Genomic DNA, 56,907 nt, shown 5'->3' on the forward strand with positions numbered 1-56,907 from the left:
CTGGTGCTGTTCTCGGGCATTGCCGCGACGGCCGCCGGCAACCTCATATGGAACCGCGCCATTGCCGTGATCGGCATGGCGCGCACGGCCGTGTTTCTTTACTGGGTGCCCGTGTTCGGCGTCGGCTTTGCGGCGCTGCTGCTCGGCGAAGCGCTGACTTGGTGGCATCTGTTCGGCTTTGCCGCGGTGATGACGGGCACCTGGCTGGGCACGCGCCCCGCCGTGGTGGCCGTGCCCGTGCGGCCTTCTTGATCGACCTTGCCATGCCTTTTTTGTTCCAACCGCTGACGCTGCGTGGCCTCACGCTCGCCAACCGCATCGTCATTTCGCCGATGTGCCAGCACGCCGCCGAGCGCGGCCATGCCACGCCGTGGCACATGGTGCACCTGGGCAAGTTCGCGCTCGGCGGGGCCGGGCTCATCCTTACCGAGAGCACCGCGGTCGATCCGCGCGGGCGCATCGGCACCGCCGACCTGGGGCTGTGGAAAGACAGCCAGATCGCGCCGCTGAAGGCCGTGGTCGACTTCGTGCACGCGCAGGGCAGCGCCATTGGCGTGCAGCTGGCGCACGCGGGGCGCAAGGCCGGCAGCCAGCCGCTGTGGGAGGGCGGCGCGGCCCTGGGCGATGCGCGCATGGCCAGCGACGACGAGCCCTGGGAGCGCCTGGGCCCCAGCCCGTTGGCGGCGGGCCCGGGCTGGTCGGCCCCGCGCGCGCTCGACGCCGAGGGCATCGCCTCGGCGGTGGCGCACTTCGTCGATGCCACGGTGCGCGCCGACCAGGCGGGCTTCGACGTGGTCGAGCTGCACTTCGGCCACGGCTACCTGGTCGCGAGCTTTCTGTCGCCCAACGCCAACCACCGCGATGACGCGCTCGGCGGCAGCCGCGACAACCGCATGGCGCTGGCGCAGGAGATCGCGCGGCGCGTGCGTGCCGCATGGCCCGCGCACAAGCCGCTGTTCGCCCGGCTATCGGCGGTCGACGGCACGCTGGACGGCTGGAACCTCGACGACTCCGTGGTGCTGGCGCGCGAGCTGAAGCGCTGCGGCGTCGACGTGATCGACTGCTCCTCGGGCGGCCTCACCGAAGAAACACGCGCGCTGCCCGTGCCGCGCGGGCTGGGTTTTCAGGTGCCGTTTTCGGAGCGCATCCGGCGCGAGGCGCAGGTGCCCACACAGGCCGTGGGAATGATCGTCGACGCGCGGCAGGCCGAGGCCGTGCTGGCCGCCGGGCAGGCCGACCTCATCGCGCTGGGCCGCGAGGCCTTGTTCGACCCCTACTGGGCGCACCATGCCGCCGCCGCGCTCGGCGCCGATCCCGGCTACGCGCGCTGGCCCGAGCGCCACGGCGTGTGGCTGGCCAAGCGCGCGCCGGGCCTGGCGCGCGCGCGTGCCGAAGCCGCCGCGGCGTCTGCCGAACCCTCTCTGCCTTCCGAGCCTTCACAGGCGCCACACCCATGACCGAACCGACCACCTTGCGCATGGGCCTGATCCGCAAGAAACCCGATTGGACCGACGACGCCTTTCGCCGCCACTGGCGCGACAGCCACGGCCCGCTGGTGGCGCAGCTGCCCGCGCTGCGTGCCTACCGGCAGAACCTGGTGGTCGACCGGCTGCAGCGCGGCATCGACTTTGCGCGCGGGCCGTGGGACTTCGACGGCTTTTCGCAGCTGCGTTTCGATGCGGCCGCGCAGGCCGACGCTGCCTTCACCCACGGCGAGCTTGCGGCGGCCATTCGCGCGGATGAAGAGCACTTTCTGGGCGCGCTGCACATCGTGACGGTCGCGCAGACCGAAGTCATCGCGCTGCCGCCAAAGCCCGAGGGCCTGCTCAAGCGCATCTCGCTGCTGCGCCGCCCCGTGGCGCAGTCGGAGGAAGACTTTCGCCGTGAATGGCGCGTGCATGCCGACCATGTGCGCCGCATGCCCGGCGTGAGCGGCTACCGGCAGAACGTGGTGACCGCGCGCGAGCTGGTGAAGGGCACGCCGTGCGCCCATGCCGAACTGCCGATCGACGGCATCGTGGAGCTGTGGTTCGAGAACATCGACACGCTGAATGCCGCATTCGCTTCACCGCAGGGGCGCGTGACCATGGCGCATGCGCTCACGTTCCTGGCCGAGATCACCGCCTTCGTGGTGCAGGAACACCGCGTGATGTGAGCGCGCCCGTACCATCCCGGTCTCGAAAGAATGGAGGCGGGCATGGTGCGGATTTTCTTTGTGGGCATCGCCATGGTCAGCGTGCTGGGGTCGTTGTCGGGGTCTGGGTCGGCATCGGCCCAGACGCGCAAGCCGCTTGCGCCCGGCGTGGTGGGCGTGCTGCCGATCGACGCGGCCACCGAGTACGTGTTTCTCGATCGGCCCACCACCGTGGGCGGCGTGTGCAAGGGGTGGAAGGCGGTGTCTGTGCAGCAGCCGGGCCAGGTGAGCGGCTCGGGCATGACCGGCATGGTGTGCTGGAAGGAGTCGAACGGCCGGCTGCTGACCGCCACCGCCAGCCAGGTCACGTCGCAGCTTGCATCGATGGACCTGATTCGCTGAGGCGGATGTCGGGCCGCCCGCGCCACCCGCCCTTCAAGCGCTGACGTACTGCCCTTCAGGCGCTCACGCAATCTCCGACGGTTTCTCCCAGGCGCCGCGCGTCTTCCTGCTGCCACCCGCGCGTCCAGGCCTCGGCCTTCTGGCTCCAGGTGGCCGCGGACTCGCCCGTGGTGCTGGGCATGGCCGCGCGGTTGTAGAGCGGGTTGTCGAACAGCGAAAGGCCGTGCGCGCGGTCGTCGGCGCCCGTGGTTTCGAGTGTGTCGACGGTCATGAGGCTGGCCGCACGCCCGCGCGCTCGGAGGCCGCGATCGCCCGGGCGTTGTCGACCGTGAGCGGTTTGGCCAGCTGGTACTTGTGGCATTTCTCGCACTGGTAGTAACGAAGCCACGGCAGCAGGCGCATCCAAAGGCGCCTCTGTACACGCGCCAGGTGCGCAGGCTCGCAGGGGCAGGCGCTGGTGGCCTTCATCGGGGAACTCCAAAAGAGATTCTGCGTGCCCCGTTCCTCGCTGGATGCTTGGGTTGTCTCTGGTGGCCGCAGTCAGAATGCGCAAATTCTGGTCTGTAACGCGAAATTGTTCATCACGGGTTTCCGTAGAAATTACGTTCGTTCGTGTTTGTCGGTGCATCCATTGGGCTGGCTGGCGCGTAGAACTGTCGGAGGTGGGTTGCGTGGCGCAAATTTGGCGCACCACGGACTTGGCCCACCTGCCCCACCCACAGCTGCCTGCGGGCGCTGAACTGAAACCGACATTGCTGGAATTCGAAGTACATGAGAACCGCGATCACGTCCTCGGGACGGATTTTTTTCGTCGAGGTAGAGGGCGAACCGGCCACCGTTCGGGACTACATGGTGGCCGCGCAGGTCTACCTGTCCCTGTTGGAGGAGCAGTTCGACAACGCGCTCGACCTGATCTCGTCGTTCCGGGCCGGCCAGGCCGAGGCCGCCCAGGTGCCCGCCCTGCTGAATGACGAAGAAGCCGAATCGGCCACGCGATGGCACTACGCGCACGAGCATGCGGACCGGGTCGCCCGGCCGCTGCTGAGCAACCCCCGGGCGCAGCGTTTCGTGTTCCGGCTGGGCGCAAGGGAGTCGGTCAGCGCCGCGGAGTAAGGCTGGGGGTTCGCGTGGGGTTGGGTGGTGTGGGCCGGGCGGCATGGGGCAGGGCAGTCGGCTATTGCCTTCCATTGCCTGTTGATTTCCCCGTTGATTACCCCGTTCATGGGATTGACCCCGCCGGTGCCACGGCGACACTGGGCCCCACAAAAAAACCAATCCCGACTCCTCGGACACGGCCTCGCACGAGACAGCGGGCGGTTACCGAGCCCGCGCCACCCTTGAATTCACCCCCCATTTCCGTCGATCTGCAAGGCGGCTGGTCTTGCTCGTTTCATTTCAAGCAAGGCGCCAGCGGCGGCTATGCGGGCGTGGCCGAGATCGCACGGCACGGCCTTCGGCATGGCGAGCTGGTGATCATGGCGCAGCCTTCGCTGGACGCCGCCGTGGCGCGCGTGAAGCTGCGGGCCAGCCAGTTCGTCAGCGTGCGGTCTGGCGGCGCTGCCGACAAGGCTTGGCGGCAGCGGCCCTGAGCAGCAGGCGCTGAGCGCTCAGCGCCCCGTCACGAACAGGCCGATGGCCACGGCCCATGACAGGGCGAGCGCCAGCAGCAGCCACACCGATGCCTGCAGCAGCCACGCCTTCCACGGCGGTGTCTCGCGCGGGGCGGGGTCGAGCAGCGCCAGCAGGGCCTGCCCGCCGCCCATCGAAGCCAGCGGCAACAGGTTGAGCGCGGCGCACTTCGCGGCCAGCATGCCGAGCAGCGGCAGGAAGCCCAGCGACGCGACGCGCGTGGCACCGTTTATCAATTGCTGAGCGATGGACAACGGCGCCAGCCCGCCCGACACGATCTGCACGAAGCCGTTCGCCAGGCTGGCACCGGCCGAGCCGGGGTGCAGCGCGAAGGCCACCGCGGCCAGCGCGGCAATGCCGCAGAGCGGCAGCAGCACCCGCACGGCGCGCGGCTGGTGGTCGAAGGCGTCGGCGGCGCCGGTATCGGCGGCATCACCTGACGGGGTTTGCGCCAGCGTGTCCTTGAACACGACCGACCCGCCGAGCGGCAACGCGCGCAGCCGAAACGCGCCGACGGCCAGCAGCGTCGGGCCCATGCCGAAAGACACCTCGCGAATGGCGATGCCCAGCGCACGGCCGAGCAGGGCCATGACGGAGACGTGGAGGGCGGCCAGCAGCGCGATGGCGGCGACGAATTGCAGGGCGATGTACATGGGGGTGAGGGCAGAAAAAGCCGGTTCGGTGGCACATGGCATGCGCCATGCAGCGCCACCCAGCGTGGGACCGTTGCGGGTCAGGTCCAGCCGCCGAACACGGTCACGCGATCGCGCCCGTTTTCTTTCGACTCGTACAGCGCCCGGTCGGCATGCGCCAGCAGCACGTTGGCCGAGCCGCTGTCGCCGTTGGTGGCGCAGGCCACGCCAAAACTCGCCGTCACGCGGCGTTGCGCCCATGCTTCGGACCACAGCTCGGCGCGCACGGCTTCGGCCGTCAGGCGGGCGCGCTCTGCGTCCACGCCTGGAAGCACCAGGCAGAACTCTTCGCCCCCCAGGCGCACGGCCGTGCCCTGCGCACCCACATGCCGGCGCAAGATTCTTGCGACCTGAACCAGCACTTCGTCGCCGGCCGCATGGCCAAAGTCGTCGTTGATGCGCTTGAAATGATCCAGGTCGACCACCACCACGCTCAGTGGCTCGCCCCGCAGCACGTAGTCGTCCCACGCGGCAAGCATTTTTCTTTCGAGGCTGCGTCGATTGAACAGCTCGGTCAGCGCGTCGGTCATGCTCTGCAGTTCGAGGCCGGCCATGGCCTTGCGCATTTCAAACTGCGCCACGACCTGGCGAGCGAGCGACTTCAGCGCCCCTCGCTCGCCCTCGCTCAGCCTGCGGGGTTCACGGTCGATCACGCACACCGTGCCCAGCGGCATGCCGTCGACGCTCACCAGCGGCGCACCGGCATAAAAGCGGATGTACGGCTCCCCCGTGACAAGCGCGTTGCTTGCAAAGCGTGGGTCGAGCTTGGCGTCGGGCACTTCCAGGATGCGGTCGGGCTGAAGGATGGCGTGTCCGCAGAACGCCAGTTCGCGCGGCGTTTCCTGCGCCGACAACCCCACGCGCGCCTTGAACCACTGCCGGTCGCGGTCGACCAGCGAGATCAGCGCAATGGGCGTCCGGCAGACCGCCGAGGCCAGGGTGGTGAGGTCGTCATAGGCTTGTTCGGGCGTGGTGTCGAGCAAGCGATAGCTGTCTAGCGATGCGAGGCGACGCGCTTCGTTGAAAGGGGCGGGAGCGCCCTGGTTTAGCGGCATGCGCGGAGTATCCCCTGAAGCGGCGTGACTGAAAACAACTGTCAAATGGGAGGCACTGGATGCATTGCGCGTTGCCAACACCGGCGGGTTCGGCGTGGGGCCGACGCGGGATGACAGGGCGCTGAAAAGGGGACACCACCGATAGGCCGGCACGGGTCTTTCTCGAACTGCGTCATATCCCGGGCTTTGTCAGTGATTGATGGCTTTCTTCGGTTTCGACAAGGTTGTTGGCCGGCATGTCGCCTGACCTGGCATTCACGCGGAACCGCAGCCGGCGGAGGCGATAAATGTTTTTCTGTCGCTTCGAAACAAATTGAATCTTTATTCCCCGGAATTTCTCTGGCCTTGCAACTATTTATTCGTTCATTCATTCATCGCCATGAAAAGAGAATTGGGTGCGCCTGGGATTTGGCTTGCGAAGGCTTGCCGTGGTGTCATGAAAGCCCTGCGCAAGGCGCCCACCGACGGCGCTTTCGTCCAATGCCGAGGTGGCCCAGGAATTCGCTACGACCCATTCCTGACGATTGCCTGAACGAAATCCGGCATTGCCTTCAAATACCGTCTGACGCCGCGTAATCGAATTCGTTGCAAATGCCTGAATAAGCAGCGCTGGACTACACAAATGCGGCCGAAGCAATCCTTCGACCCACTAAAATAGCGCGCTTAACAACCGAGGATCTGAACATGGCAAGTGATGTCGACATTACCAAACTAAGTTACGCCGAACTGCAAGTTCTCATTCAACAAGCCGAAGCGGCACGTGACGCGAAGCGCGGCGAAGAACTCAAGGTGATTGTTGATCTCTGCGCGAAAAAGCTTCAAGCAGCGGGTTTTGGCATCAAGGAAGGTTTGGCCGAACTGGCGAAATACGACACGTCGACCCGCACGCGCGCACCGCGCGGCAGCGTGGTGAAGAGCGAAAAGCCCTATCAAGACGGCGTCGTTTACCGCGGCACCAACGGCGAGGAATGGACCGGCGGCACCAAAGGCCGTCAACCGTCATGGTTGCGCGAGCTGACCGACGGCCTCGAAGGCGATGCGCTGGCCAACAAATTTGCCAGCATTGCCGTGAGGTAAGGCTGTGCCCACCAGCAAAAAGGCTCCATCAGGAGCCTTTTTTTGTTTGGTGCGTCCAGAGGGAATCGAACCCCCATCTGGCCCTTAGGAGGGGCCCGTTCTATCCGTTGAACTATGGACGCTGCATATGGGGTCTGCGGTGGCAGACGTTCACAGCGGCCCGCACTTTACCAGCTTGGCCCGCCTTGCCCGCGGGCCGCTTGGCGCTCAGTCGTACTTCACCGTGTAGATCAGGTCCACCCCGCTCGTCTGCCCCGCCTGCCCCCGCAGCGTGAGCCGCGTGGTCAGGTCGTAGAAGATGAACAGCGTGCCGAAGGTGCCGCCGATGCTGCGCTCGTAGGTCAGGTAGAAGTCTTTCGACAACCGCTTGCCCAGCGTGACCGCCGATTCGCGCAGGTCGCCGCCGCTGCCCGGTCCCTTGAAGCCCAGTTCGTCCAGCCCGAAGCGGCTGGCCAGGCTGCCGCCGCTGCCACTGCCGCCGATCTTGCCGATGAGCGACAGCGCGGCCTGCTGCAGCAACGCCGACTCCCCGCCGCTGGTGGCGGAGGCGCGGCCCAGAATCACCCAGGACAGCGTTTCGGCATCGGACAGCGCGGGCTCCGAGTACAGCTTCACGCGGGGCGACTGCGCGCTGCCCGTGATCTGCACGCCCGCGCGCTGCGACAGGTTCGGGCGAATCGCCAGAATGTCCAGCGCCGGGTTGTCGAACGGGCCGTTGAAACGCGCCACGCCGGTTTCCACGTCCAGTTGCTGGCCGTAGGCGCGGTACTGGCCCTTCACCGTCTTCACCTCGCCGGTGATGCGCGGCGGGGCATTGAGCTTGGTGCTGCGAATTTCCAGGTCGCCTTCCAGGCGGGTGGTGATGCCGCGGCCCTGCACGGCAAAGTCGTCGCCCAGATCGAAATTGACGACGATGTCCGGCGGCTTGGCGGTCTGGGCCTGGGGCGCTTTGGCCGCCTGGGCCGCTTGCGCATCGACACGGGCCGACTCGCGCTGCGCCGCCTCGGCCGCCTCGCGGTCCTTGGCGGCCGAGCGCACGACCACGTCGCTGCCCAGGCTGGGCGCGGTTTCGTCGGGCAGGATGATCACGGCGCGGTCGGTCCGCAGCTTGCCGCGCACGCTGAACTGTCCGTTGTCCAGCTTGGCCTGCAGGTCGCCCGACAGCGTGACCTGCCGGTCAGTGCGCACCAGCACGCGCAGCGCGCGCAACTGGCCTTGCAGTGCCATGCGAATGCCCGAGGCGGTGCCGCTGGCGGGCCCCCAGTTCATGCTGCCGCTCGCCGACAGGGTGCCGCCGTCGCTGCGCGCCTCGCTGGCCGCGGTGCTGCGGTTGCCGCTTTGCCCGGCAATGCGCGCGGAGCTGCCGGCGCCGCCCTTGAGGGTGAATTCGGTGATCTGCACGCTGTCGCCGTTCAGCGTGGCGCGCAGGCGGCCGTCGCGCAGGTCCAGCCCTTCGACCGGGGCGCGCAGCGCGAGCTTGTCCGCGCCCAGGGTGCCGTTCCAGCGCGGCACGGCGCGGTTGCCCGACAGGGTGGCGCTGGCGTCCAGCGTGCCGGCAATGCGCCAGCCCGGCGGCGCCAGCATCGACCACACGCCCAGGTTGGGCAGCGCGGCCTGAATGGTGCCGCCCAGCGGTGCGTCGGGCGCCCACTGCCAGCCGCCGGCGCGCTGCACCACGCGGGTGTTGACGCTGGCGTCGATCTTGCCGGCGCGCTCGCTGTCCCAGGCCAGGGTGGCGCGCACGGCGTCGCCTTCGGCGTCCAGCCGCAGCTCGGCCTGGCGCAGGCCGGCCGGGGTGCTGGGGGCTTCGCCGTTGGCGGTGGCCGAGTTCATGGTGCGTTCGCTGGCGGTGCCCGTGCCGGTGCTCACGATGCGCGTCACCAGCGCGGCCTCGCCGGCCTGCACGCGAATGTCGCCGCTCTGGCGCGCGATGCGGGCCTTGGCGCGCAGCGTGTCGCCGGCGTCGATGTCCCAGTCGCCGTCGAACATCAGGTCGCCGCTGATGCCGTATTCGCCCAGCGTGGTGTTGGCGCCCAGCGCGCCGGCCCAGGCCATGGGCAGGCCCTTGAGCTCGCCCTTCGACTGCACGCGAAACACGCGGTTGGGCGCCGCGCCGCTCTGGCTGAAGCGCAGCGGCTGCCAGTCGATGCGCACGGTGCCGGGCACGGGGCCGCGCAGCGTGGCGGCGGCAGCGGAGGCTTCGACGTCCAGGCGGGGCGCGTTGCCGGTGGTGGTGCGGATGGTGGCCGTCACTTCGCGGGTCAGCTCCACCACCCATGGGTCGCCGGGGCGGGCGCTGTCCTGTGCCTGCAGCTTCAGGCTGGCCAGCGCGGCGCGCCATTGGCCGGGGCCGGCAATGCCGCCGCTGGCGCGGGTGTCGATGTTGATCTTCTGCGTGCCGGTGGCGGCTTCGCCCTTCAGCGTGAGCGTGGCCTGCGCGAGGCTGCCGGCGAGGTCGGCGCGCAGGTCGCGCAACTGGATTGCGGTGGCGGGGGCAGTGGTCGTTGCGGTTGTGGCGGTGCTGACGGGCTGCGCCGCGGGCAGCGTCAGGTCCAGGCGCGGCACGGCCAGCGCGGCCTTCAGGCTGGGCTCGGTGATGCCGCGCTGCGCGGGCGCGTTGGCGTTTTCCAGCCGGCGCTGAATGGTCTGCCAGCCGCCTTGCCAACTGGCGTCCAGCTTGGCCGAGCCCTTGGCGCTGGCGCCGGCGAACAGCTTCGACATGCCGGGCAGGCCTTGCAGCCAGCGCTGCACGGTGTCGGCGTCGTCGATGCTGGCCTTGATGTCGCCGCCGCCCGCGCTGGGCGCAATGCGGCCTTCCACCTGCGCGCTGCCGCCCGGCAGCACCAGGCTGAGCTTGCCGCTGGCGGCCTGCTCGGCCACGCGCACCTGCAGCTTGCCGTCGACGCTGGCGCGCTGGGCCTCGATGCGCAGCGTGCGCAGGTCGAGCACCTGGTCTTTCCATTGGCCCTGGGCCAGCGCGCGGTCCAGCGCAAAGCCGGGCAGGGCCTTGCTGCCCGCGCCGCCTTCGGCGCGCAATGCGGCGTCGAAGGTGATGGTGCTTTCCTTCTGCTCGGCCTTGAGCGTGCCGCTCACGGGCGCGCCAGAGAGCTCGCTGTACAGCGCGCCAGGCCGCACGCCGCGCACGGTGGCTTGCGCCTGCCACGGCGCGGGCGCGGGGCTCCATGCGCCGGCCGCGTCGATGCGCCCGCCGCCCGCGCGCACGGTGGCCTCGGGCAGGGTCCAGTTGGTGCCGTCGAAGCCGACCTTGGCCTGTACCTGTTCGAGCGGCAGTTTCTCCGTGTCCCACGGCCCGGGCACGGCGTTGCGGATGTCGGCCGAGGCCTTCCACGCGGCGGGGCCGGTGTCGGCATCGGGTTGCAGCGCCACGGTGCCGGTGAGCTGCGTTTGCGGCGCGCCGGGCCACAGGCTGGACGCATCGACGTTGCGCAGGTCGGCCTTGGCGTCGATCACCGGCTGGGGCAGCCACGGCGCAATCTGCGCCTGCAGCTTGGCTTCCATGGGGGCGTCGGCGTTTTCTTCTGCGGGCTTCAGCTCGGCGGCCACCTGCAGGCGCGCGGCGGTGCCGGCGAGCGTGCCTTTCACCGTGGCGGTGGCCAGCACGTCGATGTCGTGGTCCTCGGCCAGCGGCGCCTTCACGCGGCCGTCGAGCGCGGCGTCGATGGCCATGGGCGCGGGGCCCTGCAGCTTCACGCGGGCGCTGTAGTGGCCGTCGGCAATGTCCACGCCCTTGATGTCCAGCGCATGCTCCGCCGACTTGTTGTAGCTGTACGTGCCCGACAGGTTGAGCGCCTGCAGCACCGGCGGGCCGGCCCAGCGCACTTCGTCGATGCGAAACGGCAGCTCCACTTCCACCGGCAGCACGATCTGTTCGAGCGGCTGGGTGGGCTGCGTGCTGGGCACGCCGCGCTTTTCAATCAGCACCTGCTTGGCATGCATCTCGCCCAGCTGCACCTTGCGCTGGAACAGCGGGGCCAGGGTCCAGCCGAGGGTGGCGTCGTTCACTTCGACCGCGATGCTCTCGCTCTGGTACTTGAGCCAGCCGATGTGCCCGCCGGTGCGCAGCGACCCGGTCACGTCGCGGCTTTCCAGGGTCTGGCCGGCCGGCAGCCGCTGCGCGGCCTGCGCGAGCGCGAAGGCCAGCGACTTGTTGGAGCCCAGGTACCACCAGGCGCCGGCCGCCAGCAGCAGCACCACAAGCAGCAGGGCGGCCACGGTCCAGGCGAAGGCGCGCGCGGCGCGGCGGGCGCGCGAGCGGCGCACGGCCGGTGTGGGCACGGCCGGTGATGTCACCGTCGGCGTTGTCGCGGCGGAGGGCTCGAGCGTGGGGTCGATGTCGTTGCTCATCGGCACCCGATCAGAAGTTGAAGCCCAGGCGAAAGTGCAGGCGGAACTTCTTCGAGTCCACGCCGTAGGCCAGGTCGGCCTGCACCGGCCCCACCGGGCTGCGCCAGCGCGCACCCACGCCCACACCCACCTTGGGCTTGAGGTCGCCGGGCTTGTCGGCCACCGCGCCGGCATCGACGAACACCACGCTCTCCCAGGCGGTGAGCTTGTCCTTGTAGACGAAGGGGCGCTGCCACTCGGCGCTCATCACGCCAAGGTAGCGGCCCGCCACGATCTGGCCGTCAGGGCGCACGGTGCCGATCTGCTTGTAGCTGTAGCCGCGCACGGTGGTGTCGCCGCCGGTGAGAAACATCAGGGTGGAGGGGATCTGCGCGCTGTCCTTGGCCGACACGGCGCCGCCTTCCACGCGCAGTTGCAGGCGGCTGCGGCGCGCGCGCGTTTCCTTGTCTTCGGCCGAGCCCAGCGGCACCACGCCCAGCCAGCGTGCATAGGTGCGCGTGAAGGGCGTCTGCATGCCGGTGAGCGTGTAGCCCGCCGCCACTTCCAGCGCCAGGCCGTAGCCGCGCGAGGGCGACGCGTTGTCGTCGAAGTAGCGCCCGGTCCAGCCCCAGTTGGCGGTCACGGCGGAGGCCGAAGGCGGCGCGTCGATGCCGCGGTTCTGCGCGTAGTCGTACTGCAGAAAGTAGCTGCGGTCGATGTGGTCGCCGGACTTGTTGCGCCCGCCGCGCAGGCGCCCGCTGTCGACCACGTAGCTGCCCGACTGCTCGCTCTTGAGCTCCGCGCCGGTGAACCAGCGCCAGCCGCGATCGTCGGGAATGGCGTTGAGCTCGGTGCTCAGCGACTTGATGTCCTGGTCGAGCGACAGCCGCGACACCGCGCGCCAGCCCAGCAGCGGCACCTGGTTGTGGATGTGGTCGATCGACAGGCGCGCGCCGTTGTCGGTGGTGAAGCCCACGCCCAGCACCACCTTTTGCAGCGGCGCCTCGCGCAGCTGCGCAATGACGGGCGCGGCCAGCGGGTTGCCGCTGTCGGTGTCCAGCGTGAGGAACACGGAGTCGTAGTAGCCGCTGCTGGCCAGGCGCTGCTGGGCGTCGAGCAGCTTTTGCTGGTCGTAGTCCTGCCCGCTGGGCAGGCGCGCGATGCGGCGCGCGCCGTCGGGGTCGTAGCGCTTGATGCCGCGCAGCTCCAGCGGGCCGAACTTGTACGCCGGGCCTGATTGGTAGGTGGCGCTCAGGCGCGCCTCATGGCGGTCGGCATCGACCTCGGCGCGGCTGATCTCGATGTTGCCCGTGGGAAAGCGCTTGGCCGTGAGGCTGCGCAGCGCGGTGGTCTTGGCCGAGTCCCAGGCCTGTTGGGTGAAGGGCTGGCCGGCGCGCAGGGCCCAGTCGGTGCGGATGCTGTCGCGCTGCGCTTCCGCCTTGGCGTCGTCGGCAATGGCGCCGGCGTAGCTGATCTGCACGTTGCTTACTTTGGTGATGTCGCCTGGCGACACGCTGATGACGATCTCGCGCGGGGCCTTGGTGCTCTGGGGCGTTTCGTTGAGCTCCAGCGTCAGCGTGGGCGTGAAGTAGCCCAGGGTGCCGAGCAGTTCGCGCGCATTGGCTTCGGCGGCCACCATGAGGCGCGATATTTCGGTGGCGCCCAGGTCGTCGAGCTCGCGGTAGCGCTGAATTTCAAGGTGCAGCTTGAGGTAGTCGCGCACGTCTTCGGGGCCGCGCACGTCCACGGTGAAGGCGTCGCGCTTGTCGGCTTTTTCCTTGCCGTCGCCCTTGTCTTCTTCAGCGGCTTCGTTGCTGCTGCGCACGAGGCCCGCCACGGGCTGGCCTTCAGTGGGGTCCTTGTCTTTTTTCGGCAGCAAGCTGCAGCCTTGCAGAAGCAGGACGCCTGAAAAAACGAAAGCCGGCAACCACGCCGGCACAAAAACGGAAACCGCCCTGACCATGGGCGGATTCTGACAGCAAGCACTGCCGGTTTTTGAAGGCCCCGGCTACATCAACGGCTTCGTCCTACTTGGACAGCATGCGCATCGCTTCTTCGAGGCCGCGCAAGGTGAGGGGGTACATGCGGTTGGACATGAGCTGCTGCATCACCGCAATGCTCTGGCGGTACTGCCACACGCCCTGCGGCTCGGGGTTGATCCAGGCGAACTTGGGAAAGGTGTGCGTGAGGCGCTGGATCCACTCGGCGCCGGCCTCTTCGTTGTTGTATTCGACGCTGCCGCCAGGTTGCAATATTTCGTAAGGGCTCATCGTGGCGTCGCCCACGAAGATGAGCTTGTAGTCCTTGTTGTACTTGCGCAGGATGTCCCAGGTCGCAAACTTCTCGGAGAAGCGGCGCTTGTTGTTCTTCCACATGAAGTCGTACACGCAGTTGTGGAAGTAGAAGAACTCCAGGTGCTTGAACTCCGTCTTCACGGCGGAGAAGAGTTCTTCCACGCGCTGGATGTGCTCGTCCATGGTGCCGCCCACGTCCATCAGCAGCAGCACCTTCACGTTGTTGTGGCGCTCGGGCCGCATCTTGATGTCGAGGTAGCCGGCATTGGCCGCGGTCGAGTGGATGGTGTCGTCCAGGTCCAGCTCTTCCACGTTGCCTTCGCGCGCAAACTTGCGCAGCCGGCGCAGCGCCACCTTGATGTTGCGCGTGCCTAGCTCCTGCGTGTCGTCGTAGTCCTTGTAGGCGCGCTGGTCCCACACCTTCACCGCGCTCTTGTTCTTGCCCGCGCCGCCGATGCGAATGCCCTGCGGGTTGTAGCCACCGTTGCCAAAGGGCGATGTGCCGCCAGTGCCGATCCACTTGTTGCCGCCCTCGTGGCGTTCCTTCTGCTCTTCGAAGCGCTTCTTGAGCGTTTCCATGAGCTCGTCCCAGCCCATCTTCTCGATCTTGGCTTTTTCTTCGGCCGTGAACTCGCGCTCCAGCGTCTTCTTGAGCCAGTCGAGCGGCACTTCCTTGGTGAAGTCGGTGAGCATCTCCACGCCCTTGAAGTAGGCGGCGAAGGCGCGGTCGAACTTGTCGTAGTGCTTCTCGTCCTTCACGAGCGCGGTGCGCGAGAGGTAGTAGAAGTCGTCGATGCCGTAGGCGCCGTCGGAGTTGGGCCCCACCACGTCGGCCTTCAGGGCCTCCAGCAGCGTGAGGTATTCCTTGACCGACACGGGCAGCTTGGCCGAGCGCAGGGTGTAGAAGAAGTCGATGAGCATGGAGCCGCTCCTTGTGTGGGGTTCAGCCGCGGGGCTTGTCGAGCAGGTACAGCAATTGCGCCTTCACCTCGGGCCATTCGCCCGCGCGCAGGCTGTACATGACGGTGTCGCGGATGGTGCCGTCGCGGCGCATCGCGTGGCCGCGAATGACGCCGTCTTTTGTCGCGCCCAGCCGCTCGATGGCGCGCTGCGAGGCAAAGTTGAAGTTGTCGGTGCGCCAGCCCACGGTGTTGCAGCCGAGTGCGTCGAAAGCATGCGTGAGCATCAGCAGCTTGCAGGTGGTGTTCACATGCGTGCGTTGGCAGCGCGCGGCGTACCACGTGTAGCCAATTTCCACGCGCTTCACGCCCGCAAGAATGTCGTGGAAGCTGGTGGTGCCCAGCACGGTGCCGGTGGCCTCGTCGGTCACGGCGAAGGCGAAGCGGTCGGCGGTTGTCAGGGCGGTTTCTACGTAAGCGCGCGTGTTCTGCGGCTCGGGCACGGAGGTCACGCGCAACTGCCACAGCTCACCGTCGGCGGCCGCGGCGCGCAGGCCTTCTTCATGGGCCAGCGCCAGTGGCACCAGCGCAATGCCGCGGGCCTTCAGCGTGACAGGTTCGACGAACGCCATCTATCTTCTTCCTTCGACTCTCTAGAGTTGATGCGCGTCTTCAGTCGCGCGGGTCGCCGTACTTGCGCACGTACCACACGCGTCCGGCCTGCGCCCCGGCACCGCCGCCCAGGCCGACCAGCGCAATGCCGAAGATCTCGCGGTTGCCGTAGCCGCCGGCGCCAAAGGCGTCGAGCCCGAGCAGCAAGCCCAGGCCGCGGCCCAGCAATGCGCCCACCACGAACAGCACGGCCTGCGCAACGCCCAGCTTCATCAGCTGCCGGGTGGTGTGAGGTTGTCGGCTCATGCGCTCAGCGGTTGTTGCGTTGCATGAAGACGAGCTTCTCGAAGAGCGTCACGTCCTGTTCGTTTTTCAGCAGCGCGCCCACCAGCGGGGGCACGGCCACCTTCTCGTCCTTGCTCTGCAGCGCTTCGAGCGGAATGTCTTCGGCCACCAGCAGCTTGAGCCAGTCGAGCAGCTCGGAGGTGGAGGGCTTCTTCTTCAGACCGGGCAGGTTGCGCACGTCGTAGAAGGTCTTCATGGCGGCGGTGAGCAGCTCTTGCTTCAGGCCGGGGAAGTGCACGGCGACGATGTGCTTCATCGTCTCGGCGTCGGGGAACTTGATGTAGTGGAAGAAGCAGCGGCGCAGGAAGGCGTCTGGCAGCTCCTTCTCGTTGTTGGAGGTGATGAACACCACCGGGCGGTGCTTGGCGCGAATGAGCTCGCGCGTCTCGTAGCAATAGAACTCCATGCGGTCGATTTCGCGCAGCAGGTCGTTCGGGAATTCGATGTCGGCCTTGTCGATTTCGTCGATCAGCAACGCCACCGGCTCGTCGGCCGTGAAGGCCTGCCAGAGCACGCCCTTGATGATGTAGTTCTGGATGTCCTTGACGCGCTCGCCGCCGTCGAGGTCCTTGAGCTGCGAGTCGCGCAGGCGGCTCACGGCGTCGTATTCGTACAGGCCCTGCTGTGCCTTGGTGGTCGACTTGATGTGCCACTGCAGCAGCGGCAGGCCGAGCGACTGCGCGACTTCCTCGGCCAGCATGGTCTTGCCCGTGCCGGGCTCGCCCTTGACGAGCAGCGGGCGCTTGAGGGTGATGGCCGCGTTGACCGCAAGCATCAGGTCCTGCGTGGCAACGTAATTGTCTGAGCCCTGGAATTTCATGAGTGAGACGGAAGCTGGGGGTGGAGAAAAGAACACACTCGACGCGCGTTGCGCAGCCTAGGGTTGGCCTGCACAGGGATCCGCAAGACCCCTGCCTATAATCGAATGTTGATTCGAAAAACTGTACTCTCCACGAGATTGTGCGCGCAAAATGAACAAGTTGTTGACCACGATGTTTGCCCTTGCTGTCGCTTGCGTGACGCTCTCGGCCCAAGCCCAGCAAGTCACTGGCAAGGCCCAGGACGGGGCCAAGAAGGTTGCCATGTGCGTGGGTTGCCACGGCATCATCGGCTACCAGGCAAGCTTCCCCGAGATTCACAAGGTGCCCATGATCGCGGGGCAAAGCGCCACCTACATCACGGCCGCGCTCACTGCGTACAAGGGCGGCGACCGCAAGCATCCCACCATGCGTGCCATTGCCGACACGCTCACCGATCAAGACATTGCCGATCTCTCGGCCTACTACAGCCAGCTTGGCCTGAAGGACGGCGGCGCACCGCCCGCCACGCTGGCCAAGGCCACGCCCGCCAGCGTCGAAGGGCTCATCACGCGCAACGCCGACAACAGCTGCACCAAGTGCCACGGCGCCAACTTCAACACGCCCAACGACGGCACCGTGCCCAAGCTGGCCGGCCAACATGCCGACTACCTGTTCGTGGCGCTCAAGTCTTACCGCGTGAAGAACAACCCGCACCTGGGCCGCTCCAACGCAATCATGGGCCAGCAGGTCGAAGAGAAGAAGTTCACCGTGGCCGAACTCAAGACGCTGGCCACGTACATCAGCTCGCTGCCCGGCGAATTGAAGACGGTGCCCGAGTCGCGCATTCACCACCGTCCCGACTGAGCCTGCGTTCCACGCAAACAACGAAGCCCGCTAGCAGCGGGCTTTTTTGTGGCCCGGGTTTTCCCTGGGCCCTGAGTCTTTTGAATTGCCCGCGCTCAGACGTCGAAGAACGCCGTCTCCTGCGTGCCTTGCATATGAATGTCGAAGCGGTAGCTCACCGCGCCGCCTTGCACCACGCGCTCGGCAATCAGTGTCTGGCGGCGATCGGCCGGCACGCTTTGCAGCACGTCGTCTTTCGCGTTGGCCGCGGCCTCGTCGCTGAAGTACACGCGTGTGAACGCATGCAGCAGCAGGCCGCGCATCAGCACGATCACGTTGATGTGCGGTGCCTCGCCGGGTGCCTGCGCACCGGGCTTCACGGTGTAGAACACGAAGCGGTTGCCTTCGGTGGTGCCGGTGCCCACCCGCCCGAATGCGCGAAAGCCGATGGCGCGCGCCTCGTCGGGCGTTTGCGGGTAGCGGCCCTCGCCGTCGGGCTGGCTGATTTCGATCAGCGCGTCGTTGATCGGGTTGCCGTCGCCGTCGATCACGCGGCCTTCCAGGCGAATGCGTTCGCCGGTGGCGCCGTCCAGCGCCAGGGTGGCGTCGAAGGCCTGGTTGAAGTCGTAGCCGTACTGCGTGGCGGTGAGGCCGTACGCGAAGTAGGGGCCCACGGTTTGCGAGGGGGTCTGGCCGAAGTCGGCTTGCTGTGCGGTCATCAACATGGTGTGTGTCTCCTTGCGGCTCAGCGGTTTTCGAAGGGGGTTTCGTCCGCGCCGCGCAGCACGATGTCGAACTGGTAGCCCAGTGCGTAGCCCTCTTCGGTGATGTCCAGGCTGAAGTCGGCAATCAGCCGGTTGCGGTAGCGCTCGGGCGTGCCGCTGACCATGGGGTCGTACTGCAGCAACGGGTCGCCGGGAAAGTACATCTGCGTGACCAGACGGCTTGCAAAGCTCTGGCCGAACAGCGACATGTGAATGTGCTGCGGGCGCCAGGCGTTCGGGTGGTTGCCCCAGGGGTAGGCGCCGGGCTTGATGGTGAGGAAGCGGTAGCGGCCTTCGCTGTCGGTCAGGCAACGGCCCGCACCCAGAAAGTTGGGGTCCAGCGGCGCGTCGTGCTGGTCGACCTTGTGCACGTAGCGCCCGCTGGCGTTGGCCTGCCACAGCTCGACCAGCGTGTGGGCGACCGGGCGGCGGTGTTCGTCCAGCACCTGGCCGGTGAGGATCATGCGTTCGCCCAGCGGCTCGCCGTTCTTGCGCGCATTGCGCGTGAGGTCGTGGTCGAGCTCGCCGATGCTGTCGTGGCCGTACACCGGTTGCTGCAGCTCGCCGAGCGAGGCCTTCAGCGGAATCAGCGGCTTCTGCGGGCCGCGCTTCATGGTGGACTTGTAGCCGGGGTACAGGTAGCTGGGGTGGGCTTCCCAGTCGCGTGGGGTGAGCTGAGGGAGCTGGGTGAGGGTGGGCTGTGGCCCTGTGGTCTTGGTCAACATGAACGTTGTCTCCTGTCGTGGGACGAATCCGGGAGCCGCCACTTTAGAAGCGCGCACCGATGATGTAAATTGAAGATTGCTCCGTTCTCAATAACCAGCAGGCATTGAAAAACCCTTCCGACCTTCGCCAGGACTTTGTGCGCAACGTGCAGTTGCGGCACCTGCGCTGCTTTGTGGCCGTGGCGCAAGAGCGCCACCTGGCGCGCGCCGCCGAGCGGCTGGCGCTGAGCCAGCCGGCGGTGTCCAAGACGCTGGTGGAGCTGGAGACCATCGTCGGTACGCGGCTGGTGGAGCGCAGCAAGGCCGGGCGGCGTGGCGTGCAGGGGCTCACGGCCGCCGGCGAGCAACTGCTGGCGCATGCGCTGCGCGTGCTGGAGGCGCTGGACGCCAGCGCGCAGGCCGTGGCGCCGGCGGCAGGCGGGCGCATCGAGCGGTTGCGCATCGGCGCGCTGCCCAGCGTGGCGCCCGCGTTGCTGCCGGTGGCGCTGGCGCGGCTGCGCGAGGGCTGGCCACAGGTGCAGATCGTGGTGAAGAGCGCCGCCAATGCCGCGTTGCTCGACGAGCTGCGCGCCGGCGAGCTCGACCTGGTGGTGGGCCGCATGAGCGACCCGCGGCTCATGGGCGGGCTGAGCTTCGAGCTGCTGCATACCGAGCCGCTGGTGTTCGCGGTGCGCGCTGGTCATCCGCTGGCCGTGCCCACGGCGATGGGCTCGAACGGCACGCGGGGCGCTCGGGCTGCGCAGGGTGCATCGGTGCAGGCGGTGCTGGGCTATCCGCTTGTGGTGTACGGCGAGGGCACCATCCCGCGCCACAACACAGAGAGCTTTCTGTCCGCGCGCGGCCTGGCGCTGCCCGCCAACGCGCTGCAGACGCTTGACGTGGCGGTGGCGCGCGCGCTGGTGGCCGTGTCCGATGCGGTGTGGATCACGCCGTTGGGTGCCGCGCGCGGCGAGCTGGCCGACGGTCGCCTGCTGCGCCTGCGCATCGACACCGCCGGCACCGAGGAGTCGGTAGGCCTGCTGCAGCGCAGCGAGGCCGCGCCATCGGCCTTGCGCGTCGCCATGGCCGCGCTGTTGCGCGAGGCGGCGAAAGAGCAGGGCGCCATGCCGCCGCGGCTTTCAACAAGGACAAAGGCCCGCCCCGCTTCGTGAAACGCCGCAGCGACACCCAGTACGTGAAGCCAAAGACGAGCGTAGCCCGCGCCCCATTCGTGAAATGCCGCGGAACCGGCTCTGCCGGGCCGCAGGCGTTGCCCCCGGTAGGGGGAAGGAGCAGCGACACGAAGTGCGCGAAGCCTGGGGGCGAGCCTATTTAGTTGCGCGCCGCTGCACGCAGGCCACGTAGCCGTCGCCGTCGGGCGGGCGGCCGGCGCGCTGGCTCTCCCACATCATCTGCCCCAGGCATTCCATCGCGTCATGGTGCGCATCCAGCAGCGAGCCGCGTCGCGCGGCTAGCAGCTCCACGGCCTGGCGGATGCCGCGCGGCTGGTCGATGGAGCACTGCTCGCTGATCGACAGGTGCATCGACAAATGAAGGAACGGGTTCTCGCGCCCGTTCGCGCCGTCATAGACCCGCGCCACGGCGGCGTCGGCGTCGATCAGGTCCTCGTGGTACTCGGGGTGCGCGTCGATCCAGCCGGCGGCAATGGTCTCGAGCGGCTCCATCGGCAGGCCCTGCCGATGCTTGGCGTACACGTCACAAAAGAAGCGGCGCACATCTTCCTGGGAGGGATTGAACATAAAGAGAAAGAGAGAAGAAAAAAGGGTGTCTGCGCCCGCCGCCGGCGTGTGCCCAAAGGCCTCTGGATGTGCCGAACGTTCCGGGAACAAGGCGTTACATCGTTACGTAACGAATCGCGAAATGAGGTACTTACGACCTGTTTCCAGGCCCTGGTGCAAACCCGTGGTTTTGGAAAAATACCTATAGAAATCAAAGACTTGCAGGTCGGGTAACGGCAGCGAAAAAGTGTTCGAACAAAGCGGCACGCTAGTTGCCCCTTAGTAGGCATCTTTTCTCACAGAGGCTGCCATGACCGCTCAACAAGCATCGACCAATTCGACCGAAGGACTTGCCGCCGCTGGCGCAGCTCCTGTGGTTCTCGCTCAAGCCACCGTCACCCCGCTGGGCGCCCCCGCCATGGCGAGTTCGGCGGCCCCTGTTGCCGCTGGCCCCGCCAGCGTCGGCACATTATCGAATGCCACGCCGGGCGTTGCAGTGATGCGCGACGGTGTCAGCATTCCCGTCGATGGCAATCAGACCCTGTTGCCCGGCGACCGCGTCATCGTGCCGCAGGACGGCCATGCCAACGTGCTCTTCCCCGGCTCGGCCACCAACAAGGCCCCGCTGGCCGGTGTGTTCACCGGCGGCACCGACGCCACCATCGGCTCGACCAAGCTGCCCGGCGGCCTTGAACAAGTGAATGTGGACGTCGCCTCGGGCGACCTGCAAGTGACCCCGCCGGACAGCGACGCCGACGCCGCCGCGCTGGCCGTCACCAAGAAGCTCGCGGCCGGTAGCGGCATCGGCCTGGGTGAATTCGCACTGGGCGCCCTGGGCGCCGCCGCACTGGCCGCGCTTGCAAGCGGCGGCGGTGGCGGCAGCGACAGCGCCTTCCCGGTGCTCGTGGGCACGGGCAACCCGACCACACCCACGGTGCCGACCACGCCGACGACCCCAGGTGAGTCGGATGCGGACGCCGATTCGGATGCGGACGCGGATGCCGATGCGGATGCGGACGGAGATGCAGATGCGGATGCCGACGCCGACGCCGACGCCGACGCGGATGCCGATGCCGACGCCGACGCCGACGCCGACGCCGACGCGGATGCCGATGCAGACGCCGATGCCGATGCCGATGCCGATGCAGACGCCGATGCCGATGCCGATGCCGATGCCGATGCCGACGCAGACGCCGACGCGGATGCCGATGCCGATGCCGATGCCGATGCCGATGCCGACGCCGATGCAGATGCAGATGCAGACGCCGATGCCGATGCCGATGCCGATGCCGATGCCGATGCAGATGCAGATGCAGACGCCGATGCCGACGCCGACGCCGACGCCGATGCAGACGCAGACGCAGACGCAGACGCAGACGGCGACCACCTCCTCGATCCGGGTGACGGCCTTGTCCATCAAATCATCGACGACGTCAGCGGCGCGCTTGGCCTGGGCGATGCGCTCACACCGATCACCCACGTGGTCGACGGCCTCACCGATGTGGTCGACGACGTGCTGGCCCCGCTGCTCGGCGAGACCTTCACCGAGAACAACCCCAACCAGTTCGACCCGATCGACAACACCGTCGGCCAGATCAACCACCTGCTGGGCGGCGCCCTGAGCCCCGCGCTGGACAACCTGCTTGGCGCCGGCGCCACGGGCGCGATCCTCGGCTCGGTGCTGCACCAGGTCGACTACCTCACCGACGCGCTGGACAACGGCCTGACCAACCTGGTCGGTGAGCACGGCATCGTCAGCGGCCTGACCGACGCGCTCGGCCTGGGCGCCGTCACCGACCAGCTGGTCGGCGAGAACGGTGCCCTGGGCGGCCTGCTGAACAACGTGCTGGGCCAAGACAGCCTCGTGGCCGGCCTGCTGGCCGACGAAGGCCTGGTGGGCGGCCTGCTCGGTGCAGACGGCCTGGTCGGCGGCCTGCTGGCCGAAGACGGCGCCGTGGGCGGCTTGCTGGGCAACGTGCTCGGCGACACCGGCCTCGTGGGCGGCTTGCTGGGCGACGACGGTGCCCTGGGCGGCCTGGTGGGTGGCGCGCTGGGCGAAGAAGGCCTGCTGGGCGGCCTGCTCGGTGACGACAGTGCCCTGGGTGGCCTGCTGGGCGACGACGGCCTCGTGGGCGGCCTGCTCGGCGGCGATGGCGCGCTGGCCAATGTGCTCGGCAGCGACGGCCTGACCGGCGAACTGCTGGGCCATGGCGGCCTGGTCGACAACCTGCTCGGCCAGAACGGCGCGATCTCCGGCCTCATCACCGACAGCCCGCTGGGCGGCCTGCTCGGCGGCGACGACGGTCTGCTGGGTGGTGCACTCGGCGGCGTGCTGGCCGACGACGGCTTGGTCGGTGGCCTGCTCGGCGACGACGGCCTGCTCGGTGGCCTGTTGAGCAACGACGGCCTCCTGGGCGGCGTGCTGGGCGACAACGGCCCGGTGGGTGGCCTGCTCGGCGGCGACGGCCTGGTTGGCGGGCTGCTGGGCAACGACGGTGTGGTGGGCGGCCTGCTCGGCAACGACGGCCTGCTGGGCGGTGTGCTGGGTGATGACGGCCTGGTCGGCGGCCTCCTGGGCGACACCGGCCCTGTGGGCGGTCTGCTCGGCGACAACGGCCTGCTCGGCGGCCTGTTGGGTGGCACCGGCCCGCTGGGCAGCGTGCTTGGCGCTGACGGCCTCGGTGGCGGCTTGCTCGGGCCCGACGGCCTGGTGGGCGGCCTGCTGGGCAACGCCGGCCCGGTCGGCGGCCTGTTGGGCAACGACGGCCTGCTGGGCGGTCTGCTCGGCGGCGTGGTGGGTGGCATCGGCGGTGGCGGCACCCCGGGCACCGGCGCGGCGCTGCTCGACCCGACCGACGGCGTGGTCGGCAACCTGGTCGACGGCCTGAACGCCGGCGTGCTGGGCGGCCTTGGCCTGGGCAACGTGCTCGGCCCGGTCGTGGGTGTGGTCGACGGTGTCACCGACACGGTCGACGGCCTGCTCGGCCCGGTGCTCGGCACCAGCTTCACGGAAAACAACCCCAACGTGCTCGACCCGGTCGACGGCGTGGTGGGCCAGGTGACGGGCGCCGCGGGCGACCTGCTGAGCCCGGTGACCGACCAGCTGCTGGGCACCGGCACAACGGACGCGCTGCTGAACGGCGTTGCAACGCAGGTCGACTACCTGACCGATGGCGTGGCCAACCTGGTGGGCGGTGACGGCTTGCTGGGTGGTGTGCTTGGCGGCGACGGCGGCCTTCTGGGCGGCGTGCTTGGCGGTGACGGCGGTTTGCTCGGCGGTGTGCTGGGTGACGACGGCCTGCTGGGTGGTGTGCTCGGTGGCGACGGTGGCCTTCTGGGCGGCGTGCTTGGCGGCGACGGCGGCTTGCTCGGCGGCGTGCTGGGTGACGACGGCCTGCTGGGTGGCGTGCTCGGTGGCGACGGTGGCCTTCTGGGTGGCGTGCTTGGCGGCGACGGCGGCTTGCTCGGCGGTGTGCTGGGTGACGACGGCCTGCTGGGTGGTGTGCTCGGCGGTGACGGTGGCCTGCTGGGCGGCGTGCTCGGCGGTGACGGCGGTTTGCTCGGCGGCGTTCTCGGCGGTGACGGCGGCCTGCTCGGCGGCGTCCTCGGCGGTGACGGCGGCCTGCTCGGCGGCGTCCTCGGTGGCGACGGTGGCCTGTTGGGCGGTGTGCTCGGCAGCGACGGCCTCGTCGGTGGCTTGCTCGGCGGCGTGACCGGTGGCGACACCGGCGGCCTGCTGGGTGGCGTTCTCGGCGGCGACGGCGGCCTGCTCGGCGGCGTCCTCGGTGGCGACGGTGGTCTGTTGGGCGGTGTGCTCGGCAGCGACGGCCTCGTCGGTGGCTTGCTCGGCGGCGTGACCGGTGGCGATACCGGCGGCCTGCTGGGTGGCGTTCTCGGCGGTGACGGCGGCCTGCTCGGCGGCGTCCTCGGTGGCGACGGTGGCCTGCTGGGCGGCGTGCTCAGCGGCGTGACCGGTGGCGACGCCGGCGGTGTGCTGGACGGCGTGCTCGGCAGCGACGGCCTTGTCGGCGGCGTGCTCAGCGGCGTGACCGGTGGCGGCACCGGCGGCGTGCTGGACGGCGTGCTCGGCAGCGACGGCCTGGTCGGCGGTCTGCTCAACGGCGTGACCGGTGGCGTGACCGGTGGCGGCACGGGCGGCGCACTGAACGGCGTGCTCGGCAACGACGGCCTGGTCGGCAGCCTCCTGGGCCACGACGGCCTGGTGGGCAGCCTGCTCGGCGGCCTCACCGGCGGCGCCAGCCCGGTCGCCAACATCCTCGGACCCGTCACGGGCGGGACCGACGCCATCACGCCGGTGGTGTCCACCGCAACCAGCGCCGTGTCGGACGTGCTCTCTCCGGTGCACGACATCCTGGCCGGTTCCTCGGGCGCATCGTCGCCGGTGGCCGACGTGGTGAGCAGCGTGCAGCACGCCGCCGCGCCGCTGGTGACCGATGTGGTGACGCCCATCACCAGCCTGGTCGAGCACAGCCCGACCGGCACCGCCCTGTCTCCGGTGACCAACATCCTGCACGGCCTGCTGGGCTGATCAGGCACACCAAAGAAAAAAGAGAAGAGGGGCGAGGGCGCCGCAGCACCAGGGACAGGCCACCACCGGCCTGTCCCTCGAAAGGATTGATATGAAGAAGAATTTCCGGATACCCGCCATCGTTGCGCTCGGCGCAGCGCTTGCAGTTCTTGCAGGCTGCGCAGCCCCCAAGACCGGGCGTGACGACGTCACCTACTACTACTCGAACAAGGCCACCACCGCGGTGCCCAAGGTCGAGCCACCGCCGCCGCCGCCGCCGCAGAACGGCCCCGTCGGCGTGCCGAAGATCGTGTACTTCGACTTCGACAAATACAACATCCGCCCGCAGGACCGCCAGATCGTGGAGGCGCATGCGAGCTACCTGCGCAACCGCACGGCAAGCCGTGTGGTGATCGAAGGCAACACCGACCAGCGCGGCGGGCGCGAGTACAACCTGGCACTCGGCCAGCGCCGTGCCGAATCAGTGCAGCGCGCGCTCACGCAACTGGGCGTGCCTGCGGAGCGCATCGAGGCCATCAGCTGGGGCACCGAAAAGCCCGCGTCGCTGCAACTCACCGAGGAGGGCTATCAGCTCAATCGCCGCGCTGAATTCAGCTACCGCTGAACCGGCGCACCGCGATGACTTCGACGGCAGTTTTCGGTCCACGCCCACGTCAAAGCGAGAGCAGATGACGGGCGTGGCCGGTCTCGCGCATTCGATCGGGGCCGAATGATGTCCTTCACAGACCAGCTCCACGCCTGCCATGAACGCCTGGCGTCGGTGTGCGCGGCGCTGCCTGCGCCGTACCCGGCGTTCACGCTGTTCTTTTCACTGAGCGACGGCTCGCAACGTGCGCACGTGGTGCACACGCGCGCCGCCGACTTCGAAACCGCCTGGCGCGAAGGCGCCGAGCGCGTGGCGCGTTGGGTGCGCGAGCGCGGCATCGTCGCGCCTTGGCTGCGCATCGACTGGGTCGAGGGCGCGAGCCCGATGGAGTGGACCCAGTTCAAGACCCAGCTCACCGCGGTCAAGCGCAACTACTTCCGCCTGGGCCTGGCCTTCGACAAAGACTTTGCGCTTGCCTTCACCGAGCAGGAGCTCAACGCCAACGCCATGCTGAGCGGCGACTCGACCCTTCCGCACGCGGTGGTGAACACGCGCAACTTCGAGGTCTACGGCCAGGCACGCTTCGAACGCGCGCCGCCGCTGGACATGGCGCCCGACCAGCCGGTGTACCTGCTGGCCACCGTGGGCGTGTTCTGCCAGCCCGACGGCGTGGTGCACAAGCTGGCGGGCACGGGGCTCGACGCGGGGCGCCGGCAACTGCCCGCGCTCAACCCGCAGTCGGTGATGGACCTGGCGCGCAGCGGCTCCGCCTACCTGGCGCGCCAGGTGCAGAGCGACGGCCTGTTCGTGTACGGCTACTTTCCGTGCTTCGACCGCCGCATTCCGACCTACGACGCCATGCGCCACGCCAACGCGCTGCACGCCATGCTCGAGGCCTGGGAGCTCACGCGCGACGAAACACTTCGCGCCGCCATCGACCGCGCGCTCGACCATCTCACCGGCGCGCTCATTCGCAACTACACGCTGGTGGACGGGCGCGCCGTGGCGTTCCTGGTGGACACCGGCGGGGAGATCAAGCTCGGCGGCAACGCGGCCTGCGTGCTGGCGCTGGTGAAGTACAGCGAGCTGATGGACACGCGCCACTTTCTGCCGCTGCTGGAAAAGCTCGCGCTCGGCATCGTGTCGCTGCAAGACCCCGTCAGCGGGCGCTTCAACCATGTGCTGCATGCGAGCGACCTGGCGGTGAAGCAGGCCTTGCGCACCATCTGCTACGACGGCGAGGCGGCCTTTGCGCTCATGCGCCTGTACGGCCTCACGCGCGAGCCGCAATGGCTGGCCGTGGTCGAAAAAGCCTTCGAGCATTTCATTGCCAGCCAGCACTGGCAGGCGCACGACCACTGGCTGAGCTGCTGCGTGAACGAGCTCACGCACTGGAGCCCGCAGGAAAAGTACTTTCGATTCGGCCTGCAGAACGTGGCCGGCTACCTCGACTTTGTGCTCGACCGCAAGACCACCTTTCCGACCCTGCTCGAACTGATGCTGGCCGCGCAACAGATGCTGCAGCGGCTCGAAGGCATGCCCGCCATGCGGCACCTGCTGGACGAGCTGGACACTGAAAAGTTCTACCGCGCGCTCGACTACCGCGCGCACTATTTGCTCAACGGTTTCTTCTGGCCCGAGACGGCGATGTACTTCCGCCGGCCGTCCAGCGTGGTGGGCTCGTTCTTCATTCGGCACCACTCGTTTCGCGTGCGCATCGACGACGTGGCGCAGTACGTTTCAGGCTTTGCGGCGTACCACCGCTATCTGCTCGAACGCCGCGCCGCGCCAAGCCTGAATGCGATGACGGGCGTGGGCGCCGGCGCAGGCAACAGCGGTCACGGTGTCAGTGGCGTCAATGCGGGTGGCCGCGACGACGGCCCCGCATGGACCGCCAGCGAAATGGCCCGCGTCACCGGCGGCGAATGGGTGGTCAAGCCCGACGACGGCTGGCGTGCCACCGGCGTGGCGCAGCGCTCCTACATGCGCAAGGGCCGCGTGGTGTTCGACCACCAGACGCGCCCCTCTAAAACGCCGCTGGCGGCCGTCACGCTCAAGGGCGTGCTGCAGCCGGCCGCCGCCGTGCTGTGCACCGACCCCAAGCCGCACCTGGACAAGCGCGTGCCCGTGCTCAAGGTGGGCAACGTGCTGCAGGCCGTGCTGGAGCTGGGCGACCATGCGCGCGCCGAGTTCACCGGCCGCGTGTGCGGCGTCATCGGTGGCGGTGCGGGCAACGGCGCCGGCAGCGGCACCGTGGCCGCCATGCTGGCCAATGCGCTCACCGTGTGGGGCGAAGTGGGCGTGCCCGAAGGCAACGTCAGCATGCCCTCGGGCATTGCCTGGAACATGACCTGCATGCCGCGCCATGCGGCCTACTGGGTGATCGAGATGGGCAGCTCGCAAATGCCCGCGTCCGCCCAGCTCGTGCGGCCTTCGCTGTTGGTGGTGACGGGGCTGTCGGCCGCTTCGCAAAAACACCGCGGCCCCTCGGACGCCGCCGCGCGGCTCGACAGCCGCTTCTTCCTGGCCATGGCCCCGGGCAGCACCGTGGTGCTGAACCGCGACATGCCGGAGTTCACCACCTTTGCCGAAGTGGCGGCCGCGCAGCAACTTCAGGTGCTCACCTACGGCGAGCATCCGCAGGCCGACGTGCGCCTGCTCGCGTTCGATCACGGCGAGGTGCAGGCGCTGGTGGCGGGCGAGCCCTTTCAGCTGCGGCTCAATGCGCCGGGCCGCCACATGGGCGCGAGCGCCATTGCCGCGCTGGCGGCATTGCAGGCATGGCGCCTGCCGCTGGGCGCGGCGGTCGAGCCCTTTGCGCACTTCGAGCCGCCGGGCGGGCGCGGTGCGCTGCACACCATTCACATCGGCGGCGGCAGCTTCAAGCTGATCGACGAGACCTACGACGCCAACCCGAGCTCGATGCGCGCCGCGCTGGAGATGCTGTCGCAGGCGCCCTGCGAGCCCGCGCGCCGCGTGGCGATTCTGGGCGACATGCAAGAGCTTGGCCCCGCCGCCCAACGCCATCACCTCGACCTGGAGGCCGAGCTGCTCGCCTCGCAACCCGACCGCGTGCTGCTGTGCGGGCCGATGATGCGCGCGCTGCATGCGCGCATTCGCACCAAGGTTCGCTCGCACTGGTTCGTTGATGTGTCCGATCTGTCGACCGCGCTCGGCGGACTTTTGCAGCCAGGCGACTGGGTGCTCGCGAAGAGTTCCGCCGGTGTCGGCCTGTCCCGGCTGGCCCGGGTTTTGAAAGCATTGCCATGAGATGGAACCCGCTCCTGCAGCCGATCTTCGTGCATGAGGCCACTGTGCCCGTGCAGTCTTCACACGCCACCTCGCAACCCGTACTGCAACCCGTATTGCAACCCGTGTTGCAACCCACATTGCAACCCGCGTTGCAACCGGCACGCCGCTGGTGGCTGGGCTGGCTCCAGCTGCTGTGCGCGTGGGTGCTCTGCATGCTGTTGTGCGCCAACATCGCCTTGGTGTTTGCTGAGGGTTTGTCCCAGGGAACAAGCCATGTCAGGTCAGGGAAAGCGGTCGGTTGCGCGGCCTCGGGAAGCCCCGCGCATGCAGGACCGCAGCGAGCGGAACGGGCCGGTCCGGTGAAGAGGCAAACAGCGGCGTGCTGAGGTGCGCGCCGAGTGAATTTTTGCCTTGTAACAGTCGGGTAACAGTTGATAATGATGCAGGCGTCATTGCCCGACGGATCGGCCCCTTTCCATGATCAAGTTCCTCTTGCCCAGTCAGCTGGTCGTCGACTCGCCCCAGGAGCCCGGCGCCAGTCCATATGCAGGTGCATTGAACGCGGCGTTCAGAGACGCCTACGCGCTCGTCAAAAGCGCGGCGTGGCGTTCGTTGCCCATCAGCCTGTTCGGGCTGTTGCCTTCCATCTTCCTGCTGCAGGTGTACGACCGCGTGCTCTCGCGCAGCGGCTTCTCCACGCTGGCCGCGCTGGTCAGCGGCATCCTGTTCTTCCTGTGCATCGAGTTCTGGTTGCGCACGCGGCGCTCGCGCCTGCTGCGCAACGCCGGCGCCATCATCGACCACGGCGTGTCGGGCGCGTTGCTCAACTCGATGCTGGCGCGCCCGCTGCGCGCGCTCGAGGCGCGGCCCGCGTCTTCCTGGCAGTTGTACTTTCGTGATGTGGGCTCGGTGCGCGGCACCGTCACCGGCGGGCTTGCGCAATCGATCTTCGACCTGCCCATGGCCGTGTTCGCGCTGGTGGTGATCGGCATCGTCGCGCTGCCGGTGTTGCCGGTGGTGGTGCTGTTCCTGGCCATCATGTCGTTCCTGGCCTGGTGGTGGGCCGACGAGGTGCGCTCCGGCCGCGTGGAAGAAGTGCTGCGTGGGCGCGGGCTGGACCGCATGACGTCCGAGATCTGCCATGCGCGCGAAACGCTGAAGACGCAGTCGAACGACGGTCCCACCATCGAGATGTGGCGCCAGACTTACAACGCCTGGCTCACCGAAAGCTTCACCAAGAACGGCGAGATCGAAACCACGCGCGACGGCACCACCGTGCTGCTCACCGTGTTCTCCGTGGTGGTGGTGACGGTGGGCGCCATATCGGTCATGGAGCAGTGGATGACGGTGGGCGGCCTTGTTGCCTCCAACATGCTGGCGCTCAAGGCGCTGCAGCCGGTGGCCGGGCTGGTGTCCAACTGGCGCTCGCTGGCCACCGCGAAGGAAGCGGCCCAGCGCCTGGAAACCGTGCTGCGCGAGCCGGTGGAAAAGCCGCCCACGGGCATGACGCTGCCGCAACCACTGGGCCGCATCACCTTGAAGGACGTGAGCTTCAGCTTCACCGAAACCGCGCAGCAACCGGTGCTGGAAAACGTCGACCTCGACATCGGCCCCGGCGGGCTGCATGTGATCGTCGGGCGCAATGGCGCGGGCAAGTCCACGCTGGTGAAGCTGCTGTCGGGCCTGTACGAGCCCACGCGCGGCACCATCAGCATCGGCGAGTACGACCTGTCGCAGTTCGGCCGCGAAGAGCTGTCGCGCTGGATCAGCTATTTGTCGCAAGAGGTCTACTGGTTCGGCGGCTCGCTCATCGACGTGATGCGCCGCGGCGCGCCGGGCCAGAGCGACGAGCAGATCGTGGCGGCCTGCAGGCTGTCTGGCGCGCACGACTTCATCTCGCGCCTGCCCGACGGCTACCGCACCCGCGTGGGCGAGGGCGGCAACGGCGTGTCGGTGGGCGAGCGGCGCAAGCTGGCGCTGGCCATGAGCTTTCTGCGCAAGCCCTCGGTGCTGGTGCTCGACGAGCCCAGCAACGACCTGGACTTTCAGAGCGAGCGCAACCTGCTCGCCACGCTGCTCGCGGTGGCCAAGGTGCGCACCGTGGTGGTGGTCACGCACTCGCTGCGCATCGTCTCGGCCGCCAGCGTGGTCTACCACGTCACCGGCCAGGGAAATGTGGAGCAGGGCACGGCCGCGGAAATGGTGCCCAAGCTGTTCGGCGTGCGCAAGCCGCTGGTGGCCGTGGGCGATTCGGAAGACGGCACGGGGGCCGCGGCCTCCCGTTCGATGGCATGACGCCGCAGACCATGACGAGTGATTGGGGACCGCGATCTTGAAATCAGATTTGCCGCAGATTCTTCAGGACGAGAACGACAAGCGCGCGGCGCGTAATTCACCGCAGGGGCGACGCAAGCAGTGGCTCATCGGCGGTGCCGTGGCCGTGCTCGCAGTGGTGGGCCTGGGCTTTCCCATGGAAACCGTGGTGGTTGCGCCGGGCCGCGTCATTCCGTCGGACCGCGTCAAGTCCATCCAGCATCTGGAGGGCGGCATCGTCAGCAATGTGCTCGTGAAAGAGGGCGACAAGGTGAAGGCGGGGCAGTCGCTGGTGGAGATCGACCTGGGCGGCAGCGGCCTCAACCTGGAGGAGCTCACGGCGCGCTATTCGTCCACCCAGGCCACGCGCGTGCGCCTCATGGCCGAGAGCCGGGGCCAGCCGCTCAGCCGCAACTCGTTTGCCGCCGACATCGACAAGGACGTGTTCGAGGGCGAGAGCGGCGCCTACCAGGCGCGCGCGCTGGAGCAGCGCGGCGTGATGGCCGGCGCCGTCTCCGGCCTGGAGCAGGCGCGCAGCAAGAAGCTGGAGCAAGAGGCCAAGGTCAAGGGCCTGGGCGACCGGCTGGCGCTGATGCAGAAGGAGCTGGAAATTTCCGAGCAACTGCTCAGTGAAAAACTGGTCGGCCAGGTCGAGGTGCTGGAAAAGCGCCGCCAGGCCGAGGGCGTGCGCAGCGAGCTTGCCGTGTCGCGCCAGGGTGTCATTTCAGCCAACGCGGCCATCGCCGAGGCGCAGGCCAAGATGGCCGAGGCCGAAGGCCGCTACCGGCGCCGCGCGTCGGACGAACTGGCCACGGTGGAGCGCCAGTTCGCCAGCCTGAGCGAAGACCTGGCGCGTGCGCGCACGCAACGCTCGCGCACCGTGGTGAAGGCACCTTCGGACGGCATCGTGAAGGGCCTGCGCAACTCCAGCCCCGGCTGGGTGGTGAAGCCCGGCGAGTCCATCCTGGAAGTGGTGCCCGACGAAGACGAAATCATGGTCGAGGCGCGGCTCAACCCCAACGACCGCGGCTTCATCGAAGTGGGCCAGCAGGCCCGCGTGAAGATCACCGCCTACGACTACCTGCGCTACGGCGCCGTCGACGGCAAGGTCAAGCTGGTGGCGGCCGACGCCGACCGCGACCCGGCCGTTGCCAACGGCGCGCCTTATTACCGGCTGCTCATCAGCATGTCGCAGTCGCATGTGGGCCGCGACGAGAACCGCATCACCGCCGGCATGGAGTCTGAAGTGGACCTGCGCGTGGGCACCGACCCGTTCATCTGGTACATGCTGCGGCCCGTGCTCAAGCTGCGCCGCGAAGCCTTCCGCGAACCATGAAGTACCGCACCCCGGTTGAGCGGCGCCGCACGGGCACCGGCCTTGTCTGCGCAGCGCTGTGCATGAGCTTTGCGTTGCCCCCCGCCGCCTTTGCGCAGGAGCAGGCCATGCCGCAAGAGGGCGGCCCCACGCTCATGCTCGCGCGCAGGCTGTCGGCGCCTTCGCTGGGCGCCAGCACCTACACCCAGCAGGTGAAGCAGGCGCTGATCGTGCTGTCGCAGGACTACCCCGAAGTGCAGACCGCGCAGGCCACCGCCAACACCAGCAGCTACGGCGTGGACGCGGCCAAGCAGGCGCGTTACCCGCGCTTCAAGGTGGGCACTTCTTCGGGCAACTACAACAGCGGTGCGGAGAATGCCAAGTCGCAGGGCTACACCGTGCTCACCGCCGAGGCCCGCGTGAGCCTGCTCGACGGCGGCGCCATGAACGCCGCGCAGCGCGCAGCCGAAGCCGGCAACCAGGCCGACGACGAGGCCGTTGTCACCACCTCGCAGAAGGTGGTGCTGGACGCGCTCACCGCCTACCTGCAGGTGCAGCGCTTCGACCTGAAAAAGCAGATTGCCGCGCGTGCCAGCGAGGTAGTGGCCGAGCTGTCGAAAGCCGAGGCCCGCCGCGTGGCACTGGGCGTGACCGGTGACAACGACCTCAACATGGCCGCCTCGCGCCGCGCGCTGGTGGCCGCGCGCGAGTCCGACTTCGGGGCTCAGCGCGACGAGGCCATCGCCAAGTTTCGCAACTACTTCAAGTTCACGCCCAACCCCGAGTCGCTGCCCGTGCTGGCGGCGCCGCAGCAGTGGCGCATCGGCTCGCAGGAAGAGGCCTTGCGCCGCGCCGAGGCGCGCAGCACCGAAATTGCCGAGGCACAGGGCCGCATCGAACGCGCCCGTGCGCTGGCCGACCAGCAGGACGCCAGCCTCTACCCCACGCTGGACGCCGTGCTCGTCAAAAGCAAGGACCCGCGCGGCGTGTCCCCGCAAGACCCGACGCGCGCCGCGTTCGAGCTCAACAGGAACTTTGGCAACGGCTTCGACCGGCAACTGCGCCTGAAGTCGGCCCTTTCAGAAATCGCCAGCCAGGAGGCCAAGCTCGAAGGCGTGAAGCTCAACCTGTTCGAGCTGACCTCGGCCTCATGGGCGCGCACCGTGTCGGGCCGCGAACGCGAGCGGCAACTGATGGAAGCAGTTAGCACGTCGGGCCAGGCCTTTCGCGGACGGCGCCGCCTGATGGAGTTCGGCCGCGAGACCCTGCCCAAGGTGCTCGACGCGCAGCTCGACTACTACACCCTGCTGTTCGACTACATCGACGGCGTGTTCGACCTGCGCATCTCCGAGCTGCGCCTGGCGCGCACCACCGGCGAACTGCGCATCGACCCCGCGGGGCTCAACGGCTGGATCGACCGCCTCTTCGGCGCGCCAAGGCGCCAGGTGCTCACGGAAGACGGGCTGCTGGGTGCGCTGTGCATATCGAGCAACACGGCCTGCGCGAGCGAGCCTGTGGCCGAGCGCACGGTGGGCGTGGGCACTGCGAATGCGCCGCTGCGGGTGACGCCGCGGCTGTCGATGCCTTGATGACCTGATGCGCGAATGAGCGCAAGGGCAGCCGGGCAATGCCTGGTTTGCCCCGCGGCTCAAGCGTCGTCAGGCGTCGTCGGGAATGCCGGGCTCGCCGTCCAGAATCTGGTACTTGCGCATCTTTTCCCACAGCACCTTGCGGCTGATGCCCAGGTGCTGCGCGGTGTCCTGGCGCTTCCAGTCGTTCACCTCCAGCGCCGCGATGATGCGGTTGCGCTCGCTGCTGTTCCAGCCCTTGCGCTCGCTCGTGCCGTCGAGCGACACGCCGCCCCCGCCCGCGCCGTTGCGCTCCGCCAGGATGGCCGGCGTGGGCGTGCCGCGCGTCAGAGCAATTGCGCGCTGAATCAGGTTCTGGTCCCAGCTGTGCAACTGCCGCGCGATGACACCCACGCGCTCCGCAAGATTGCGCAACTGGCGCACATTGCCCGGGAAGTAAGTTTCAGCGACCGCATCGCTCAGCCAGTGCGGCGTTTCGCCGAGCACTTCGAGCTCGTCGCCCAGCACGTTGCTCAGCAGCGCCTTGAAGATTGCGATCTTGTCGACCTCGCCGCGCTCTTCGAGGCTGGGCACATGCAGCTCGATCACCGCGAGCCGATAGAACAGGTCGGCCCGAAACTCCCCGCTGGCCACCATCTCGCGCAGGTTGCGGTTGGTGGCGGCCACCAGACGAAAGTCGACACGAATGGGCGCGGTGGCACCCAGGCGCATCACCGCGTTGTCTTCCAGCACGCGCAGCAGCTTCACTTGCTGATAGCGCGGCAGATCGCCGATTTCGTCGAGGAACAGCGTCCCGCCGGTGGCCTGCTCGAAGTAGCCGCGGTGCGCGTGCACCGCGCCCGTGAACGAGCCCTTCGTGTGGCCAAAGAACAGCGATTCGAACAGTCCGTCAGGAATCGCGCCGCAGTTCACCGCCACGAACGCGCCCTTGCTGTAGTGCTGGTGACCCAGATGCAGTTGCTGCGCAATGCGCTCCTTGCCCACCCCGGTTTCACCGCGCACCAGCACGCTGTGGTTGCAGTCCGCGAAGGCGCCCACTTCGGCCAGCAGCGACTTCATGGCCTCCGAGTGCGCCACCAGCACGTCGGGCGCCTGCGGCGCGATGTCGCGCGCGCGCAGCTGGCGCACCAGCTTGGCGACCATCGTGCGCAGCTCGGCGCAGGTGAAGTCGTAGGGCAGCACGTGCAGGTACTCGGGCGGATAGGTGCGCGAGTCGCGCTCACGCGAGCCCGCGGCCACCCAGATCACCGGCATGCCCTGCAGCCGCTCGCTGGCCTGCGCAAGGCCACCGCCGTCGATGACGGTGACGCTGATGACGGCGACGCAAGGGCGCAGCGCGACACCGCGCTCAGGCTCGGGTGTTGCCAAGCCGTCGGCCCGGATGACCTCCACGTCGAAGCTCGCCATGCACCGCGCAATGCGGTCGAGGATGTCGGCTTTGCCTTCCCAGACAAAGAGGTCGAGTTCGTCGAAATTGGGGGCGGTCATGAAAACAATCGTCTTGAGCGTGGCCGCGTGTTTCGGGAATGAGTCAAGTTAATACACCAGCTCCGCGCCGGCCCTGCACGTCAGCCGAGCACCTACCTCCGCATTTGCAAGGTCGATTCCCAAGCTCTTCAACAGGAACTCGACGAGCGGATTGATGACTGACGCGAGGAGCGGAGCAACCAAAGTCTTGAGCAGACCGAAGACAGCTGTTGCTGCCGCGTCTGTCGTCTGCAGGATGGCACCCAAGATGCCAGTGGACGCATTGGGCTTGTACAAGTTGAGTTGCAGGCCATTGATGGTGTCGATCAGCAGACCGGCCACGTTGCCGGTGGCCGATGTCGAAAGATAGGTCTGTACAGGCGCAGAGGTGTCATTGAGTTCCTTCAGAAGCCCGGGCGCGCCCGAGTGGAAAGGCAGCGTCGCCGCCCCGCCACTCACGGGATCCGGGTTGACAGAGAGGCCGACGCCTCCACCTCCGAACGCCGTTCTTTTGGCGTTGGACTTTTGCGTTGTCCATGTACCGTCCGCCTGTTGATACTCTTGAATACCCAATACGCAAAGACTGCCGAGGACAACGGTGCATGTCTTTCTGGATTGCACCGTACCGATATCCACCAACGCGATGGGGTCCACGGTAGGAGGGGTCGCTAAGGACGAAAAAACCTTCGCCTTCGCATCGCCGGAACTGCTTCCCATCTTGCCGACGCGCAGTGTCGCAACGTTCGATTTCGATGCGGCCCACAGCTTCTTGTCTGCATTGTTTGTGCAATCGAAATCGGTGACATAGGCCGCTGCGGGAGCAACGTCGATGTTGATGTCGATTCGGATGGGTAGAGGCAGGGCTATGACATCCGAAATGACAGGCTTTGGCGTCGTGTGGCAACCGAGCGAAATGACGGGACAGTCTCCAGGCGGCGTGAGGTCGATGACTGTCGTCAGAATCGAGATCAAGGCGGAAGTCAACGTCGTCAATGCGTTGGACAAGCCACTGATCAAGCTGGTCAGAAGTTGGCCAGACGCACCAAGATTGATGGAAATCAGGGTCCGAATTTGCGCAGTGCGAACGTAGATCTTGTCAGCTCCCAGAGGCGCTGCTTTTGCCAACTCCGGGTTGCCGATGCTGGAGAACTGCGGTGGTTCAATGACCTTGACGTTGGCCGCGACACCCAAGACCGGGAGATTGACAGTCGCAAAAACCGCGGACGGTCCTGTGATCTGGCTACTGGCGAGTTGAATGAACGCCTGAGCGAGTTGGGCTGCCTGCAAGGTGAGGTCCAGGGCGCTGCTGGGAGTGCCAGTCGCAACACCAAGGATGTCCGATACCTTGAGCGTCGGCAGGTTCAACGTGGCTGCCAGCCCAGATAGCTTCTTGAACTCCGAGAGTTGCAGGCCAACGAGCGCACCGTTCTTTTCCAATATTGTTGCCATTGCGGAGAGAAGGTCCGAGACCGTCGCCTGGGCTGCAAGTACCTTGTCGTATTCACCTGCCTTCAGGTTGATGTTGATCGCAAGTGCATCGAGGAAGCTCAACAGGTTGATCTGCGAGTTGACCAGCCCCTGCCACCCGACGAGGCCGAGTTGCACGTTGCCACCCAACAGGCCACCCACAAGCGAATCGAGGACTGCAGATTTCTGCGTGTCGACGTTCAAAAATGTGCTGTTGATGCTCAAGGCGGCTTTTGGCAGTGATCTTGCGGCAATGGCTTGAACCGAGATCGTTCTGCTGGCGGTAAAGAAACTGAAAAGTGGAGCCGGCGTCCTGGAAAGGATGACTTTGATGGCGTTTTTTTCCACTGCTGCTGCGTCGAAATGATTGGCGTTGACGTTGTCCGTGGAACTCCATCCACCGCAAGTGATGTCTCCATCGGCGAGCTGGAAACCACTGGGCATATTTCTGCTTGGTCCATCATTCGCGTTGGATTTTGCGGAGCTGATCGCTGCGCCGCAGTTGTTGGAATAAAGGTTCTGGGCACCGGCCAATGCTGCGAGATCGGCGGATTTTTGAAAATCTCTTTTTAGATAGAAGAGATATCCCAATTCCGATCCAATGAAAAGTATCCCTGCGAGGATGAAGAAAATTGCGACATGAATCACGATCGAGCCGCGTTGTGACTGAGCCTTCTTGTGTCCCGTGAAGCGATTCATTTTGAGAGAACTCACAGGGAAAATTTGGCGGAGCCAAATATGTTCTGTGGAACCCAGGCGTCGGGCAGCGCAACGATGGGGTTGTCTCCGTAGGGGTAGGACACTGTCACCAGCCCCGAGGCGCCGACGTTGACAATGACCTTCGGGTTTGACTTGAGCCAGACTTGACGCTGAGCTGTCGTGTTCCCCGCGTTCGCCGGCGCGATCAAAGAGGTCGCCATCGACGCATAGACCACACTCTTGATCAGCGCAATGTTCGTGGCCTGCGTTGGATCATTCACACCCGAAATCGCGCGTGCACCGTCTTCCGCAGCGCGAGAAACAACCTGCTGTGCATAGAGGACCGCCCCGAATGAGACAACGCCGTATAAGAGCAGCAGAACCGTCGTCATCACCAAGGCAAGTTCAACGGCAGCGACCCCACGTTGTGCGGTGGGCCTCGGGTTCACCGTGGGGATATTTTTCATATCTGATTCACGGCCGTCGGATCGCCCATCAACATGCTGGCGCGTCCCTGCAGCTTGTTCGGCAGCAAGAAGCCTAAACCTGGCAGCGGAGGTGCGAGGGGCCGCGTTGCATAGTCGTAGCTGACGGTCACGATCATCTGGCATCGCTGATCAAGCGTCGAACCACAGGCAGGCACGGAACTGCTTGTGCAGCTGTCGTCCGTGTTGAGGAGGCAGGCCTTGGCTTCCACCGTTGCGTTGGGCAGCCAGTCGATGCGCTCCTGGGCGACAGTCTGCGCTGCAAGTTTGCGGCACGCCAACTGAGTGTTGCAGCCGGAAGCACTGATCGCCTGATAGCGCAAAGCGGCTCTCGCTCCTTCTTCTGCGGCGTTCTGCATGCCCAGTCGGACGGAAAAAAGAATGGCGTAGCTGATGATCGCGTAAGTAACCACGAACAACACTGGGAAAACGATGGCGTACTCCACTGCATACGCGCCGACTTGGCCGCGGGCGCGCGGGCGGGTTCGTGTTGGGGTGGTCATGCGACGGGCCATCCTTTGGAACAAGGAGAATCCTTATCTTGTGCCGCTGCTTGTGCTGCTTGTCGATTTGACGGTGGAGTTGAATCGCTCCGGGATCGGGAATTCAAAACTCTTCAGGTATCGCTCGTAGCTGCGCCGTGCGACATCACCCGCAATGGGACGCGTCGTGGTCGACGCAATGACCCCTTCGCGCTGCCATGCGAACAGGCTCGTTGCTGCGTCTCCCACCTGTCGATTTGGTACGTCCACAAACTCGAGTTCTTCGTCGGCAGCCGGGACGGTGATGGCCGACTGAGGCGGGGTGCTCGGGTCCGGAGTAGTGGCTGGGGTTGGGGAAGGGGAAGGGGTCGAAATGCCTGCTTGAGGCATCGACTTCGTTTCCCGTGCGTTGTCTGCGGCGGCGCAGGTCGTGATCATCGCAAGGCCAAGTCCTGCAATGGGCCAGAGGCTGAGGCGGGGAAAACGGTTTTTCATTCGGTACCTCTTGATATTGGATTGCTGGACGTGGCAGGGCTTGTGCTGGCCTGTTGGCCGCCCATGCCTGGCCAGCGTGCGGCCTTCAGCCTCAGGGGAACTGTGCTGTCATCCGGGGCCGTTGCAGCGAGGCCCGCCGGGCGAAGCGGTTGTGGTGCCAAGGTCAGCGGCGTGCGGCCCAACTGACGTGCGCTCTCACGGATGGCGGCACGGGTTGCGGGCACCATTCGATGGGCCTCCATCAACGCATCGGCTTGCGCACTTTGCTGCGTGACTTCGAGATACAGCGCGAGGTTGGCTTGCGCCTGCGGGTTGTCGGAACGCAGTTGAAGCGCCTGCATCAACGGGAGGCGCGCTTCAGCAATGAGACCCGCGCGCAGACTGGCATAGCCCAGGTCGCTGAGCAGAACGGCGTCGGTGGGGTTGCGGCGCTGCGCTTCTCGCAGCAGCCTGACCGCCTCCAGATAGTCCCCGCGCCCTCCGGCCAGCAGACCCAGTCCATGGTAGCCCGCACCTTCAAGCGGAGTACCGATCAAACGCCTGTACGCGGCCTCACTGCCCGCTTGTTCACCGGTCTGACGCAAGGCGTCCGCACGCATCCGGCCCGACTCAGGAGAGACTCCCCAGCGTTGTTCGAGTGCGTCGATGTGCGCAAGTGAAGCGAACCACAGACCGTCGGTCTGCATCTGCTCGACGAGCTTGAGGTAGGTGGCAGCCGTGTCGATGCTCGCTGCATTTTTTTGCGTTGCGGCAGTTTCCGCTGCCATGCGCTGTTGTGCATCGGCTGCAGCGGCATACTGCCCCTTGGGCCCAGCACAGCCGATCAGCGCGAGCACCATCAGTGCTGCAAATAATGTGCGGGCAAGCTTCGAATTCTTGAGGGGGATGCTCATTTGGACATGGCTCCGAGTGAACGGATGATGGCGATGAAGCCAGGCCCTGCGGTCACGATGACGAGGGCTGGCAAAAGCGTGCTCACCATCACGCCCGTCATCTTCACGGTGATCTTGCCAATGCGCGCCTTCATTTCCGATTTGCGGTGTTCACGCAATCGGTCACTGAAGATGCGCAAGGGTTCCTGAACAGCGCCGCCGTGGCGGTCCACCTGCACGAGCAGGGAAACCATGCCCGCAAGATTCTCGTTTGCATGCAGCGTTCCAAGGCGGGTCAGCGAGTGCTCGCGTGTGCGGCCTCGGCTGTACTGGCTGTTGGCAAGCGTCAATTCGTATCCAAGCACGGGCATGACGTGAGCGAAGTCGTTCGCCATGATCTGCAAGCTCTGGTCGAGGCTCAATCCCACCCCTTGCAAGAGCCGCAGCAGATCTATAAAAAGCGGCAACTCGTTAGCCACGCGCTCTCGCCTTCGAGCGGCAAGCCGACCAAGTACCCACTTGGGGAGTATGAAGCCGACACCGATGAACGCTGCCAGAATGATGGTGAATTTCCGCGTCGAGATTGGGCCGGGCCAGAACAGAAGCGCCACAGTTGGCAGGAATGCCGCCAGGCTCAACCGCATGACCAGGAAAACGAGTTGCGCTCGCATCGACGAAAAGCCGCATTGATCAATCAATCGCCTGTCCTCGTCGGCCACCAATGCCTTGCCGAGCCGGCTGTTGAGCCAATGCAGGGGCAAATCGGCGTCGAGTCGCCTGGCGGCCTCCACTTCAGAAGAGGCGTCGATCGCGGCAGCAACAACAGCATCGTCGCGATGCAGTGCTCGACCGATGACTTTTGCGCGCTGCACACGCCGCGCATCATTGATGAGCAGCCCGGCCGCCGCGCTGCACAGGCCCAGTGCGAGAAGGGCAAGGCTCCCGATGGCAAGTTGCATGGGCGCAAAGCTCATGACAATCTCGCCAGCCGATAGAGCAAGACAGTTCCCAGCAGCTGAAGACCAACCGCGCTGAAGATCATCAACTGCCCCGTGGAGTCGTGCCACATCCGCAAGAAGTAGCCGGGGTTGGCGATGATGATGAAGCCGCCCACGCCCAAAGGCAGCAGGCCGAGGATCCACGCTGACAGCCGTGTTTCTGACGACATTGCCACCAGCTCGTGCTGTGCCTGTTCACGGTCGCGCATGAAATTGGCGACGCGCTCCAGAAGCAAATCCGCTCGTCCGCCGTAGCGCACGCCCAGTCCTAGGATCGATGCCAGAAGGTACATTTCCTCGACCCGTACGCTGGCTGCCGTCTGGTGCAGGGCGCGATCCAAGTCCACGCCCGCGCGCACCAGGTTGGCTGCACGCTCGAGGTAGCTGTGCAAGGGCGCTTGCGTCGAAGGGATTGCCAGTTGGAAGGCCGCTTGTGTCGAATTGCCGATGGTGATGAGTCGAACCATGGAATCGATGAAGGCCGGCAGTTGGCTGACCAGTTTCCGGCGGAACTTTTGCAGGCGCAGCCATAGTCCGAAAGACGAAAGCGCCAGCAGTACGACGAATGCACCGACGGCGCTGATCCAGCCAGCCAGAACACCGGCCACGGCACTCAAGGTCACGACCAGCAAGCCGATAAGAATGACAAGTTTCGCTGAGACCGCGCCTTCGAGCCATGACGGCATCAGTGACTGCAGCCGGTCTTTCCGGACTGAAGCAACCGGCACGTCACCGCCTGCGTTCATCCACGGGTCTGCCGCGATGCCGCTACCGGGCGAGTCGATGAAGGACGTGCGAGACGACGAGGGCGCGGCTTCCGCAGGCACAGGCTTGGCCTCGAGTTGCTGCGCAAGATGACGGTAGATGACCTGTCGTTGCTGAAACGCACGCGCCCATTGCCATAGCAGAATCCCCGCGGCGGCCAACAAGAGCGCAAGGCACAGAACAATCAGCTGCGCCTTATCCACGGCGATCCCCCTGCGCGCGGTTCATCATCTGGCGGAAGCGTGTGATCTTGGGAGAGTGAGGGGCAATGCCGAGCGAGATCCACCGATCGCGTTCCTCTCCGTCCTGGGACACGATGGGGTCGTAGCGGTACAGCTCCTGCATTGCCACAACGTTATCGTTGACGCCCGTGACCTCACTCAATGAAACGATGCGCCGCTGGCCGCTAGACATACGCCCGATCTGCACGATGAAGTCAATCGCGTTTGCAATTTGCCGACGCAAACTCACTTCGCTGCCCTGATAGCCCGCGAAGCCAGCGAGCATTTCAAGCCGGTACAGGCATTCACGCGGCGAACTGGCGTGGATGGTTCCCATCGAGCCCTCATGGCCGGTGTTCATCGCCTGCATCATCTCGATCACCTCGGCGCCGCGCACTTCGCCCACGATGATGCGATCAGGTCGCATGCGCAGGCTGTTGCGAAGCAGGTCGCGGATTGACACAACGCCCGTCCCGTCGAAGCCGCCGGGACGGCTTTCGAGTCGAACCACATGCGTGTGGCCCAGCGAAAGCTCGGCGGTGTCTTCAATGGTGATCACGCGCTCGACGGGAGGGATAAAGCTTGCCAGCGCGTTGAGCAGCGAGGTCTTGCCGGAACTCGTACCGCCGCTGACCAAAATGTTGCAACGGGAGCGCACCGCGATCTCGAGCAACTGGGCCATGCCTGCATCGAAGGTGCCGAGCTTCACCAGGTCTGCCGGTGTGAGTGGTTCCTTGCGAAATTTTCGAATCGACACCGAGAGGCCGTCAATGGCCAGCGGTTCGATGATGACATTGATGCGCCCCCCGTCGGGCAATCGCGCATCGACCATCGGATTGGCCTCGTCGAGCCGACGTCCCAGCGGTGCAAGGATGCGACGCACGATGCGCATCACGTGCTCTGTGTCCGCAAAGCGCAGCGTCTCGCGTTCCAGCACGCCATGCCGCGACACATAGACGTTGGTGTGTCCGTTGATCAGGATGTCTTCGACTGCCGGATCGTTCAGCAGATCTTCCAGCGGTCCGAAGCCGGCCAGTTCCTTGGTCAACGCATCGGAGATGAGCTGCATTTCCCGATCGTTGATCGGTACGCGGCGCAGGCGAACGAAACTGTCGACTTCGAGTTCGACGAACTGCTGAATCGATGCACGCGACCACCGGCCGAATTCCGCCCCAAGTTCTTCGATACGGCTCAACAGGTGATCGTGCGTCCAGCTCTTGATGTCCTGGAACTGCTGAGAATTGATGAATGCCTGATCGTCGTCGGCAAATTCGATATCAGAGGACATTGGCTCAACTTTCGTTTGAACTCTCCCAGAGCCCGGTGATTTGCGACATGAGTGCCACCCAGCGCTGATCCTTGGCCGGTGGCTGGCCCGAAGCGGACATGTACCCCTGGTGGAGGCCACGTGCCAGACCTGTCACTGCTTGTGAATAGGGGTCGTTGCGCGCGCTGCGCACCAGCATTTCGCCCCGACTTGCGGCGGCTAGCAGCGGTGCGCTACGCGCCGGCAGGACGTGCAGAAGGGGAAGTTCCAGGCGCTCGGCAATGTCCTTTGCGGACAGCCCCACATGGCTGTCGAACTTGTTGACCACCAGTGAGAGTTTTTCTGTTTCGACGCCGCGCGTACGCAACTCCTTGAGCAGGTTGGCGGTGGAGACGATGGCGCCGATGCTCTGGTCGCAAACAACCCAAGTCTGTTGCGCTTCGCGCTGGGTCTGCGCAATAAAGTCGATGGTCGAAAAGCCGCCAAGGTCCGCGATCTGGAAGTCGAAGAAGTCGGCAAGGCGCCTGATCAGGGCCACGGAGTCCGCATGCGAGATTTCACGTACCTGTGCCAGGCTGGCGGGTAACGGGAGTACCGCGACGCCGCTGGTGTGGTGTGCCAGTGCCGTGTGCAGCAGTGTCTGGTCAAGACGCCGCAGATTGCGCACGCCGTCGACAAAGCTGAAACCGCTCTGGGTGTCCATGTACAGCAAGCCGTCGCGTGCCGGAAGCCCCAGGTCGAGCAGAGCCACGCCATGCCGCGCCGCACGCGTTTGCGGCCTGGTGGGGGCTTGCGTCAATTGATCGTTCAACATCAATGCCAGGCTGGTCGCGAGCGTGGTCACGCCCAGGCCTGCTCGGGCACCGAGCAGCACCAAGGTGCCTCCGCGGGTCCCGCCAGCCAGGGTGCTGCGTCGTTCGAGCAGCGCTCGCAACGTGTTCACCGCTTCGGCCGGAGCCGCTGCGACATCCACGAAATCGTCAACACCTGCGCGCAGCGCCGCAAGCATGGCCGCGGGCTCAGCGGACGTGCCGGTGGCGAGCACCGGCAATGTGGGCCAATCCCGCTTCAGACGTTGGTGAAGCTGGGCTGCTGCGGCAATTTGATCCGCAGAGAAGTCGATGAACACAGCAACCGGCCCCAGAAGGGCGATGCGCTCATCGATCGACTTCGTTTCCGGCGCCAGAACCACGACAGAGCCGAGGCGACCGAGCGCATCGGTCAGCCAGGTGATATGGCTGCCGTTGCTCGAGGCGAACAGATAGGTCTCCGCGCCTGCTTCCGGAATGCTGTCGCGTTGTGCGTTCATGGGGTCGGCAGTTCTGGCGTTCACGCCGGTCTCGATTCAGCGTGAGAAGCCCGGAAGCGCGCTATTGGACGCGCCACCAAGGAAGATCGAGCGCCACACCGCGCCATCGCGCTGTTCTGCGGTGCCTGGCAGAAATGGGGCCAGGTCTGTGTTGCGGGCAATGGGCTTTACCAGATGGGGCGTGACCATGATCACCAATTCCTTTTCGCTCATCTGGTACTTGTTTTGTCTGAAGAACGAACCGATGACGGGGATGTCGCCGAGCAGCGGTACTTTGTCGACGTTCGACGATGTGGTCCGGCTCACAAGTCCACCGATGACGAAGCTCTCGCCATCGCCGAGCTCCACGGTGGTGTCTGCGCGGCGTGTGGTGATCGCAGGGACGGCAATGCCATCGATGCTCAGCGCGTTGGTGTAGTCAAGGTCGCTCGCTTCAGGGGCGACCTTCAACACGATGCGGTCATTCGACAGCACGGTCGGGGTCACGGAGAGCCCTATCCCGAACGGCTTGTATTCGATCGTCGTGGCACCAAGGCTTTGCGGTACGGGAATCGGCAACTCCCCACCAGCAAGGAAGCTGGCGCTCTGACCCGACATCGCCACGAGTGTCGGCTCTGCGAGTACGCGGGCAAGGCCATTGCCTTCGAGCAGGTTCAGCGTCAACGACATGCCGCGGCCCTTGTTGGCGTTGCCGAAACCCAAAGCGAGGCTGAATGCGTCGGCCAGGACGCCTCCTGGAGCAGTGTTGCTGAAACTGAAGCCGTGGCTGTTGGGGCCATAAGAGGAAAGGTTAAAGCCCGCCTCCTTCAGCACGCTTCGGCTGAACTCGACGACCTTGACCTCGACCTGAACCGTGTGGCTGCGCACGTTCACGACCGAGCGGTCCACCAGCAGCGTCTTCTCATCGGCGCCGGACATGGCGACGTCGGTTGCTTGCTGGTGTGCGGGGAGGCTATCGGTGGAGCCCGTCACCAATGCCACACGGCGCCGTACTTCCACCGCATAGGTCGTGGCTGCCGCACTCCCTTTCTCCCAGACCATTAACGTTGTGCGACCGGCGGTCTTGCCTGTGATGATGAGGCGTGCGCCGGGTGCGCCCACGGCCTTGCGCGTCAGCGTGACACCGACTACCGCCTCGTCGGCAATGGCCATGCGATCGATGCCCTTTTCGATCAGCAGTTCCTGCTGGGTTCCGGCCTGCATGACTAAAGCAACGGGCTGCTGGCGCAGGGTGGTCTGCGGTTTGGCGTCTGAGCCTGCCGCACGAGAGCCGTCAGGAAGGATGCCCAGTGACATCAAGCACAGCACGACAAGCGAAAGACGAAGCGCTGACGGCCGGTCCTCAGTGAACTGGCGGCTGAGAGGGTTCGGCTTCACGCGGGGCAGGTGCGGCATGTGTCTTCTTTCTTGAACTTGGACGGTTATTGCTTGGCCGATCAATAGCGCATGGTTTCGCTTCGTTCGCCGCGAATCACTTCGACTTCGGTGCCACCTCGCTGGGCAGGCGAGATTCGAGCGCCAGGGTTTCCGATGACTGCGGGGCGCGGGGCAGCGTTTGTGCGACGGTTGGCGTCGCCGCCGCCGGAGACGAAATCCACAGCGGTCAAGCCGGCTTGCGCTTTGTCCAGTCCTTCAAGGGGGGCTCGACGCGGTTCGCCGGGCTTGGCCGGCGAAGGCTGCAGAGCAGTTGGCAACTCCGCGAAGAGCCTGGGATCGGGCTCGGCCGAATCGGTCGGGTTGCGCAGCGCCAGCAGCAGCCGGCCATTGGATTCACCGAGCGTCAAACGATTGATTTCATCGACGGTGACTGCCAGAACGGCGGTTCTCGGAATCTCCGTGCGTTGTGCTTGCGATTGCGTCGTTCCCGCTTTGGCGTCCGCACCCTTGGGCGGCAGACCATCGACCGACGCGCTGCCGAATGCCAGCACGCGCTTGCGAGCCAGCAGCAGGCGCGCCTGGCTGCGGTCGATGTCCTTGCCATCCGACTTGAGCATCACGAAGACATCGACAAAATCGCCCGGCTGAACTTTGTTTCCGACGCCCATGATTTCATCGGCCTTGATGGCCACCGCGCGCTCACCGTCAGCGACACGCAACGCGAGGCCTGAAACCAATTGCCCCTCCAGCAACGGTGACCCTTCCCCAAGATCCATCACGGGGACGCGACCGACTGCGTCCGCGGTTGCCTGAAATGCACCTGCTGGGTTGATCGGAAGGCGCTCGACACGCAGTGCGTCGGCGGGAATCACTTGTCCTGCCACCAGAGGCTTCGATGCGATGACCACCGGATAGGTCGGCGCTTGCTGTGTCTTGGCCGGCGCGGCCGCTGGAGCGACAGCCGTCTGCGAGGGTGTGGGCGCCTGGCGACTGAGCATCCATGCATAGCCGCCCAATGCAATTGCAAGCAGCACGAGGATGGCGGCGACTATCTTGGTGAGATGGATCATGTGCGGCGTGTAGAAGAAGGAGTTGGGCAATGCTGGAAATCGACAGCGGGGTATTTGCGAATGAGTCGAGCGTTCATTCCACGGCGTATTCGACTACCGCTGTCGCCCCCAGATCAGCCACACCGCGGTGGCCAGGGCCAAATAGGCTGCGTAGGGAACAAAACGGGCTCGGCGCTTGGTGGCGAGCGGGCCGTCATTGGGGGCATGTTGATTTGCCAGCAGTAACGCGAGCCGTGGAAGCAGCGGCCACCGTTGCAGTGCCAGCCAAAGGATGCCGTGGCTTGCCGCGAGCAGGCTCCCGCCGATCCAGATGGGGGCAAGTGCCGTGGGGCCGACCCACAGGCCGAGAGCACCCGCGAACTTCACGTCGCCAGCTCCCATGACGCCAACTGCGTAAAAGAGCAACAGAACCCCGAATCCTGCGGCGAGGCCCAGCAACGCCTCGGACCAGCTGATCCCCACAGGTTGAAAGCCCAGGGAGAGCTGAACGAGCGCCGCGGCAGCGCCCGCCAGCACCAACCAATTAGGAACAATGCGCCTGCGGAAATCATGGACGGCAATGAAGGCCAGCCACAGCAGCAGGACGGAATCCGGTCGCAAATCAGTCCTTGGTCGGAAGCTTGCCTCCGATGTACGAGAACATGTCGATCAACGCCTTGCCGATGCCTGTGGTTTCAGAAAAGATGCCAATCAAAATAATTGCCATCAGCCCCGCAATAATTCCATATTCAATTGCAGTAGCACCTTCTTCATCGCGCAAAAAACGAGTAATAGAGCTGAGCATGATTTCCCCTTTCGGAAGTGTTAACAAAGGCTAGCGAGGTGAATGTTATCGCGGGTAACTCTGTGTATCAACAACAGTTACCCCTAAGTCTTCACTGCGGGCTGTGCTAACGGGGAGCGGTCACGCAACGGCTGCCAGTCTCGTGCCAGCCCGAAACGGGGCGTGCACGGACAGCTGGTTGACAGTTTGAAACTGAAGTTCTCCCTCTGTAGGCGCCGTCCGACCTCCCATGAACTAGGGATGCCGCGTTACGTCACATGGAACGCGCAAAAGGGCCGTGTTACGGGGACAAACGCGTTACGTGTTACGTAGCACGGGGCCACAAAGGCCCAGATGTAACAGCGCAGAAAGCCGAAAAGCGTGCGCAAAAAGTCACGGTTCGAGGGGGTGCCCGCGTTGTTCGCAGGGCTTCAAGAGGGGGAATCAGCCGGGCGTCAGCCCAGGATTTCTTCGTGGAAGAGTTTCCACTCACTGCCTTGGCGCAGCCAGTACTGGCGCCGCGAGCGTCCGCTGCGGTCGCCGTCAAAAACCTCACCAAAGGTAACGACCATGGTGTCTTCGCTGTCGCGCCAATGCAGGTAGGAGACGTCTTTGAGCTGCACGCGCTTGCCCTGGGCGTACTTGACCTCTTCGTCGACGGCCGAAATTCCTTCGGTCGCCTTTTTGCTATTGCGCTGGAAATCGGGCAAATAGAATTTCTTCAATTGCGCTTCATTTCCGGCAGCCCGGGCTTCTTTCCAGCCATTGATTGCGCTGGTAATTGACTGGCTTTCTTTTTCCGCCTGGGGCTGCGAAATCCATTGCAGGCTGCGCGCGGTCACCACCGGGGTGGCGCCAATTTGCACTTTGCGCAAAAGCTGTTTCAGGTCGGGGTTGGCCATGACCACGCAGCCGTCGCTGGCCAGCGGCGCGCGCGCGAACTGCTGGGGCGGGGTGCCGTGCAGCCAGATGCCGCCGCCAGTGCGCCCGCGCCGCACGTCGTACGGGTTGGGGTAGTTGATGGGCAGGGCGCCGGCGCCGTAGAAGTCTTTGAGCGACTTGGGGTCGAGGCTGCTGGTGATGTAGTACACGCCCAGCGGGGTGCGCGCGTCGCCCTCGGCGAGCTTGTCGGTGCCCGACTTGCCAACCGAAATGTAGTAGTCGGCCGTGAGCTTCAGGCCCTTGTCGGTGTTCTCGAACAGGTAGAGCCGCGAGCGCGAGGCATCGACCGCAATGGCGTAGCGGCTGCGCGTGGACAGCGCCAGAAACTGCGAGGGCACGGTGTTGGGCGGCGGCCGGTCGCGCAGTGCCTGCAGGCGCCGTTTCGACTCTTCGTGCAGGTCGCTCATGCCGGGGTTGCCGCGCATCTTGGCGATGCTGGCGGTGTCCGGCAGCGAATTGGTGGGCGGCACCTGCGCCGCGAGCAGGTCGCCGTAGACGAGCTGCGCAAGCTGAAAGTTGGGGTAGTCGCGCACCAGGTCGCGGGCCTTGGCCAGCGCGGGGCGGGCCTGGCCGCGGCCGAACATTTCGTAGACGGCGATCAGGCGGGCCTCGGCGTTGCCGGCTTCCTGGAGGGGGGCGGCGCCGCGGCGCACGGTACGCGCGGCAGACTGTGCCGCGCGCTCGGACCTGTAGCCAGGCGCCTTGGTGTCCGCGACAAGCGCGTTCTTCCGGCCCTTGGGCGGCACCGCGCCCTTGGCGGATGCGCCCCGGGCATCCTTGGCGGAAGCGCGCGCGCCGCCTGCCGCGGCGGGCTTGGCCTTGCCGGTCTTCCCGACCGTGGCGGTTGTCTTGGCGCTGCCCGCCTTGGTGCCCGATGCCGATGCCGATGCCAACGCTGCGCCGGGCGCTGCAAGCATCAGCACGGACGCGGTCATCAGCGCCGCGAGCAGGTGTCCGCTGCGCGGACGAAACGGAGGATTCTGAAGCCGGCCGTGCCGGACGATGTCTGTCACTAGCCGCCGACGCTTTCCTTGCGAATGTGCCAATGGTTGCCGGTGCGTTGCAGCTCCAGCGTCTTGCGGCTCGACACGTTGAGGTTGTCGGCGCGATAGATCTGCCTGAACTTGGCGGTGGCGGACTGGCCGTCAGCCTTGATGACCAGGTTTTCGATGTTCACGCTGATGCTGGTCTTGCCGACGATGCGGGCACGGCGGTCTTCTTCCCAGGCCTTGCGGCTCTGGCCGCCGGCGGGCGCGAAGTCGGCCCCGTAGGCGCCCAGGTAGCGGTCCATGTCCTGGCTGGCCCAGGCAGAGGCCCAGGCCCGCACGGCCGATTCGACTTCCGCGTTGGACGCGGTGCTGGCCGCGGGTGCAGCGGGTGCGGCAGCAGCAGCAGCAGCAGGTGCGGCGGCCGGCGCGGCTTCAGGCGCCTTGGGCGCGGCGGCAACCTTGACCGGCGGCGTCACGGGGGCTGGTGCCGGTGCAGGTGCCGGTGCAGGAGCCGCCTTCGCCACAGGAGCTGGTGCCGCTGCCGGTGCGGCCTTGGCCACCGGAGCGGGCGCAGGTGCCGCCACAGGCGCCGCCGACGCAACCAGCGCCGTCGGCTTGCCACCCAGCGGCGTGGGCGTGAACAGCGTGCGAATCACCGCCAGCTTGGGCTGCACGGCGGTGTTGTTCTGGTCCAGCTGCAGTGCCTTGCTGTAGGCCTGGCTGGCCAGCCGCGCATACACGTCGCCCAGGTTTTCCTGGGCGGTGGCGTAGCTGGGGTTGGTGCGAATCGCGCTTTCGAGCGCGCTGCGCGCCTTGTCGAACTGGTTCTGGCTGGCGTAGATCACCGCCAGGTTGTTGTAAGGCTCGGGCAGCTCGGGTGCGTCCTGCGTGAGCTGCGTGAAGGCGGCGATGGCCTCGGCGCGCTTGCCGGTGTCGAGCTGAATCACGGCTTTCAGAAAGCGCATTTGCGGGTCGCGCGGCTTGTCTTTGAGGAAGGCGTCGGCGCGGGTCATGGCCTCGTCGAGCTTGCCGGCCTGCATGAGCTTGTCGACGTCTTCATGCTCCACGGCCGCCAGGGCCGAAGCCGCCATGCCGCAGGCCGCAACGGCCAGCACAAGGGCACGCACGGTAGGGGAGAAGCTGAAACGGGCGCGCGGCGTGTGGCTCTTGGGCATTGCGGACGAGACCTTGTGAGGGGTGGAAGATGCGGCAGGCATTGTAAGTGGGGCAGTTAACCTTCAGACACATGGGATGACAGCGCTGCGGCGTGCACGCAACCTGCCCCGCAATGCTTGCCCGCAACGCCCGCCCCCGCAGTACAGTGCCGCCGTGGATCGCCTCCAAAGCATTGAAACTTTCGTTCGCGTCGCGCAGACCCAGAGCTTTGCGGAGGCGGCGCGCCAGCTGCGCGTGGCCAACTCGGTGGTCACCACCCGGGTCAAGCAGCTGGAGGAGTTTTTGGGCGCGCCGCTGTTCCACCGCAGCACGCGCGTGGTGCGCCTGAGCGACATGGGCCAGGCCTTTCTGCGCGACTGCACCGAGCTGGTCGGCCGTGCCAACGACATCGTCGACCAGATGCGCGACGCGCGCGGCACGCCCTCGGGCACGCTGCGCGTGCATGCGCTCACAGGCATGGTGCTGGGCCGCTTCGCCTCGCTGCTGCGCGAGTTTCAGACCACCTACCCCGACATTCACCTGGAGCTGATCGTGAGCGACGCGGTGGCCGACCCGGTAAAGGCCGGTGTCGACTGCGCGTTGCAGATTTTTCCGGCCGCCTCGCAGGAGCTGGTGTCGCGCCACCTGTTTCCGGTGCGGCGCGTGCTGTGCGCCACGCCGGCCTACCTGGAGGCCCACGGCACGCCCGCCACGCCGCGCGAGCTGCACCGCCACAAGCTGGGCCTGTACTCGGGCTACCCCACGCGCGACCGCTGGACTTTTCATCACCAGGGCGAGCAGATCACCATCTACCTGGCCGCCGCGCTGCTCACCAACAGCGTGCACCTGCTGCGCGAATACGCGCTGGAGCATGCGGGCATCGTCTGCCTGCCGACGCTGGTGGCGGGCGACGCCATTGCCCGCGGCGAGCTGTGCGTGGTGCTGCCCGAGCACCAGCTGTCGTCGTTCTCGCTGAGCGCGGTGTACGCGGGCACCTCGCGCAATGCGCTGAAGCTGCGGCTGTTCATCGAGCACATTGCCACCCGCTTCACACGCGTGCCGCCCTGGGACGCGACGCTGATCGAGCGCGGGCTGATTCCGGAAGAGCTCATCGAGTTCAGCCGCTCCAGCGGCTGACCCTCGAACGGGGGTAAACCCCTGCGATTGTTCTGAACCACCGAACAATCCGCTTCCAAACTGCTCCCTACCGGTCAGGGCGACAGGCTCCTAGAGTTCGTTCATTCGAAAAGCGACACCAGGAGACACCCCATGACAGCCGCCACCGCCTACCAGACCCGCTTCGGGTCGCTCAAGCACTTCGAGAAGGGCCACGTCGAACCGATAGCCGACGACGTGCGCCACTACGCGTTTTCCAACTGCTTCGAAATAGCCAGCATCAGCCGGCCCTACGAGAAGGTCGTGTTCGGCCAGAACCAGATCTACGTGCTGGAGACGCTGCGCGCCGAAGGCACCTCGCCCTGGTACACCTGCGCGCACGACGAGTTCGCGCTGGTGATGGACGGCGACGTCGAAGTGCACCTGGTGCAGCTCGACCCCGCGCAGGTGGTGGCCGACACGGAGAAGAACGGCGCCGTGCTCGTCCAAGGCGAACCGCAAGGCAAGAAGATGGGCTGGATGAAGCTCTCGCGCGGCCACCAGGGCCTGCTGCCGAAGAACACGGCCTACCAGTTTCGAAGCGCGGGCGAGCCCGGCGTGATCGTGCTGCAGAGCTGCAAGGGCGACCTGTCGGTGGAGAAGTGGGCCGACATCTGCCAATCCCACTGAACGCAATCAACGCACTGATCGCACCGATCGCACCGCACAGGAGCAACACCATGAACGCCCCCGCAGAACTCGCCCGCGTCATCGCATCGCAGCCCGACGCCACGCTCGGCTACAAAGACTTTTCTCTCGGCAGCTTTCGCTTTCGCCGCGACGAATACTTCGTGCACATCGGCTGGAAGACGCGCGACGGCCGCCCCATGAGCCACACCCTGGACGCCGGCAACTACCTGCGCGCGCTCATGCGCGACGTGGCCTGGGGCTTCTTCTACGGCTGGGTGAATTTCGACGACGTGTTCGGCACCGTCAACCACTACGAGTCCGTCGACCTGTACGCCGGCAGCTTCAACGGCACCATGAAGGACGCGGGCATCGACCTGCTGGAGAACTTTCCCACCGCGCAGATTCGCGCCACCTTCGAGGCCATGCTCGACGACTGGACCAACGAAAGCTTCGACCCCTTCAGCGCGCCGCAGGAAACCGGCTCGCCCTACGGCCGCAAGAGCGGCAACAACACCGCCAAGATCACCAGGGCGCGCGAGCTGGCCAAGCGCTGCGTGGGCCTGAAGGGCGACCTCGATTTGCGCAGCGACGCACGCGGTGCGCCGGTGAACCGCGCCTTTGCCGACGTGCCGCAGGCCGAGCCCGAGCTGCACCCCGAGCCGGGCTTCGAGAACGAGGTGCACGCCTTCAATCTCTTCGGCTTTCTGAGCCGTTCGCAGGTCACGTGGAACCCGAGCTTCACCTCGGTGGTGAAGCACAGCTTCATGTGCCCGACAACGGAAGAGCACATCCTGCCGATCATTCACGGCAACGACCGCGTGGAGTGGTTCTTTCAGATGACCGACGAGATTCACTGGGACTGCGGCGACAAGAACACCGGCCGGCCGATGGCCCGCGTGATCATGAAGGCGGGCGACATGGCCGCCATGCCCGCCTACTGCCGACACCAGGGCTTCAGCCCCAAGCGCTCGATGCTGCTGGTGTGGGAGAACGGCTCGCCGAGTCTGGTGTTCGAGATTCAGAAGGGCGAGTCGCCAGAGATTCCCGTGCAGTTCTGATGTCTTGCTCCCTCCCCCTCCGGGGGAGGGCTGGGGTGGGGGCTCTCCAGGCCCGCGCCCTCTTTGAAGAAGCCCCCACCCCAACCCTCCCCCAAAGGGGGAGGGAGAGGAAACCCATGCCTGCCTCCGCCATCCGCCACCAACTCTTCATCGACGGCCGCTTCGTCGACGCCGAGTCCGGCCAGACCCTTGCCACGCTCAACCCGCACGACAACACGCCCATCGCTCACGTCGCGCTTGCCGGCAAGGCCGACGTCGACAAGGCCGTGGCCGCCGCCCAGCGCGCGTTCCCCAAATGGAGCCGCATGGCCGCCGCCGACCGTGGCCGCATCCTGCTCAAGCTGGCCGACCTCATCGAAGCCAACGCCGAAGAGCTCGCGCGCCTGGAGTCGCTCGACACCGGCCACCCCATCCGTGACTCGCGCCGGCTGGACGTGCCACGCACCGCCGCCTGCTTTCGCTACTTCGGCGGCATGGCCGACAAGTTCCAGGGCGAGACCATTCCGGTGGAAGAGGGTTTTCTGAACTACACGCTGCGCGAGCCGGTGGGCATCGTCGGGCAGATCGTGCCGTGGAACTTTCCGCTGATGTTCACCAGCTGGAAGATGGCGCCCGCGCTCGCGGCCGGCAACTGCATCGTGATGAAGCCGGCCGAGATCACGCCGCTCAGCTCGCTGCGCATCGCCGAGCTCATGGCCGAGGCGGGCCTGCCGCCCGGCGTGGTCAACATGCTGCCGGGCCTGGGCAGCGTGGCGGGCCAGTACATCGCGGAGCATTCGGCCATCGCCAAGATCGCCTTCACCGGCAGCACCGCCACCGGCCGGCGCATCGTGCAGGCCAGCGCGGGCAATCTGAAGAAGGTGCAGCTGGAGCTGGGCGGCAAGGGGCCCAACATCGTGTTCGAAGATGCCAACCTGCAAGCCGCCGTCAACGGTAGCGCATGGGCCATCTTTCACAACCAGGGCCAGGCCTGCATTGCAGGCTCGCGGCTCATGCTGCACGAGAACATCGCCGACGCGTTTCTCGAACAGTTCATTCCGCTCGCGCAATCCATCCGACTGGGCAACCCGCTGGACGACACCACCGAGATGGGTCCGCTCACCAGCGCGCAGCACCGCGATCGCGTGCTGAGCTATGTGGAAGTGGCGCAGGCCGAGGGCGGCGAACTGCTGGCGGGCGGCAAGTCGCCGGGCGGTGACCTGGCCCAGGGCTGCTACGTGGAACCCACCGTGATGCGCGCCAAGTCTTACAAGGACCGTGTGGCGCAGGAAGAAGTGTTCGGTCCCTTCGTCACCGTGCTCACCTTCAAGACCGACGAAGAGGCGATGCAGATCGCCAACGGCACCGACTACGGCCTGGGCAGCGGCCTGTGGACAAACAACCTGCAACGCGCCCACAAGGTTGCGCGCGATCTGCATGCCGGCATGGTGTGGATCAACAGCTACAAGCGCGTGAACCCCGGCTCGCCCTTCGGCGGCGTGGGCCAGAGCGGCTACGGCCGCGAGATGGGGTTCGACGCCATGCGCGAGTACACGCAGGTGAAAAGCGTGTGGGTGAACGTCGACGCACACATACCGCCGCACTTCGCGCGCTGACCCCGCAGCCTTTGCGCCAGGCACATACAAAAGAAGGAGACAACCATGACATTCAATCGCAGACAGTTCACGCAGGCCACGGCCGCGCTGGTGGCCTCGGGCGCGACGCCGCTGGTGTTCGCGGCCGACACGCTGAAGATCGGCTACGTGTCGCCGCAGACCGGCCCGCTCGCGCCTTTCGGCGAGGCCGACAAATGGGTCATCGACCAGATGAAGGCCGCCTTCAAGGACGGCATCACCGTGGGCGGAAAAAAGTACGCCGTGCAAATCGTGCTGAAAGACAGCCAGTCGAACCCCAACCGCGCGGGCGAGGTGGCCAACGACCTGATCCTGAAAGACAAGGTGGCGCTGGTGCTCACCGCCGGCACGCCTGAAACCGCCAACCCGGTGAGCGATGCCTGCGAGCTGAACGAGGTGCCCTGCATCTCCAGCGTGGTGCCGTGGCAGCCGTGGTTCTTCGGGCGCAAGGGCGACCCGGCCAAGGGCTTCAACTGGACGTACCACATGTTCTGGGGGCTGGAAGACGTCATCGCCAACTTCACCAACGGCTGGAAGACGCTGGCCACCAACAAGAAGGTGGGCGGCCTGTTCCCCAACGACGGCGACGGCAACGCGTGGGGCGACAAGGAGCTGGGTTTTCCCAAGCCGCTGGCGGCCATGGGTTTCACGCTGACCGACCCGGGGCGTTTTCAGAACGGCACGCAAGACTTCAGCGCGCAGATTGCGGCCTTCAAGAGCGCGGGCTGCGAGATCGTGACCGGCGTGGTGATTCCGCCCGACGCCAAGACCTTTCTCACGCAGGCGCGGCAGCAGGGCTTCAAGCCAAAGGTGATCACGCTGGGCAAGGCGCTGCTGTTCCCGGGCGCCATCGAGGCGTTGGGCGACCTGGGCGACGGCCTGTCGACCGAGGTGTGGTGGAGCCCGTCGCATCCGTTCACCTCCAGCCTCACGCAGCAAAGCGCCAAGGCGCTGGCCGAGGCCTACGAGGCCGGCGTGAAGAAGCAGTGGACGCAGCCCATCGGCTTTGCGCATGCGCTGTTCGAGGTGGCCGCGAATGCGCTGGGGCGCGCCAAGTCGCTGAAGGCTTCGGACGTGCGCGATGCGGTGGCCGCAACGTCGATCAACTCGGTCGTCGGGCCGGTGAAGTGGGGCGGGCAGGGGCCGTTCAAGAACGTCAGCAAGACACCGCTGGTGCTCGGCCAGTGGGGCAAGGGCAAGAAGTACAAGGTGGAGCTGACCATCGTGAACAACGAGGCCGCCACCCAGATTCCCACCGGCGGCACACTGCGGCTGCTCTGAAAAAAAGAACGCCATGACGCTGCTGGCACTGCATGCCGTGAGCAAGTCTTACGGCGCGCTCAAGGTCACCGACGCCATCTCGCTGTCGGTGGCCGAAGGCGAGACGCTGGGCATTCTCGGGCCGAACGGCGCGGGCAAGACCACGCTGTTCAACCTGATCTCCGGCGACGTGCGCGCCGATGCGGGTCGCGTGGAGTACGCGGGCCGCGACGTGACACGGCTCAGGCCGCACCAGCGTTGCCACGCGGGCATCGGGCGCAGCTACCAGGTGCCGCAGCCCTTCGGCAACATGAGCGTGTTCGAGAACCTGGTGACGGCCGCGTGCTTCGGCGGGCAGCAGACCGAACGCGAGGCCTGGCAGACGGCGCACGAAGTGCTCGCGCAAACGGGGTTGATGCCGCATGCGAACA

General features: G+C 66.1%; 50 protein-coding genes and 1 tRNA gene (2 of these 51 cut by a window edge). 21 read left to right on the plus strand and 30 right to left on the minus strand.

Annotation, left to right across the window (positions count from 1 at the left end; all coding sequences use genetic code 11):
• The 4 genes in view from VLK31_RS20065 to VLK31_RS20080 are tightly spaced (at most 42 nt apart) and all read left to right on the plus strand, a layout consistent with a single transcriptional unit that may run on beyond the window.
• Window positions 1-252: the 3' portion of a DMT family transporter gene (locus VLK31_RS20065; RefSeq protein WP_409170187.1), read on the plus strand. Its footprint begins 714 nt before the window's first position; the window shows 252 of its 966 coding nt (coding positions 715-966); the start codon falls outside the window, past its left edge; it ends in the stop codon at window positions 250-252.
• 11 nt (window positions 253-263) lie between these two features.
• Window positions 264-1,457 (plus strand): NADH:flavin oxidoreductase/NADH oxidase, encoded by a 1,194-nt coding sequence (locus tag VLK31_RS20070; protein WP_409170188.1) that lies wholly within the window; start codon window positions 264-266, stop codon window positions 1,455-1,457.
• Window positions 1,454-2,155: an EthD domain-containing protein gene (locus VLK31_RS20075; protein ID WP_409170189.1), complete on the plus strand. Its 702-nt coding sequence runs from the start codon at window positions 1,454-1,456 to the stop codon at window positions 2,153-2,155. Before VLK31_RS20070 ends, VLK31_RS20075 begins: the two co-directional genes overlap by 4 nt.
• A 42-nt stretch (window positions 2,156-2,197) precedes the next feature.
• Window positions 2,198-2,536 carry a hypothetical protein gene (locus VLK31_RS20080; RefSeq protein ID WP_409170190.1) on the plus strand — a complete coding sequence of 113 codons (339 nt, stop codon included), beginning with the start codon at window positions 2,198-2,200 and terminating at the stop codon, window positions 2,534-2,536.
• Between the two features lie 55 nt (window positions 2,537-2,591).
• Here VLK31_RS20080 and VLK31_RS20085 read toward each other — a convergent pair whose 3' ends face one another.
• Both VLK31_RS20085 and VLK31_RS20090 read right to left on the minus strand, forming a co-directional pair.
• The gene (locus VLK31_RS20085) at window positions 2,592-2,807 is read right to left on the minus strand and encodes a CrpP-related protein (protein WP_409170191.1); all 216 of its coding nucleotides are present in this window, start codon (window positions 2,805-2,807) and stop codon (window positions 2,592-2,594) included.
• Window positions 2,804-3,004: a hypothetical protein gene (locus VLK31_RS20090; RefSeq protein WP_409170192.1), complete on the minus strand. Its 201-nt coding sequence runs from the start codon at window positions 3,002-3,004 to the stop codon at window positions 2,804-2,806. Before VLK31_RS20090 ends, VLK31_RS20085 begins: the two co-directional genes overlap by 4 nt.
• 303 nt (window positions 3,005-3,307) lie before the next feature.
• On the opposite strand from VLK31_RS20090, the gene VLK31_RS20095 reads away from it, so the two are divergent.
• Together VLK31_RS20095 and VLK31_RS20100 are read left to right on the plus strand one after the other, a co-directional pair.
• Window positions 3,308-3,649, plus strand: coding sequence for a hypothetical protein (locus VLK31_RS20095; protein WP_409170193.1), 342 nt, complete (start codon window positions 3,308-3,310; stop codon window positions 3,647-3,649).
• Between the two features lie 224 nt (window positions 3,650-3,873).
• Window positions 3,874-4,125, plus strand: coding sequence for a hypothetical protein (locus VLK31_RS20100; protein ID WP_409170194.1), 252 nt, complete (start codon window positions 3,874-3,876; stop codon window positions 4,123-4,125).
• 18 nt (window positions 4,126-4,143) lie between these two features.
• On the opposite strand, the gene VLK31_RS20105 is transcribed toward VLK31_RS20100, so the two are convergent.
• Window positions 4,144-4,818, minus strand: a complete 675-nt coding sequence (locus tag VLK31_RS20105) for a site-2 protease family protein (RefSeq protein ID WP_409170195.1) — start codon at window positions 4,816-4,818, stop codon at window positions 4,144-4,146.
• A gap of 80 nt (window positions 4,819-4,898) precedes the next feature.
• Window positions 4,899-5,912: a diguanylate cyclase gene (locus VLK31_RS20110; protein ID WP_409170196.1), complete on the minus strand. Its 1,014-nt coding sequence runs from the start codon at window positions 5,910-5,912 to the stop codon at window positions 4,899-4,901.
• Window positions 5,913-6,596: 684 nt separating this feature from the next.
• On the opposite strand from VLK31_RS20110, the gene VLK31_RS20115 reads away from it, so the two are divergent.
• Window positions 6,597-6,989: a hypothetical protein gene (locus VLK31_RS20115; RefSeq protein WP_409170197.1), complete on the plus strand. Its 393-nt coding sequence runs from the start codon at window positions 6,597-6,599 to the stop codon at window positions 6,987-6,989.
• 47 nt (window positions 6,990-7,036) lie between these two features.
• On the opposite strand, the gene VLK31_RS20120 is transcribed toward VLK31_RS20115, so the two are convergent.
• The 7 genes from VLK31_RS20120 to VLK31_RS20150 all read right to left on the minus strand — a co-directional run bounded on the left by VLK31_RS20120 (window position 7,037) and on the right by VLK31_RS20150 (window position 16,303).
• Window positions 7,037-7,111 (minus strand) — tRNA-Arg (locus tag VLK31_RS20120).
• A gap of 85 nt (window positions 7,112-7,196) precedes the next feature.
• Entirely contained in the window at window positions 7,197-11,354 is a 4,158-nt protein-coding gene (locus tag VLK31_RS20125) for a translocation/assembly module TamB domain-containing protein (RefSeq protein ID WP_409170198.1), read from the minus strand.
• 10 nt (window positions 11,355-11,364) lie between these two features.
• Window positions 11,365-13,296 carry an autotransporter assembly complex protein TamA gene (locus tag VLK31_RS20130; RefSeq protein ID WP_409170199.1) on the minus strand — a complete coding sequence of 644 codons (1,932 nt, stop codon included), beginning with the start codon at window positions 13,294-13,296 and terminating at the stop codon, window positions 11,365-11,367.
• Between the two features lie 64 nt (window positions 13,297-13,360).
• The gene (locus VLK31_RS20135) at window positions 13,361-14,548 is read right to left on the minus strand and encodes a VWA domain-containing protein (RefSeq protein ID WP_093130393.1); all 1,188 of its coding nucleotides are present in this window, start codon (window positions 14,546-14,548) and stop codon (window positions 13,361-13,363) included.
• A gap of 22 nt (window positions 14,549-14,570) precedes the next feature.
• Entirely contained in the window at window positions 14,571-15,158 is a 588-nt protein-coding gene (locus VLK31_RS20140) for a GNAT family N-acetyltransferase (protein WP_409170200.1), read from the minus strand.
• A gap of 40 nt (window positions 15,159-15,198) precedes the next feature.
• On the minus strand, window positions 15,199-15,444 hold the full coding sequence (locus tag VLK31_RS20145) for a hypothetical protein (protein ID WP_409170201.1): 246 nt from the start codon (window positions 15,442-15,444) through the stop codon (window positions 15,199-15,201).
• A gap of 4 nt (window positions 15,445-15,448) precedes the next feature.
• Window positions 15,449-16,303 carry a MoxR family ATPase gene (locus VLK31_RS20150; RefSeq protein WP_187112229.1) on the minus strand — a complete coding sequence of 285 codons (855 nt, stop codon included), beginning with the start codon at window positions 16,301-16,303 and terminating at the stop codon, window positions 15,449-15,451.
• Window positions 16,304-16,454: 151 nt separating this feature from the next.
• Here VLK31_RS20150 and VLK31_RS20155 point away from each other — a divergent pair, with 151 nt between their 5' ends.
• Complete coding sequence (locus VLK31_RS20155) at window positions 16,455-17,147, plus strand: c-type cytochrome (protein ID WP_409170202.1); 693 nt, start codon at window positions 16,455-16,457, stop codon at window positions 17,145-17,147.
• 95 nt (window positions 17,148-17,242) lie between these two features.
• Here the strand turns inward: VLK31_RS20155 and pcaG are convergent, their stop codons facing one another.
• Both pcaG and pcaH read right to left on the minus strand, forming a co-directional pair.
• The gene (pcaG, locus tag VLK31_RS20160) at window positions 17,243-17,851 is read right to left on the minus strand and encodes a protocatechuate 3,4-dioxygenase subunit alpha (RefSeq protein ID WP_409170203.1); all 609 of its coding nucleotides are present in this window, start codon (window positions 17,849-17,851) and stop codon (window positions 17,243-17,245) included.
• Window positions 17,852-17,871: 20 nt separating this feature from the next.
• Complete coding sequence (gene pcaH / locus VLK31_RS20165; protein ID WP_409170204.1) at window positions 17,872-18,615, minus strand: protocatechuate 3,4-dioxygenase subunit beta; 744 nt, start codon at window positions 18,613-18,615, stop codon at window positions 17,872-17,874.
• A 104-nt stretch (window positions 18,616-18,719) separates the two neighbouring features.
• Here pcaH and VLK31_RS20170 point away from each other — a divergent pair, with 104 nt between their 5' ends.
• Window positions 18,720-19,766: a LysR substrate-binding domain-containing protein gene (locus VLK31_RS20170; RefSeq protein WP_409170205.1), complete on the plus strand. Its 1,047-nt coding sequence runs from the start codon at window positions 18,720-18,722 to the stop codon at window positions 19,764-19,766.
• A gap of 156 nt (window positions 19,767-19,922) precedes the next feature.
• Here the strand turns inward: VLK31_RS20170 and VLK31_RS20175 are convergent, their stop codons facing one another.
• Window positions 19,923-20,354 carry a DUF1841 family protein gene (locus tag VLK31_RS20175; protein WP_409170206.1) on the minus strand — a complete coding sequence of 144 codons (432 nt, stop codon included), beginning with the start codon at window positions 20,352-20,354 and terminating at the stop codon, window positions 19,923-19,925.
• A gap of 289 nt (window positions 20,355-20,643) precedes the next feature.
• Between VLK31_RS20175 and VLK31_RS20180 the strand changes: the two genes are divergently transcribed.
• From VLK31_RS20180 to VLK31_RS20205, 6 genes are all read left to right on the plus strand, one after another.
• The gene (locus VLK31_RS20180) at window positions 20,644-24,882 is read left to right on the plus strand and encodes a hypothetical protein (RefSeq protein WP_409170207.1); all 4,239 of its coding nucleotides are present in this window, start codon (window positions 20,644-20,646) and stop codon (window positions 24,880-24,882) included.
• 91 nt (window positions 24,883-24,973) lie between these two features.
• Complete coding sequence (gene pal / locus VLK31_RS20185; RefSeq protein WP_409170208.1) at window positions 24,974-25,486, plus strand: peptidoglycan-associated lipoprotein Pal; 513 nt, start codon at window positions 24,974-24,976, stop codon at window positions 25,484-25,486.
• A 105-nt stretch (window positions 25,487-25,591) separates the two neighbouring features.
• Window positions 25,592-28,738: a glutamate ligase domain-containing protein gene (locus VLK31_RS20190; protein ID WP_409170209.1), complete on the plus strand. Its 3,147-nt coding sequence runs from the start codon at window positions 25,592-25,594 to the stop codon at window positions 28,736-28,738.
• A 459-nt stretch (window positions 28,739-29,197) separates the two neighbouring features.
• Entirely contained in the window at window positions 29,198-31,015 is a 1,818-nt protein-coding gene (locus VLK31_RS20195) for a peptidase domain-containing ABC transporter (protein ID WP_409170210.1), read from the plus strand.
• Between the two features lie 37 nt (window positions 31,016-31,052).
• Window positions 31,053-32,369: an HlyD family type I secretion periplasmic adaptor subunit gene (locus VLK31_RS20200; RefSeq protein ID WP_409170211.1), complete on the plus strand. Its 1,317-nt coding sequence runs from the start codon at window positions 31,053-31,055 to the stop codon at window positions 32,367-32,369.
• Window positions 32,366-33,937 (plus strand): TolC family protein, encoded by a 1,572-nt coding sequence (locus VLK31_RS20205; protein WP_409170212.1) that lies wholly within the window; start codon window positions 32,366-32,368, stop codon window positions 33,935-33,937. Before VLK31_RS20200 ends, VLK31_RS20205 begins: the two co-directional genes overlap by 4 nt.
• 69 nt (window positions 33,938-34,006) lie before the next feature.
• Here the strand turns inward: VLK31_RS20205 and VLK31_RS20210 are convergent, their stop codons facing one another.
• From VLK31_RS20210 to VLK31_RS20285, 16 genes are all read right to left on the minus strand, one after another.
• Window positions 34,007-35,425 (minus strand): sigma 54-interacting transcriptional regulator, encoded by a 1,419-nt coding sequence (locus tag VLK31_RS20210; RefSeq protein ID WP_409170213.1) that lies wholly within the window; start codon window positions 35,423-35,425, stop codon window positions 34,007-34,009.
• A gap of 48 nt (window positions 35,426-35,473) precedes the next feature.
• Complete coding sequence (locus VLK31_RS20215; protein WP_409170214.1) at window positions 35,474-37,585, minus strand: TadG family pilus assembly protein; 2,112 nt, start codon at window positions 37,583-37,585, stop codon at window positions 35,474-35,476.
• Window positions 37,582-38,037, minus strand: coding sequence for a TadE/TadG family type IV pilus assembly protein (locus VLK31_RS20220; RefSeq protein ID WP_409170215.1), 456 nt, complete (start codon window positions 38,035-38,037; stop codon window positions 37,582-37,584). The genes VLK31_RS20215 and VLK31_RS20220 overlap by 4 nt, the downstream gene beginning before the upstream one ends.
• Window positions 38,034-38,558, minus strand: coding sequence for a TadE/TadG family type IV pilus assembly protein (locus VLK31_RS20225; protein WP_409170216.1), 525 nt, complete (start codon window positions 38,556-38,558; stop codon window positions 38,034-38,036). Before VLK31_RS20225 ends, VLK31_RS20220 begins: the two co-directional genes overlap by 4 nt.
• A gap of 33 nt (window positions 38,559-38,591) precedes the next feature.
• The gene (locus VLK31_RS20230; protein ID WP_409170217.1) at window positions 38,592-39,032 is read right to left on the minus strand and encodes a DUF3613 domain-containing protein; all 441 of its coding nucleotides are present in this window, start codon (window positions 39,030-39,032) and stop codon (window positions 38,592-38,594) included.
• Window positions 39,029-39,925 carry a hypothetical protein gene (locus VLK31_RS20235; RefSeq protein WP_409170218.1) on the minus strand — a complete coding sequence of 299 codons (897 nt, stop codon included), beginning with the start codon at window positions 39,923-39,925 and terminating at the stop codon, window positions 39,029-39,031. Before VLK31_RS20235 ends, VLK31_RS20230 begins: the two co-directional genes overlap by 4 nt.
• A complete protein-coding gene (locus VLK31_RS20240; RefSeq protein ID WP_409170219.1) occupies window positions 39,922-40,863 on the minus strand; it encodes a type II secretion system F family protein in 942 nt (313 codons plus the stop codon). The genes VLK31_RS20235 and VLK31_RS20240 overlap by 4 nt, the downstream gene beginning before the upstream one ends.
• A gap of 11 nt (window positions 40,864-40,874) precedes the next feature.
• Window positions 40,875-41,870, minus strand: a complete 996-nt coding sequence (locus VLK31_RS20245) for a type II secretion system F family protein (RefSeq protein WP_409170220.1) — start codon at window positions 41,868-41,870, stop codon at window positions 40,875-40,877.
• Window positions 41,863-43,176, minus strand: coding sequence for a CpaF family protein (locus tag VLK31_RS20250; protein WP_409170221.1), 1,314 nt, complete (start codon window positions 43,174-43,176; stop codon window positions 41,863-41,865). Before VLK31_RS20250 ends, VLK31_RS20245 begins: the two co-directional genes overlap by 8 nt.
• A 4-nt stretch (window positions 43,177-43,180) precedes the next feature.
• Entirely contained in the window at window positions 43,181-44,464 is a 1,284-nt protein-coding gene (locus VLK31_RS20255; RefSeq protein ID WP_409170222.1) for a histidine kinase, read from the minus strand.
• 36 nt (window positions 44,465-44,500) lie between these two features.
• Window positions 44,501-45,859 (minus strand): type II and III secretion system protein family protein, encoded by a 1,359-nt coding sequence (locus tag VLK31_RS20260; RefSeq protein ID WP_409170223.1) that lies wholly within the window; start codon window positions 45,857-45,859, stop codon window positions 44,501-44,503.
• A 41-nt stretch (window positions 45,860-45,900) separates the two neighbouring features.
• Window positions 45,901-46,911, minus strand: coding sequence for a Flp pilus assembly protein CpaB (gene cpaB, locus VLK31_RS20265; RefSeq protein WP_409170224.1), 1,011 nt, complete (start codon window positions 46,909-46,911; stop codon window positions 45,901-45,903).
• A gap of 93 nt (window positions 46,912-47,004) precedes the next feature.
• Entirely contained in the window at window positions 47,005-47,511 is a 507-nt protein-coding gene (locus tag VLK31_RS20270) for a prepilin peptidase (protein WP_409170225.1), read from the minus strand.
• A 1-nt stretch (window position 47,512) separates the two neighbouring features.
• A complete protein-coding gene (locus VLK31_RS20275; RefSeq protein WP_409170226.1) occupies window positions 47,513-47,695 on the minus strand; it encodes a Flp family type IVb pilin in 183 nt (60 codons plus the stop codon).
• Window positions 47,696-48,129: 434 nt separating this feature from the next.
• A complete protein-coding gene (locus VLK31_RS20280) occupies window positions 48,130-49,629 on the minus strand; it encodes a murein L,D-transpeptidase family protein (RefSeq protein WP_409170227.1) in 1,500 nt (499 codons plus the stop codon).
• A complete protein-coding gene (locus VLK31_RS20285; RefSeq protein WP_409170228.1) occupies window positions 49,629-50,780 on the minus strand; it encodes a tetratricopeptide repeat protein in 1,152 nt (383 codons plus the stop codon). The genes VLK31_RS20280 and VLK31_RS20285 overlap by 1 nt, the downstream gene beginning before the upstream one ends.
• 154 nt (window positions 50,781-50,934) lie before the next feature.
• Between VLK31_RS20285 and VLK31_RS20290 the strand changes: the two genes are divergently transcribed.
• The 6 genes from VLK31_RS20290 to VLK31_RS20315 all read left to right on the plus strand — a co-directional run.
• The gene (locus VLK31_RS20290) at window positions 50,935-51,897 is read left to right on the plus strand and encodes a LysR family transcriptional regulator (RefSeq protein WP_409170229.1); all 963 of its coding nucleotides are present in this window, start codon (window positions 50,935-50,937) and stop codon (window positions 51,895-51,897) included.
• Window positions 51,898-52,029: 132 nt separating this feature from the next.
• Window positions 52,030-52,545, plus strand: a complete 516-nt coding sequence (locus VLK31_RS20295) for a hydroxyquinol 1,2-dioxygenase (protein ID WP_409170230.1) — start codon at window positions 52,030-52,032, stop codon at window positions 52,543-52,545.
• A 50-nt stretch (window positions 52,546-52,595) separates the two neighbouring features.
• A complete protein-coding gene (locus VLK31_RS20300; protein ID WP_409170231.1) occupies window positions 52,596-53,603 on the plus strand; it encodes a hydroxyquinol 1,2-dioxygenase in 1,008 nt (335 codons plus the stop codon).
• 131 nt (window positions 53,604-53,734) lie between these two features.
• Window positions 53,735-55,198, plus strand: coding sequence for an aldehyde dehydrogenase family protein (locus VLK31_RS20305; RefSeq protein ID WP_409170286.1), 1,464 nt, complete (start codon window positions 53,735-53,737; stop codon window positions 55,196-55,198).
• A gap of 45 nt (window positions 55,199-55,243) precedes the next feature.
• A complete protein-coding gene (locus VLK31_RS20310) occupies window positions 55,244-56,497 on the plus strand; it encodes an ABC transporter substrate-binding protein (protein ID WP_409170232.1) in 1,254 nt (417 codons plus the stop codon).
• A gap of 13 nt (window positions 56,498-56,510) precedes the next feature.
• A protein-coding gene (locus VLK31_RS20315) for an ABC transporter ATP-binding protein (protein WP_409170233.1) crosses the window boundary here: on the plus strand, window positions 56,511-56,907 show its 5' portion. The gene runs 323 nt beyond the window's last position; 397 of the gene's 720 nt are visible here — the first part of the coding sequence; its start codon is at window positions 56,511-56,513; its stop codon lies off the right edge, out of view.

The sequence above is a fragment of the Variovorax sp. H27-G14 genome (assembly GCF_046156345.1).
Classification (GTDB): Bacteria; Pseudomonadota; Gammaproteobacteria; order Burkholderiales; family Burkholderiaceae_C; genus Variovorax.

Excerpts from the sequence above, each read along its gene's own strand:
- VLK31_RS20070 (WP_409170188.1), top strand. The coding sequence starts at position 264 with ATGCCTTTTTTGTTCCAACCGCTGACGCTGCGTGGCCTCACGCTCGCC.
- VLK31_RS20075 (WP_409170189.1), top strand. The coding sequence starts at position 1,454 with ATGACCGAACCGACCACCTTGCGCATGGGCCTGATCCGCAAGAAACCC.
- VLK31_RS20080 (WP_409170190.1), top strand. The coding sequence starts at position 2,198 with ATGGTGCGGATTTTCTTTGTGGGCATCGCCATGGTCAGCGTGCTGGGG.
- VLK31_RS20085 (WP_409170191.1), bottom strand. The coding sequence starts at position 2,807 with ATGACCGTCGACACACTCGAAACCACGGGCGCCGACGACCGCGCGCAC.
- VLK31_RS20090 (WP_409170192.1), bottom strand. The coding sequence starts at position 3,004 with ATGAAGGCCACCAGCGCCTGCCCCTGCGAGCCTGCGCACCTGGCGCGT.
- VLK31_RS20095 (WP_409170193.1), top strand. The coding sequence starts at position 3,308 with ATGAGAACCGCGATCACGTCCTCGGGACGGATTTTTTTCGTCGAGGTA.
- VLK31_RS20105 (WP_409170195.1), bottom strand. The coding sequence starts at position 4,818 with ATGTACATCGCCCTGCAATTCGTCGCCGCCATCGCGCTGCTGGCCGCC.
- VLK31_RS20110 (WP_409170196.1), bottom strand. The coding sequence starts at position 5,912 with ATGCCGCTAAACCAGGGCGCTCCCGCCCCTTTCAACGAAGCGCGTCGC.
- VLK31_RS20115 (WP_409170197.1), top strand. The coding sequence starts at position 6,597 with ATGGCAAGTGATGTCGACATTACCAAACTAAGTTACGCCGAACTGCAA.
- VLK31_RS20125 (WP_409170198.1), bottom strand. The coding sequence starts at position 11,354 with ATGAGCAACGACATCGACCCCACGCTCGAGCCCTCCGCCGCGACAACG.
- VLK31_RS20130 (WP_409170199.1), bottom strand. The coding sequence starts at position 13,296 with ATGGTCAGGGCGGTTTCCGTTTTTGTGCCGGCGTGGTTGCCGGCTTTC.
- VLK31_RS20135 (WP_093130393.1), bottom strand. The coding sequence starts at position 14,548 with ATGCTCATCGACTTCTTCTACACCCTGCGCTCGGCCAAGCTGCCCGTG.
- VLK31_RS20140 (WP_409170200.1), bottom strand. The coding sequence starts at position 15,158 with ATGGCGTTCGTCGAACCTGTCACGCTGAAGGCCCGCGGCATTGCGCTG.
- VLK31_RS20145 (WP_409170201.1), bottom strand. The coding sequence starts at position 15,444 with ATGAGCCGACAACCTCACACCACCCGGCAGCTGATGAAGCTGGGCGTT.
- VLK31_RS20150 (WP_187112229.1), bottom strand. The coding sequence starts at position 16,303 with ATGAAATTCCAGGGCTCAGACAATTACGTTGCCACGCAGGACCTGATG.
- VLK31_RS20155 (WP_409170202.1), top strand. The coding sequence starts at position 16,455 with ATGAACAAGTTGTTGACCACGATGTTTGCCCTTGCTGTCGCTTGCGTG.
- pcaG (WP_409170203.1), bottom strand. The coding sequence starts at position 17,851 with ATGTTGATGACCGCACAGCAAGCCGACTTCGGCCAGACCCCCTCGCAA.
- pcaH (WP_409170204.1), bottom strand. The coding sequence starts at position 18,615 with ATGTTGACCAAGACCACAGGGCCACAGCCCACCCTCACCCAGCTCCCT.
- VLK31_RS20175 (WP_409170206.1), bottom strand. The coding sequence starts at position 20,354 with ATGTTCAATCCCTCCCAGGAAGATGTGCGCCGCTTCTTTTGTGACGTG.
- VLK31_RS20180 (WP_409170207.1), top strand. The coding sequence starts at position 20,644 with ATGACCGCTCAACAAGCATCGACCAATTCGACCGAAGGACTTGCCGCC.
- pal (WP_409170208.1), top strand. The coding sequence starts at position 24,974 with ATGAAGAAGAATTTCCGGATACCCGCCATCGTTGCGCTCGGCGCAGCG.
- VLK31_RS20190 (WP_409170209.1), top strand. The coding sequence starts at position 25,592 with ATGATGTCCTTCACAGACCAGCTCCACGCCTGCCATGAACGCCTGGCG.
- VLK31_RS20195 (WP_409170210.1), top strand. The coding sequence starts at position 29,198 with ATGATCAAGTTCCTCTTGCCCAGTCAGCTGGTCGTCGACTCGCCCCAG.
- VLK31_RS20205 (WP_409170212.1), top strand. The coding sequence starts at position 32,366 with ATGAAGTACCGCACCCCGGTTGAGCGGCGCCGCACGGGCACCGGCCTT.
- VLK31_RS20210 (WP_409170213.1), bottom strand. The coding sequence starts at position 35,425 with ATGACCGCCCCCAATTTCGACGAACTCGACCTCTTTGTCTGGGAAGGC.
- VLK31_RS20220 (WP_409170215.1), bottom strand. The coding sequence starts at position 38,037 with ATGAAAAATATCCCCACGGTGAACCCGAGGCCCACCGCACAACGTGGG.
- VLK31_RS20225 (WP_409170216.1), bottom strand. The coding sequence starts at position 38,558 with ATGACCACCCCAACACGAACCCGCCCGCGCGCCCGCGGCCAAGTCGGC.
- VLK31_RS20230 (WP_409170217.1), bottom strand. The coding sequence starts at position 39,032 with ATGAAAAACCGTTTTCCCCGCCTCAGCCTCTGGCCCATTGCAGGACTT.
- VLK31_RS20235 (WP_409170218.1), bottom strand. The coding sequence starts at position 39,925 with ATGAGCATCCCCCTCAAGAATTCGAAGCTTGCCCGCACATTATTTGCA.
- VLK31_RS20240 (WP_409170219.1), bottom strand. The coding sequence starts at position 40,863 with ATGCAACTTGCCATCGGGAGCCTTGCCCTTCTCGCACTGGGCCTGTGC.
- VLK31_RS20250 (WP_409170221.1), bottom strand. The coding sequence starts at position 43,176 with ATGTCCTCTGATATCGAATTTGCCGACGACGATCAGGCATTCATCAAT.
- VLK31_RS20255 (WP_409170222.1), bottom strand. The coding sequence starts at position 44,464 with ATGAACGCACAACGCGACAGCATTCCGGAAGCAGGCGCGGAGACCTAT.
- VLK31_RS20260 (WP_409170223.1), bottom strand. The coding sequence starts at position 45,859 with ATGCCGCACCTGCCCCGCGTGAAGCCGAACCCTCTCAGCCGCCAGTTC.
- cpaB (WP_409170224.1), bottom strand. The coding sequence starts at position 46,911 with ATGATCCATCTCACCAAGATAGTCGCCGCCATCCTCGTGCTGCTTGCA.
- VLK31_RS20275 (WP_409170226.1), bottom strand. The coding sequence starts at position 47,695 with ATGCTCAGCTCTATTACTCGTTTTTTGCGCGATGAAGAAGGTGCTACT.
- VLK31_RS20285 (WP_409170228.1), bottom strand. The coding sequence starts at position 50,780 with ATGCCCAAGAGCCACACGCCGCGCGCCCGTTTCAGCTTCTCCCCTACC.
- VLK31_RS20295 (WP_409170230.1), top strand. The coding sequence starts at position 52,030 with ATGACAGCCGCCACCGCCTACCAGACCCGCTTCGGGTCGCTCAAGCAC.
- VLK31_RS20300 (WP_409170231.1), top strand. The coding sequence starts at position 52,596 with ATGAACGCCCCCGCAGAACTCGCCCGCGTCATCGCATCGCAGCCCGAC.
- VLK31_RS20310 (WP_409170232.1), top strand. The coding sequence starts at position 55,244 with ATGACATTCAATCGCAGACAGTTCACGCAGGCCACGGCCGCGCTGGTG.